Origin of the sequence: Streptomyces sp. VRA16 Mangrove soil (genome assembly GCF_017377775.1) — a bacterium.
Lineage (GTDB): Bacteria > Actinomycetota > Actinomycetes > Streptomycetales > Streptomycetaceae > Streptomyces.
The window spans coordinates 631,751-688,405 of sequence record NZ_JAFVLN010000002.1 but is presented as its reverse complement, the minus strand read 5'-3'; the positions used below and the strand labels follow the sequence as shown (position 1 = coordinate 688,405).

49 protein-coding genes and 4 pseudogenes (2 of these 53 only partly in view) are annotated in these 56,655 nt (G+C 69.9%); 21 read left to right on the top strand and 32 right to left on the bottom strand.

Translation table 11 applies throughout. From position 1 onward, the window contains the following. Window positions 1-119 carry the start of a LysR family transcriptional regulator gene (locus tag J3486_RS08820; RefSeq protein WP_207819588.1) on the bottom strand. The gene continues 856 nt to the left of window position 1, outside the view, so only the first 119 of its 975 coding nucleotides appear in the window; the start codon lies at window positions 117-119; its stop codon lies beyond the left edge, outside the window. A 111-nt stretch (window positions 120-230) separates the two neighbouring features. Here J3486_RS08820 and J3486_RS08815 point away from each other — a divergent pair, with 111 nt between their 5' ends. Beyond that, a complete protein-coding gene (locus tag J3486_RS08815) occupies window positions 231-854 on the top strand; it encodes a LysE family translocator (RefSeq protein ID WP_207819587.1) in 624 nt (207 codons plus the stop codon). A 663-nt stretch (window positions 855-1,517) separates the two neighbouring features. Here the strand turns inward: J3486_RS08815 and J3486_RS44900 are convergent. The 10 genes and pseudogenes from J3486_RS44900 to J3486_RS08760 all read right to left on the bottom strand — a co-directional run bounded on the left by J3486_RS44900 (window position 1,518) and on the right by J3486_RS08760 (window position 9,401). Continuing rightward, window positions 1,518-1,964: a peptidoglycan-binding domain-containing protein gene (locus J3486_RS44900; protein WP_307804737.1), complete on the bottom strand. Its 447-nt coding sequence runs from the start codon at window positions 1,962-1,964 to the stop codon at window positions 1,518-1,520. 782 nt (window positions 1,965-2,746) lie between these two features. Beyond that, window positions 2,747-3,253: an RICIN domain-containing protein gene (locus J3486_RS08805; RefSeq protein WP_207819586.1), complete on the bottom strand. Its 507-nt coding sequence runs from the start codon at window positions 3,251-3,253 to the stop codon at window positions 2,747-2,749. Between the two features lie 419 nt (window positions 3,254-3,672). Further along, window positions 3,673-4,137 carry an RICIN domain-containing protein gene (locus J3486_RS08800; protein WP_207819585.1) on the bottom strand — a complete coding sequence of 155 codons (465 nt, stop codon included), beginning with the start codon at window positions 4,135-4,137 and terminating at the stop codon, window positions 3,673-3,675. 242 nt (window positions 4,138-4,379) lie between these two features. Continuing rightward, window positions 4,380-4,892: pseudogene (locus J3486_RS43965) on the bottom strand (IS110 family transposase). 298 nt (window positions 4,893-5,190) lie between these two features. Continuing rightward, window positions 5,191-5,787: an HAD family phosphatase gene (locus J3486_RS08785; RefSeq protein ID WP_207819582.1), complete on the bottom strand. Its 597-nt coding sequence runs from the start codon at window positions 5,785-5,787 to the stop codon at window positions 5,191-5,193. 131 nt (window positions 5,788-5,918) lie between these two features. Further along, entirely contained in the window at window positions 5,919-6,230 is a 312-nt protein-coding gene (locus J3486_RS08780) for a putative quinol monooxygenase (RefSeq protein WP_207819727.1), read from the bottom strand. 18 nt (window positions 6,231-6,248) lie between these two features. Then, window positions 6,249-7,109, bottom strand: a pseudogene (locus J3486_RS08775) (alpha/beta fold hydrolase); the annotation flags it as partial. 74 nt (window positions 7,110-7,183) lie between these two features. Then, the gene (locus tag J3486_RS08770; RefSeq protein ID WP_207819581.1) at window positions 7,184-8,362 is read right to left on the bottom strand and encodes an MFS transporter; all 1,179 of its coding nucleotides are present in this window, start codon (window positions 8,360-8,362) and stop codon (window positions 7,184-7,186) included. Next, window positions 8,362-8,748: a DUF1348 family protein gene (locus J3486_RS08765; RefSeq protein ID WP_207819580.1), complete on the bottom strand. Its 387-nt coding sequence runs from the start codon at window positions 8,746-8,748 to the stop codon at window positions 8,362-8,364. Before J3486_RS08765 ends, J3486_RS08770 begins: the two co-directional genes overlap by 1 nt. 137 nt (window positions 8,749-8,885) lie before the next feature. Next, entirely contained in the window at window positions 8,886-9,401 is a 516-nt protein-coding gene (locus J3486_RS08760) for a carboxymuconolactone decarboxylase family protein (protein ID WP_207819579.1), read from the bottom strand. Between the two features lie 626 nt (window positions 9,402-10,027). Between J3486_RS08760 and J3486_RS08755 the strand changes: the two genes are divergently transcribed. Next, window positions 10,028-11,131 (top strand): AraC family transcriptional regulator, encoded by a 1,104-nt coding sequence (locus J3486_RS08755; RefSeq protein ID WP_207819578.1) that lies wholly within the window; start codon window positions 10,028-10,030, stop codon window positions 11,129-11,131. A 72-nt stretch (window positions 11,132-11,203) separates the two neighbouring features. Here the strand turns inward: J3486_RS08755 and J3486_RS08750 are convergent. The 3 genes and pseudogenes from J3486_RS08750 to J3486_RS08740 form a co-directional block, all read right to left on the bottom strand. Further along, window positions 11,204-11,427: pseudogene (locus J3486_RS08750) on the bottom strand (transposase); the annotation flags it as partial. Window positions 11,428-11,671: 244 nt separating this feature from the next. Beyond that, window positions 11,672-11,974: an antibiotic biosynthesis monooxygenase gene (locus J3486_RS08745; protein WP_207819576.1), complete on the bottom strand. Its 303-nt coding sequence runs from the start codon at window positions 11,972-11,974 to the stop codon at window positions 11,672-11,674. Between the two features lie 712 nt (window positions 11,975-12,686). Beyond that, the gene (locus J3486_RS08740) at window positions 12,687-13,655 is read right to left on the bottom strand and encodes a GlxA family transcriptional regulator (RefSeq protein WP_207819575.1); all 969 of its coding nucleotides are present in this window, start codon (window positions 13,653-13,655) and stop codon (window positions 12,687-12,689) included. 98 nt (window positions 13,656-13,753) lie between these two features. Between J3486_RS08740 and J3486_RS08735 the strand changes: the two genes are divergently transcribed. Further along, window positions 13,754-14,443, top strand: coding sequence for a DJ-1/PfpI family protein (locus tag J3486_RS08735; RefSeq protein ID WP_207819574.1), 690 nt, complete (start codon window positions 13,754-13,756; stop codon window positions 14,441-14,443). Window positions 14,444-14,963: 520 nt separating this feature from the next. Here the strand turns inward: J3486_RS08735 and J3486_RS08730 are convergent. From J3486_RS08730 to J3486_RS08715, 4 genes and pseudogenes are all read right to left on the bottom strand, one after another. Further along, window positions 14,964-15,326 (bottom strand): peptidoglycan-binding protein, encoded by a 363-nt coding sequence (locus J3486_RS08730; protein ID WP_207819573.1) that lies wholly within the window; start codon window positions 15,324-15,326, stop codon window positions 14,964-14,966. Window positions 15,327-15,996: 670 nt separating this feature from the next. Further along, a pseudogene (locus J3486_RS08725) lies at window positions 15,997-16,188 on the bottom strand (CorA family divalent cation transporter); the annotation flags it as partial. 411 nt (window positions 16,189-16,599) lie between these two features. Then, on the bottom strand, window positions 16,600-17,481 hold the full coding sequence (locus J3486_RS08720) for a carbon-nitrogen hydrolase family protein (protein ID WP_207819572.1): 882 nt from the start codon (window positions 17,479-17,481) through the stop codon (window positions 16,600-16,602). Window positions 17,482-17,488: 7 nt separating this feature from the next. Further along, on the bottom strand, window positions 17,489-18,988 hold the full coding sequence (locus J3486_RS08715; protein ID WP_207819571.1) for an APC family permease: 1,500 nt from the start codon (window positions 18,986-18,988) through the stop codon (window positions 17,489-17,491). Between the two features lie 123 nt (window positions 18,989-19,111). On the opposite strand from J3486_RS08715, the gene J3486_RS08710 reads away from it, so the two are divergent. Then, on the top strand, window positions 19,112-19,720 hold the full coding sequence (locus J3486_RS08710) for a TetR/AcrR family transcriptional regulator (protein ID WP_207819570.1): 609 nt from the start codon (window positions 19,112-19,114) through the stop codon (window positions 19,718-19,720). A 63-nt stretch (window positions 19,721-19,783) separates the two neighbouring features. Here J3486_RS08710 and J3486_RS08705 read toward each other — a convergent pair whose 3' ends face one another. Then, on the bottom strand, window positions 19,784-20,416 hold the full coding sequence (locus J3486_RS08705; protein ID WP_207819569.1) for a TetR/AcrR family transcriptional regulator: 633 nt from the start codon (window positions 20,414-20,416) through the stop codon (window positions 19,784-19,786). A 227-nt stretch (window positions 20,417-20,643) separates the two neighbouring features. Between J3486_RS08705 and J3486_RS44655 the strand changes: the two genes are divergently transcribed. After that, a complete protein-coding gene (locus J3486_RS44655) occupies window positions 20,644-22,956 on the top strand; it encodes a glycoside hydrolase family 3 C-terminal domain-containing protein (protein WP_207819726.1) in 2,313 nt (770 codons plus the stop codon). Window positions 22,957-22,977: 21 nt separating this feature from the next. On the opposite strand, the gene J3486_RS08695 is transcribed toward J3486_RS44655, so the two are convergent. Next, complete coding sequence (locus J3486_RS08695; RefSeq protein WP_207819568.1) at window positions 22,978-23,904, bottom strand: formylglycine-generating enzyme family protein; 927 nt, start codon at window positions 23,902-23,904, stop codon at window positions 22,978-22,980. A gap of 87 nt (window positions 23,905-23,991) precedes the next feature. Between J3486_RS08695 and J3486_RS08690 the strand changes: the two genes are divergently transcribed. The 3 genes from J3486_RS08690 to J3486_RS08680 all read left to right on the top strand — a co-directional run bounded on the left by J3486_RS08690 (window position 23,992) and on the right by J3486_RS08680 (window position 27,780). Further along, complete coding sequence (locus tag J3486_RS08690) at window positions 23,992-24,561, top strand: PadR family transcriptional regulator (RefSeq protein ID WP_207819567.1); 570 nt, start codon at window positions 23,992-23,994, stop codon at window positions 24,559-24,561. Continuing rightward, the gene (locus J3486_RS08685) at window positions 24,558-26,321 is read left to right on the top strand and encodes a sulfatase (protein ID WP_207819566.1); all 1,764 of its coding nucleotides are present in this window, start codon (window positions 24,558-24,560) and stop codon (window positions 26,319-26,321) included. Before J3486_RS08690 ends, J3486_RS08685 begins: the two co-directional genes overlap by 4 nt. Window positions 26,322-26,436: 115 nt before the next feature. Beyond that, entirely contained in the window at window positions 26,437-27,780 is a 1,344-nt protein-coding gene (locus tag J3486_RS08680) for an MFS transporter (protein WP_207819565.1), read from the top strand. 329 nt (window positions 27,781-28,109) lie between these two features. On the opposite strand, the gene J3486_RS08675 is transcribed toward J3486_RS08680, so the two are convergent. Continuing rightward, window positions 28,110-29,249, bottom strand: a complete 1,140-nt coding sequence (locus J3486_RS08675) for a magnesium and cobalt transport protein CorA (RefSeq protein WP_207819564.1) — start codon at window positions 29,247-29,249, stop codon at window positions 28,110-28,112. Between the two features lie 136 nt (window positions 29,250-29,385). On the opposite strand from J3486_RS08675, the gene J3486_RS08670 reads away from it, so the two are divergent. Then, window positions 29,386-30,513, top strand: a complete 1,128-nt coding sequence (locus tag J3486_RS08670; RefSeq protein WP_207819563.1) for a winged helix DNA-binding domain-containing protein — start codon at window positions 29,386-29,388, stop codon at window positions 30,511-30,513. Window positions 30,514-30,532: 19 nt separating this feature from the next. On the opposite strand, the gene J3486_RS08665 is transcribed toward J3486_RS08670, so the two are convergent. Both J3486_RS08665 and J3486_RS08660 read right to left on the bottom strand, forming a co-directional pair. Further along, a complete protein-coding gene (locus J3486_RS08665; RefSeq protein WP_207819562.1) occupies window positions 30,533-31,177 on the bottom strand; it encodes a LysE family translocator in 645 nt (214 codons plus the stop codon). Window positions 31,178-31,293: 116 nt separating this feature from the next. Next, window positions 31,294-32,127, bottom strand: a complete 834-nt coding sequence (locus J3486_RS08660) for a LuxR C-terminal-related transcriptional regulator (protein ID WP_307804734.1) — start codon at window positions 32,125-32,127, stop codon at window positions 31,294-31,296. Window positions 32,128-32,264: 137 nt separating this feature from the next. On the opposite strand from J3486_RS08660, the gene J3486_RS08655 reads away from it, so the two are divergent. Beyond that, complete coding sequence (locus J3486_RS08655) at window positions 32,265-33,806, top strand: AMP-binding protein (protein ID WP_207819561.1); 1,542 nt, start codon at window positions 32,265-32,267, stop codon at window positions 33,804-33,806. 31 nt (window positions 33,807-33,837) lie between these two features. On the opposite strand, the gene J3486_RS08650 is transcribed toward J3486_RS08655, so the two are convergent. Beyond that, a complete protein-coding gene (locus tag J3486_RS08650) occupies window positions 33,838-35,541 on the bottom strand; it encodes an ABC-F family ATP-binding cassette domain-containing protein (RefSeq protein ID WP_207819560.1) in 1,704 nt (567 codons plus the stop codon). 78 nt (window positions 35,542-35,619) lie between these two features. After that, the gene (gene abc-f / locus J3486_RS08645; RefSeq protein WP_207819559.1) at window positions 35,620-37,254 is read right to left on the bottom strand and encodes a ribosomal protection-like ABC-F family protein; all 1,635 of its coding nucleotides are present in this window, start codon (window positions 37,252-37,254) and stop codon (window positions 35,620-35,622) included. Between the two features lie 396 nt (window positions 37,255-37,650). Here abc-f and J3486_RS08640 point away from each other — a divergent pair, with 396 nt between their 5' ends. Continuing rightward, window positions 37,651-39,285, top strand: a complete 1,635-nt coding sequence (locus J3486_RS08640; RefSeq protein WP_207819558.1) for an AMP-binding protein — start codon at window positions 37,651-37,653, stop codon at window positions 39,283-39,285. Window positions 39,286-39,294: 9 nt separating this feature from the next. On the opposite strand, the gene J3486_RS08635 is transcribed toward J3486_RS08640, so the two are convergent. Next, the gene (locus J3486_RS08635) at window positions 39,295-39,804 is read right to left on the bottom strand and encodes a GNAT family N-acetyltransferase (protein ID WP_207819557.1); all 510 of its coding nucleotides are present in this window, start codon (window positions 39,802-39,804) and stop codon (window positions 39,295-39,297) included. A 34-nt stretch (window positions 39,805-39,838) separates the two neighbouring features. Beyond that, entirely contained in the window at window positions 39,839-40,534 is a 696-nt protein-coding gene (locus tag J3486_RS08630) for a hypothetical protein (protein WP_207819556.1), read from the bottom strand. 235 nt (window positions 40,535-40,769) lie between these two features. Between J3486_RS08630 and gcl the strand changes: the two genes are divergently transcribed. Further along, window positions 40,770-42,557 carry a glyoxylate carboligase gene (gene gcl, locus J3486_RS08625; RefSeq protein WP_207819555.1) on the top strand — a complete coding sequence of 596 codons (1,788 nt, stop codon included), beginning with the start codon at window positions 40,770-40,772 and terminating at the stop codon, window positions 42,555-42,557. 110 nt (window positions 42,558-42,667) lie between these two features. Further along, window positions 42,668-43,111, top strand: a complete 444-nt coding sequence (locus J3486_RS08620) for a hypothetical protein (protein WP_207819554.1) — start codon at window positions 42,668-42,670, stop codon at window positions 43,109-43,111. 448 nt (window positions 43,112-43,559) lie between these two features. Here J3486_RS08620 and J3486_RS08615 read toward each other — a convergent pair whose 3' ends face one another. The 3 genes from J3486_RS08615 to J3486_RS08605 all read right to left on the bottom strand — a co-directional run bounded on the left by J3486_RS08615 (window position 43,560) and on the right by J3486_RS08605 (window position 47,073). Beyond that, window positions 43,560-45,026 carry a catalase gene (locus J3486_RS08615; protein WP_207819553.1) on the bottom strand — a complete coding sequence of 489 codons (1,467 nt, stop codon included), beginning with the start codon at window positions 45,024-45,026 and terminating at the stop codon, window positions 43,560-43,562. A 233-nt stretch (window positions 45,027-45,259) separates the two neighbouring features. Next, the gene (locus tag J3486_RS08610) at window positions 45,260-46,180 is read right to left on the bottom strand and encodes a 2-hydroxy-3-oxopropionate reductase (RefSeq protein ID WP_207819552.1); all 921 of its coding nucleotides are present in this window, start codon (window positions 46,178-46,180) and stop codon (window positions 45,260-45,262) included. Window positions 46,181-46,236: 56 nt separating this feature from the next. Next, the gene (locus tag J3486_RS08605) at window positions 46,237-47,073 is read right to left on the bottom strand and encodes a TIM barrel protein (RefSeq protein ID WP_207819551.1); all 837 of its coding nucleotides are present in this window, start codon (window positions 47,071-47,073) and stop codon (window positions 46,237-46,239) included. A gap of 135 nt (window positions 47,074-47,208) precedes the next feature. Between J3486_RS08605 and J3486_RS08600 the strand changes: the two genes are divergently transcribed. From J3486_RS08600 to J3486_RS08565, 8 genes are all read left to right on the top strand, one after another. Further along, complete coding sequence (locus tag J3486_RS08600; protein WP_207819550.1) at window positions 47,209-47,490, top strand: hypothetical protein; 282 nt, start codon at window positions 47,209-47,211, stop codon at window positions 47,488-47,490. Window positions 47,491-47,567: 77 nt separating this feature from the next. Continuing rightward, window positions 47,568-47,879: a helix-turn-helix domain-containing protein gene (locus J3486_RS08595; RefSeq protein ID WP_207819724.1), complete on the top strand. Its 312-nt coding sequence runs from the start codon at window positions 47,568-47,570 to the stop codon at window positions 47,877-47,879. A 151-nt stretch (window positions 47,880-48,030) separates the two neighbouring features. Continuing rightward, window positions 48,031-48,543: a 2-oxo-4-hydroxy-4-carboxy-5-ureidoimidazoline decarboxylase gene (gene uraD / locus J3486_RS08590; RefSeq protein WP_207819549.1), complete on the top strand. Its 513-nt coding sequence runs from the start codon at window positions 48,031-48,033 to the stop codon at window positions 48,541-48,543. Beyond that, a complete protein-coding gene (gene uraH / locus J3486_RS08585) occupies window positions 48,543-48,953 on the top strand; it encodes a hydroxyisourate hydrolase (protein WP_207819548.1) in 411 nt (136 codons plus the stop codon). Before uraD ends, uraH begins: the two co-directional genes overlap by 1 nt. Window positions 48,954-48,958: 5 nt before the next feature. After that, on the top strand, window positions 48,959-49,894 hold the full coding sequence (gene pucL / locus J3486_RS08580) for a factor-independent urate hydroxylase (protein WP_207819547.1): 936 nt from the start codon (window positions 48,959-48,961) through the stop codon (window positions 49,892-49,894). Window positions 49,895-49,979: 85 nt separating this feature from the next. Next, entirely contained in the window at window positions 49,980-51,395 is a 1,416-nt protein-coding gene (locus J3486_RS08575; protein ID WP_207819546.1) for a nucleobase:cation symporter-2 family protein, read from the top strand. 45 nt (window positions 51,396-51,440) lie between these two features. Further along, the gene (locus J3486_RS08570) at window positions 51,441-52,850 is read left to right on the top strand and encodes an 8-oxoguanine deaminase (protein ID WP_207819545.1); all 1,410 of its coding nucleotides are present in this window, start codon (window positions 51,441-51,443) and stop codon (window positions 52,848-52,850) included. 336 nt (window positions 52,851-53,186) lie between these two features. After that, window positions 53,187-54,536 carry a nucleobase:cation symporter-2 family protein gene (locus J3486_RS08565; RefSeq protein WP_207819723.1) on the top strand — a complete coding sequence of 450 codons (1,350 nt, stop codon included), beginning with the start codon at window positions 53,187-53,189 and terminating at the stop codon, window positions 54,534-54,536. Between the two features lie 61 nt (window positions 54,537-54,597). On the opposite strand, the gene J3486_RS08560 is transcribed toward J3486_RS08565, so the two are convergent. Both J3486_RS08560 and J3486_RS08555 read right to left on the bottom strand, forming a co-directional pair. Continuing rightward, on the bottom strand, window positions 54,598-55,437 hold the full coding sequence (locus tag J3486_RS08560) for a chitosanase (RefSeq protein WP_207819544.1): 840 nt from the start codon (window positions 55,435-55,437) through the stop codon (window positions 54,598-54,600). Window positions 55,438-55,566: 129 nt separating this feature from the next. Beyond that, a protein-coding gene (locus tag J3486_RS08555) for an alpha-N-acetylglucosaminidase (RefSeq protein ID WP_207819543.1) crosses the window boundary here: on the bottom strand, window positions 55,567-56,655 show its 3' end. Its footprint extends 1,113 nt past the window's final position; only the last 1,089 of its 2,202 coding nucleotides appear in the window; its start codon lies beyond the right edge, outside the window — the gene reads right to left on this strand; the stop codon is at window positions 55,567-55,569.

Here is a 56,655-nt window from a genome sequence, read left to right as displayed (position 1 = left end):
TTGACCACCTGCTGGGTGACGGCCGCGGGCGTGAGCTGGAGGGCGCGAGCCGCCGCAGTCAAGGAGCCGTGCCGCTCGATCAACGCGAGAAGCCGGAGCTGTCCCGGGTCCACCACCATTCGCTAATCCTAACGCTGCACCCTTCTCTTTTAACTTCTCTTATAAGTGCGGGAGAGGAAGCCTGGTGGTGCACCCCCCGAGACCGCGATACCTGGAAGGGTTCTTTCCCCATGCCCACGCATGTGCCCGTTTTCATCGCCACCACATTGCTGCTGGCCATGCTGCCAGGCGCGAGTCAAGCCATGATGATCCGTCAGGTTCTGGAGGGTGGACAACGCACAGTCCGAGGCACGCTCGCGGGCAACGCCACCGGCTTCCTGCTGTGGTCCACGGCCGCCGCGGCCGGGCTGTCCGCTGCCCTGCTGGCCAGCCCGCACGCGTACGCGATCCTCCACATCGCAGGTGGCATCGTGCTGATGGTCCTCGGGGTGAACACGCTGCGGACCGCGTTCACCACCGCCTCCACCGGTCTGCCCCGCGAGAGCGGGCGCCGCACCGGCTTCGCGGGCGGATACCTCACCGGCTTGAGCACCAACCTCGGCAACCCGAAGGCAGGCGTGTTCGCCGTCTCGGTGCTGCCCCAATTCGTGACGGCGAAGGGCCCGGTGTTCCTGTCGACCGTCGCCCTGGGTGCTCTGTGGGCGCTCGTCAGTGCCTCTTGGTACCTGTTGCTCACCTGGGCCGTCGGCCGAGGGCGCGCCTTGGTGTCGCGGCCGGCGGTCCTGCGGGGGCTCAGTGTGACGACCGGCGTCGTCCTGGTCGGGCTGGGCGCCGCGGTGGCAGCGGGTATCTGAGGGCCCGGTCGGTACTTCTTCCAGCAATCCGACCCCGCGGGCCATCTGTCACCCTTGTGTACCGGCAGCCATGAGGTTGCCCTGCACGACCGGTGGCGACGAGGCATGACGGTCGCCCTGCACGCGATGACACCGGGCGGAGCCCGCATCGCCGACCAACTCCGGGGCCAGGGAACCCCGCTGGTCCTGCTGACGGGCCAGGCCAACCACCGCCACTGCTAGGACGCGCCGACTTCCATCCCGCACGCGGCCCCCTCACGCTCGACTATCGCGGCACCGGCACCGGCACCGGCACCGGCACCGGCACCGACACCGGCGACAGCGACAAGCCCGCCCCCCCCCACAGGGCGGGGCGCCCTGGTTCCCTGCTCGCACCACGCCCTCGGCGACCCGGTATGCCTGCCCACGCCCCGAACGAGGCGGCAGACGCTCTCGTGAGAGGTCTGGGCGAAAGGGACCCGCGCCGCCCAACGGGCAGCGGTACGGTGGCAGGCCGTTCCGCGTTCGACCACCAGGGCCGATGCCCACCGCATCTGGTGGGCACCGGCCCGGCCCGGCAACGGCGAGGCCGACGTCATTGCCTGAGTCCTACTGGAGTACGAGGACACGCAGGCGCACGAGGACCCGCACCGTTCGCGTGAGCTCTGCGCGGGGACTCCCGCCCTAGCGCAGCGGGCCCGGGGCCTGGGTCAGGCGCAGGCAGCGGTGCTCCCAGCCCTCGGAGCGGGTCCAGTTCCACTTCAGGGCGTCGCGGGTGTTGGGGCCGTAGACGCCATCCGCGGTCAGGCCCAGTGCTGCCTGCGCACGCTTGAGAGCGGTCGCGGTCGCAGGGCCGAACACACCGTCCGCCTCGATGCTCTGGCCGTAGCACTGGATCAGAGCCTCTTGCAACGACTCGACCTGGCGACCTGAAGCGCCCTGACCCATCACGCAGTAGTTGCTCCTGCTGCTGTCCGTCGGTAGGCGGACGCCGTAGTCGGCCGCGTCGAAGACGACGGCGTAGGTGCTGCAGCTCGGTGTCGCGGCGGCGGTGGTCGTGCCGACGGTGAGACCACCCAGGGCGATGGCGGAGACAACGCCCAGGGACGCGAGGGTGCGCTTCAGTTTCATGGTGGATTTCCCCCAGGGGATCGTGTGGCGGGACCCGGCTCCGTGCGAGTCCGGGCCCATTGACGCCGCCTTGGGACGGCGAGTCGGAAACTAGCAACACGAGGGCCGTTGAGCCCGGCTCGCCCGGACGGCCGTCCCATGGCCTCCCACTGCTTTCCACGGTCCGTCGTGCAGGCTGGAGGAAAGCCCTGGTGGCCCGGGAAAGTCCCTGCCCAGCAGTCGGGTTGGGCAGTCGGCGAGCGTCTCCGGCCCGGCGCGGTCACACCCGTGCGGGCACGGACGTCTCGCTTCGCGGAGGGGTGTCCCGCCGCCTTCTCAGGGTCGTCCCGATGCTGTCCGGCGATGTCCCGGGAGAGTCCCAGGCCGTTCCTGTCCGGTCGCGCCTTTGAGCGGTAGTGATCCGAACGAGCCGGACGGCGACGCGGCCGGGCCGCCGAGGCGCCGGGCCAGGACGAGAGCTCCGACGGCGCCGCCAGCGAATGGGAGCAGATACATAATTGCGGTCGGCACCCGTGTGGCCCCGGGGCAACTCCGCTCAAGTGACGCAGAGTTGCCCAGCCCGGTCCCGCTCACAGCGGTGTGCGCCTCTACCACTCAAGAGGGTGGACCGCCTGGCTCCCGCGCCCCGTTTCCGCCCTCGCCCCGTTCTCCGCTGCGTCCCACCGCGCCGATCTTCGCCGGGGCACAGCGTGCAGCGGGAGGTCCTGCGCCGTCGATCGGCCAGGACCCTGAAGACAGGTGGTCGAGGACGGTCGCCGTATTGATGGCTCATCCGGTAAAGGTCATCCTCCCCACACGCCGATGTCCTCGTTCGGCACGTCCATGCAGGTGTAGAGGCGCAGCTCGTTGCCCGACGCATCGCCGCCCCACCCGTTGACGCAGTTCTTCCAGGCACTCTTGGGCTGTAGCTGCGCTCCGTTGCCGGTGTAGACGAAGTTGAACACGCGGTCGGGGTTGGTCGAGCCGCAGGTGTACAGCTTGATGTGGTTGCCGGTCGTGTCCCCGCCCTCCCAGTTGTTCAGGCACAGATCGGGGTTCAGGTAGCTGCGGATCTCGTAGTGCGTGCTGTCCACCTGGCGCCAGGACCATTTCTGCGCGCCGGTGCCGTTGCAGGTCCACTGCTGGACCTGTGCGCCGGCGTAGGCGTTGGCGTTCGGCACGTCGAAGCACAGATAGTTGTGGAGCTGGATTTGCCGGTAGTTGGTATCCGCACCGGCCGGGACGGCGGCGAGGCCGGTGGCGATGAGGGCCGCGCCGGATACGACGGCGGCTGCTATGCGCTTGTGCACAGGTGTCTCCTTCGGGGAGTCGAGAGAGCGGGGGAGCGGTCTTTTGTGATCGCGGACTGAGCGCGTCGCCGAACGCCGATGGAGCCTGTGACCCTCACTCACGCTGCGATGGGTGTCCCGCTGCCCGCAGATTCCCTTTGTGGTCGAGCAACAGCTGGTGACCGTACTTGTCACGCGTGAGGTTGAGGGGACAGCCGGAACAGGCCTCTGGTATCGGAGCTGAGGAAGCTGCGGGTCCGCCTGGCTGCCGGAGACGTACAGGAGACCCGCGCCGCCTTCCCAACTGCTGACGGCGCTCCAGGCTCTTCAGCGCTGGAATGGATCCTGCTGCCGTCCTGGATTGTCCAGATCTCGTATCCCGGTTCGACCGTGGTCTCACCGTCCCGGGACGGCACGAAGGCCGGTACCGGCGTCCGGCGTCAGTGCCAGAGCTGGTAGCGGCCGCCGTTCTCGTCGTGCAGGTAGATGTCCTTCCCGTTGCTGTCGATGAACCGGCCGGTGGCCTTGTGCTTGAGCTTCCAGCCGTCGCTCGTGCGGACCTCGTACCAGCGCTGGTAGGCGTTGCCGGCGGTGCAGTCCTCCACGTAGACGTCGTTGTCCCAGTAGGCCGCGAGGCAGGTGCCCGTGTCCTCCTTGGGCTCTAGGAGGTATGTTCCGTCGCTGCCGTTGTAGACCTCGTACCACTGGGCTCCGTACGACGTGCAGTAGTCGTAGAGCCTCACGTCATTGGGTTGGAAGGGGATGGTCGAGTCGGCACCGAGGCACTTGCCGGAGACGTCGTGCTGCCAGGTGACCCAGCCGTCCGCGTGCGCTGAGGTGGAAAGGCCGGCGGCGAGGGCCGCGGCGACGCCGGTGGTGAAGAGAACTCTGGTGACGCGCTTCATGAGGTGACTGTGCGGGAGCCGGTCAACAGCACCTCAACAGCGGGCCAACGGAGTCCGGCCTCATGGCCCGCCGGCGTTGGCGACGCCTCGCCGGGAACAGGGACGGGACCTGCGCGGATGCGGGTCGCTGCTCTTGACGACTCCATCCGATGCGTATGGCGCCGGACCCGGCCCCCGGCTCACCAGCACCCCTCTACTGCGCAGTGAGCTGGGGGCCGAGCAGGATCCCCTCAGGCTGTTCCTCAACCTCCGTGGCGTTCGGTGGTAGTCGCGGGACGTTCGATGGTTTCCCGACGTGGCAGGGGATGGTGGGCTGGCGATTCCTGGAGCCGGATGCGGTCGTTGACGAGGTCGAGGCGGCGACCGGCGAGGATGCGCAGATCGACGGAGACTTCGTCGCCAGGCCGCAGCTGTCCCAGGTCCTGGCGCAAGCGAGCTTGATCAGCAAGGACGCGGGCGTCCTTGGCATCGGTCCTGCCCTGACCGCGGTGGTCGGCCGAGGACCGGTCAGGTAGGCCCCGCTGTCCGGCATCGAGCAGGAGCCCGATGAGCAGAGCGGCGCTGCCGCGGTTGGCGTCCACCGCTCACAGCACTTCATCCGGATCGGCGAGGGCGAGCACCTCCCGGATGAGTTCCAGCAGCTCGGGCTCGTCGTTGCCGACGCGGTGCGACAGCCACCGTTCCCCCCGGGCGTCGAGCACCACGCAGTGGTGATGCTCCTTGCCGATGTCGACCCCCGCCCAGATCGTGAACATGGCCGCTTCCGTCAGCTGTTCCTTCTGCGATCCCGCAGACGGCCCTGCCGACGTTGTCGTACACAGCGATCAAGTCGCTCATCCCCATGAGCGGTTGTGACCGTCAGGGCTCCGGGTGGCCACGTTCTTTCAGCCATTGGACAGCGACGAGCTGACTGCCATACCCGGGAGTCCTCGGGCTCACCGATCCTGCGAACAACCGGCCTGGCCCGCGCTGGAACGGTAGGACAAGCTGATGGGATCAGGGCGAGGGACAGCAGCCAGAACCGACTCGGAGCGGAGGGAGGCCACCGCTCGGTCAGCGGTAGGGACGGACGTCGATGACGCGCATGCCGGCAGCCTCAGCTGCGGCGATGCCCTCATCGCTGTCCTCGTACACCAGGCAGGCACGCGGCTGGACCCCGAGTCTCCGCGCCGCGGTGAGGAAGATGTCGGGTGCCGGCTTGCCCCGCTCCACGTCATCGCGGGTGACGATGAGGTCGAAGGTCTCACTGAACGGCTGGTGGCGAAGTGCCGCGTCGATCATCGCGCGGGTGCTGCCCGAGGCGACGGCCACGGGAATCCGGCCCGCGGCCTGTTCCACAACCGCTTGGACACGCGCGTGCGGGCGCACCGTGTGTGCAACGCTCAAGAAGAGTTCGTCGCGTTTGGCTACGAGCTCGGGAACGGTCCGGGTCAGCCGCAAGGAACGCTCTGCCGCAAGCGCCGTGATCATATCGGCCGAGGAAAGGCCCGTCCGGCTGTCGAACCAGTCCTGCTCCAGCTCGACACCTTCTACGGCAAGGGTCTGGGCCATGGCGCGATAGTTGGCCGCCTGGCTGTCCACGAGCGTGCCGTCCCAGTCGAACAGAAGACAGGCCGCACCGTCCGGGGACAGCTTGTCGCGTACCAACATCGGACCTCACTCCTCACCGTATTTTGTTCCAGAATGAAACATAGTACGTGAGCTGTCGCCACGCGACGCGGTCTGGCGTCAGGCACCTCCGAACGGCACCGCCACAGTCCACGGCTACATCCGCGAAACAGTCAGCCGCCAAGGGACGGGTGGGGGCTCGTCATGGTGTTGAAGTAGCCCTCGGGAGCTGCGACCAGGTAGTCGTCGAGGTGGTCGAGGAAGGCGCGGAGCGGCGGAAACTGGTTGTGCAGGTCGAGGTCTTCCTGTGAGCGCCAGACCTCGTAGAGGAAGAAGCGCCCGTCCTCGTGCTCGTGGACGTGGTAGTCGAGATTGCCCTCTTCCTGGCGGGTCGGTGCGACGAGAGAGGTGAGCAGGGCCCGGACGTCGTCGACGCGTTCCGGCTTCGGACGCAGAAATCCGTAGAGCGAGAGCGGCGGGTGCACGGGCGGCTTCGCCACGTTGCGTCGGAGGAAGTCGCGGATGAGTGCGGCGATTTCGGGGCCGTGGGTCTCCAGGGCGAAGTGTCCGGCGTCGAGGAGGTGGATCTCCGCGTCGGGCAGGTCGCGGGCGAACGCCTCGGCGCCGGCCGGGCCGAAGATCTCGTCGTTCTTGCCCCAGGCGATCAGGGCGGGCGGCTGGTGGGTGCGGAAGTACTCCTGGAAGGCGGGGTAGCCGTCGAGGTTGAACTGGTAGTCCCAGAACAGCTCGAGTTGGATCTCGTTGTTGCCGGGACGGTCCAGGTACGCCTGGTCCAGCATCCACGCGCCGGGGTCCAGCTGCGCCCGGAGCGTGTCCGGCACGCCGTGGGTGTGCTGCCACTCGGTGGCCGACGCGGTGAGGAGTTCGCGCACTGCGGACTCGTTCGCGACACGGTCCTTGGCGTGGGCGAACAGCAAGTCCCAGAACGGAGTGAAGCCTTCTTGGTAGGCGTTGCCGCTCTGGCTGATGAGCGCGGTCACGCGTTCGGGGTGGCGAGAAGCGATGCGAAGGCCGATGGGCGCCCCGTAGTCGTGGATGTAGAGGGCGAATCTGTCCAGGCCGAGGGCGTCCAGGAGGCCGAGCGTGATGGCGGCGAGGCTGTCGAAGCTGTAGTCGAACTCCTCGGTCGTCGGCATCGCGGACTGACCGAAGCCAATGTGGTCGGGCGCCACGAGGTGATACTCGTCGGCGAGGTCGGTGATCAGGTCGCGGAACATGGCTGAGCTGCTGGGAAATCCGTGCAGGAGCACGAGCGTCGGCCTGGCAGGGTCGCCGGCCTCTCGGTAGAAGACGTGCTGTCCCTGGACCTCGAGGGTGGCGTGGCGGACGGAGTGCTTGGGCATGTCGGTCGTCTCTCATTCCGGATTGCGTTGACGGGCGGTCGGTCGAAGGAGGGCGGCTGAGCGGTGCCGCGGGGTCAGGTCAGTGCTTCGGTCTGCCGACGCGATGCGCGCACGCGGCGTACGAGGGGGCTCACGAGGAGGGCTGCCGTGGCGGCCATGGCAACGCCGATCCCCCAGTTGCCGCGGTAGGAGCCGGTGATGCCGTGAATCACCACGGCCAGTCCGAGCCCTGCGGCGGCGGACAACTGGTGGACGACCCAGGCCGGCGCGAGGGTGCGGCCCATACGGGTCGGGTCGAGCCCTCGGGACAGGACGGCCATGGTCAGCGGGACCACCGGAAACGAGGAGATCCCGAAGAGCACTGCGACCGCGACCAGCCCCCACACGTCGGTCACGAGCACCGCGAGCAGGAGGGACAGCGCGCGCAGGGTGTGCAGGACGCGCAGCAGGCTCTCCGGCCGGTGCCTGCGCAGGAGGCGTACGACCACGGCGGATGTGGCGCCCGCCGCGGCCGCGCTGAGCACGACCAGTCGTCCGGCGTCGACCACGGAGAGCCCCAGGTCGACGGCGTGCTTGGGCAGCAGGAGGACGAGGCCGTACATGGTGGCGGCATGGAGGCCGAAAGAGGTCAGCATCCGGCCGCGGCCGGTGAGCCGTTCACGTCCGCGCTCATCCTGAGCCATACGGGGCTGCTGTTCGGCAGGGAGCAGGACGGCCAGGACGAGCGTCACCAGCAGGCCGGCCGCACCGAGTGCCGTGTACGCGGCCCGCACGCCGACGGGGTCGAACATGGCTGTCGCCGCCCACGGTGCGATGAGCTGCCCGAGGTTGATTCCCACCGCCGAACGCGCCAGCGCGGGCCCCGCTTTGTCACCGTGAATCCGGCCGAGCATGGTGCTGATGGTGAGGCTGGAGGCGGCGGCGAAGCCGAGCCCCCCGAACACGGTGAACGCGGCGATGAACTGCCAGGTCGACTGGACCACTGAGAGAGCCAGGTAGCCGAGCGACATCAGGGTCAGGCCGCCGAGCAGCACCCACCGGGCGCCGATCCGGTCGAGCAGGACGCCGACGGAGGGCTGGACGAGGCCGGTCAGCAAGGTGCCGAGGGCGGCCGCGGTGGCGAGCGCCGCCACGTTCATGCCGTACTCGTCGGCGGCGGGGGCGAAGAAGACGCCCGCGGAGAAGTTCAGTCCGAAGGAGACGGTCATGGCCGCAAGTGCGGCCCAGGCGACGTGCTCACGACCGAGGGACATCACCGGACCTCCGATCTGCGCGGACCGAGGATGACGCGCTCCGAGCCGCCGGTGGGCACATGGTTCGTGCTCGCCTCAAGGTGGCGCGTCAACCCGTCGGCGTCGAACTCCCACAGCTCGTTGCCGTAGTTGCTGTAGCGCCGGCCGGTCTTGTCGTGCCACTCGTACGGGAACCGCACGACGATGCGGTCGTCGCCGGACGCCCACGGCTGCTTGCGCAGCACGTAGCCGTTTTCCTGCGCCCCCTTACGGGTGAGGAAAGGCGCGATCTCCTCTCGGCCGGTGAGGAATTCGTCGCGGTTGCGCCGCACGGTGTCGGCGGCTTGCACCTTGACGGCGGCGGTCCCGGCGGTGGAGGGCGGCAACGGCGGGCTTATCTGGGGCATCTGTACTCCTCGGGAAGCGGCGGAGGCCTGGGAAAGGTGGGGTGGATCCGCCCCGGGCTGGTATCCGGCGCCCCGCACCAACAGGACTGCGGCGCCGGCCATGTGGTGGCTCAGTGCTGATCGGCGCGGACGGCGGGTCAGTCGGTGTCGATGTTGGTGTCGATCTCGGTGTCCGCGGCGCGGTCGAAATAGTTGGTGAAGACGTTGAGCGCGACGTGCCCGACGACCTCGGCTATGTCGCCATCGGTCAGGCCCGCCTCGCGGGCGGACTTCAGGTCGGCGTCGGCGATGTCGCCGCGCGCGGCCAGGACGGCGCTGGCCAGCGTGATCGCCGCGGCGGCCTTGGCGCTTGAGCCGTGGTCGGGCCGGGCGTCGTACGCTTCCTCGGCCGACACACCCGCCAGGTTCGTGGCGATGTAGGTGTGTATCGAGAGGCAGTAGTCGCAACCGTTGTATTGGGCGACCAGGAGCGCCAGCTGCTCGCGGACCGCGGTGGACAGCGATCCGCTGAATTCCAGTGCGAACCGACTGTTGGCCATCGTGCGGGGCATGTCCAGGGTGTGGGTGCCCCCGAAGGCCTTCTGGACCGCGGCCAGCAGCCCGGCGGCCGCGTGCTCCTGGGTGTCGGACGCGACCAGGGGAAGACGGGACATGGCTGTATCTCCTCGATCAGATCAGGGTGTTGTCAGGCCGGACGCCGCGACGCGGACCTTCACGGCGAGTGCGCCGAGCAGGTCGCGGACCAGGCAGGCGGATACCGGGGCGCTGAGGTGTCGGCCGCGTCGGCGCGGTCCCGGGCCCGAACGACGATGGTGAAACTCAGGGGTCGCGATCAGCACGCCGTCCGCCGGATGCGGCGGCGCGGATCGGCCTTCGCCGCCGGACGCCGCTCTGGAATGACTAGGTCTCAGTCGTACAGACCGATCTCGCGCGGGCCTTCATGGATCCCGATGTCGAGTGTGCAGGGCTGGAGTTGACGGGCGGCACGCGGCAGCGCCTCGTTGTACGAGGCCGCGCGAAGACTCTTGAAGATGGCGAGGACTTTGGAGGACGTTGGCGGGGCGCAACGAGGCATCTTGCACGGTAGGGATTCCTTGTCTGGTTCACCGCAGAGTGCGACGAGGTGCCGGGTGCGCCGGCGTTCCCGAGGGCCGGACGTGTTTCGAATCTAGGTCGTGGAGAGGGCCGCTGACCGGGGCCCGGTGCGCCACGGGGGGACCTATTGCGCCACTGGCGCGATCATGTACCGTCTCCGCCGTGCTATAGGGCACAGGGTTCGTTGCGGAAGAAAGCGGAACCAATGCGCGTAGTCATGGCGAAAGATGGTGTGGTCAAGCAGGAACGGGCATGGTGTTCGTCCTCGCCGGCTCTCAAGCAATCGGTAAATTCGGCCATGGGACGCTTCGCCGTGAACGCAGCGCGGGACGCGGGCATGACGCCGGCCCGCCTGGCCCGCATCCCCTGTCTCAATGACGAGGTCTTGGGCGATGTCTACGCCCGGGTCCCCACCGGTTCGGTGCTGCGGTCGTGGGAGCAGGTCACGCTGACCGACCGCGGATCCGGAGTCGGTGCGTTCGCCGCGGAACGCTCCCCGCTGGGGACGTTCGGTGTCTGGGACCAGCTGTTCGCCGCGAGTGCGAATCTGGTCGACGCGTTCCGTGTGGCCGCCGACTACACCGTGACCATCGGCGATGCTGCGGTGGACCGGTTCGACGTAGTCGAGAACGGTGCCCTGGTCACCGTGGGGTACCGCACCGGAACCGCCGAGCAGGACATCGTGAACGCGGTGGAGCAGTTCGGGATGGGCCTGTTCGTGACGCGGGCGCGGGCCGCTTCGGGGAAGGACGTGAAGCCGGTCAAGGTGACGTTCCGGCATCGCGCACCGGCCGTGTTCGAGCCGCTGGCCGAGGTCTTCGGCACCCGCAACATCGAGTTCGAGGCGGAACGGAACACGATCACGTTCTTCCGTGAGGACGCGACGGCTCCGTTGCCCGGATACCGCCCGGGGCTGATCGAGGTCCTGAGGGCACACGCGGACAGCACGCTGCTGCAGGCGCGCTCTGTAGTGTCCTGGCTGGACGCGTTCCGGGAGATGCTGGGCTCGTCGATCGGTACCCCGGACCTGTCGTTGGCGGTCATGGCCGACCGGATGGCGACCACACCGCGCACCCTGCAGCGCAGATTGGCGGAGAGCGGAACGACCTGGCGGGCCGAGGTCGGTCTGGCACGCGCCCGGCAGGCATCCGCATTGCTTCGGTCCAGCAGCCTGCCCGTCCACGCTGTAGCGTCCCGGACCGGCTACAGCGATCCTCGCGCGCTTCGACGCGCGGTCCAGCGCTGGCAAGGCGTCACCCCGGCGCAGCTCCGAGGAGAGTCCCGGTAAGGCACATCAGCAGAGCATCCCGGTGAGCTGATCGAGGACACCATTGGCCTGCCAGCGGGCGAAGTAGCCCTAGACGGTGTTCAGTTCGGTAAGTCGTGGGGCAGGTGGCGCCAGACGATGCCGGTGCGGTCCCCGTACAGGTTCGTGTTCATGATCTCGCGCAGGTCGTGGCGGGGCAGGCGGCCGAAGGCCGGGGCCCGGCCGCTGCGCTCGAAGCGCCCGGTGGCCGGCACCGGCCCGATCAACTCCCAGCGGGCATCGGACAGATCATTGGGATACGCACGACGGTCGACCAGGACGTCGGCGTACCGCCGGGTCGGGGCGTGCGCCCAGGCGTGCGGCCGGCGACGATCCGCGCCACCTCGGATGTGGGGCTTCCCTGCTCGAACAAGTCGACCGCGCGCACGCTCCGGGCCTCGACCAACTGCGGTCGCGTCAGCGGCGGCACGGAGAGGTCGGAATCTGCGGCCTACGACTCGCAAGACACGCCAACATGCTCACACCGCCGACGCCCCGGCACCTCCAGAACCAACGACTACCTCAGTGGTCACGGGGTTCCGCGAGGAGGTCGTCCACCACATCACATCGAATGGTGGGGAGGTACTCGGCGATCGCCTCACTCATCATGGCTTCCCCTTCGGGGTCCACGTCTGGGCACGCGTCGCGAGTGGCGGCATCCGGCCACCGTGCATACGCCACCCAGGTGCCGTCATCGACCTGATGCAGACGTGATCCGTAGCTGCCGCCGTGCTTGTGCATCGCGAGTGTCACGCGGCGCCAACCAGCTGTGAACTGCTGCTCCTTGCCTTCGTGCAAACGCCACCGGTAGATCACCGCAAACATGACACGCCCCCCAGCGTCAGTGTTATGAGCCTCGTAGGCATGTGAAAACCCTTCGTTGACATTGCGTGTGGTGTCGGACTCGGCATCGAGAAATCTAAACCGTTTGGTTCATTCTGTCAACCGTTCGGTTCAGTTCTTGGACCGTACCGTTTAGTTCTTGCCTGGATTCGGTTCTGGCTTGGGTCCGCCTGCTTCAGCGATCCGATATGTCGGGGATACGGGTACGTCAGCGAGCGCGGGCGCCGTGGCGACGCGGGGGGCCCAGGCGGGCGCCTGCTGGCGCGCCGGCGGGGTCTCGGTCTGGCGCAGCGGGTCGCCGCCCAGGCGTACCAGCAGTCGGCAGCAGCGGCACGTGCCCGCACTGGTCACGTCGACGACCAGCCGCACCGGCGGCAACGATGCCTGCCGGAACCGCTCACCGTGGGCGCCCCCTGCGCAAGTGCCGGCGCGCGGTGGTGCACTCCACGCACAGGCCGCTCAACTTCGCAACGCCCCAGGCACAGCACAGCTCACGGCTGCCCGCCGCGGGACCGTCGGGTCGTACCCACGGGGCAGTTCGCAGGCAGGCAACGCACGCCGACTTCGCTGGTCTGCTTGGGCACCAGGCGCTGCTGCCGCGCGGGGCTGCTTCCCACTGCCTGCGGCCTCTCGCCCAGTTCGTCGTCGGCTGCCAACGGCTCGGCCACCTTGCAATGCAGCGGCAGCGCTGCTGTCAGGTCACTGATGTGCTTTGGGTTGCTCGGTAGCGCGACGGCGATGTCCTGTAGCGACTGGCGAACGCCTGGCGGAGCGTTTCAGCGGTTCCGAAGCCGCATTGTGCGGCCACGCTCGCCACGGGGAGTGAGGTGGAGGTCAGGAGGTGAGCGGCGGCCTCGGTGCGTGCGTCGCGCACGAATCGGCCTGGTGCCTTTCCAAGGTGATCGATGAACAGGCGAGTCAGGTGGCGTTCGCTCACTCCCGCGTGTGCAGCCAGCACGGTTGCGGTCAGGTCCTCGGCCAAGTGGCTGGTGATGTGGTCGACGACTCGCTTGACCAGCCCGTTCGTCGGTGCCGGGGTGGCTGTGAACATGCTCATCTGTGCCTGGTTGCCGGGCCGTTGCAGATAGGTGACCAGGCCCCGGGCCACTGCGCGCGCCAGCTCCCCGCCGTGGTCCTCCTCGATGAAAGCAAGAGTGAGGTCCAGGGCGCTTGTGACGCCCGCCGCGGTGACCACGCTTCCGTCACGAATGTAGATCGGCGCCGGATCCACGGTGATCTCCGGGTAAGCGGCGGCCAATTGTTCGGCGTAGAGCCAGTGAGTCGTGGCGCGTCTCCCGTTGAGCAGGCCGGCTGAGGCCAGCACGGTCGCCCCTGTGCAGACCGAGGCCACTCTGCGGCTCTCTCTGGCCAAGCGGCGGACATGGCCGACGATCCGAGGGTTGTCGCCCGCGGCCTCGTGGCCGATCCCTCCCGAGATGATCAGTGTGTCCAGCGGCCCCCGCAGCCGTTCCAGGGACCGTTGCCCCTGCAGCGTCAGCCCCGAGTCGCAGGTGATCGCACGGCCTCCCGGGGTGGCCACGCTCACGGCATAGGCGGGACTCGCTCCGATCCGGTTGGCCGTGGTCAAGCCTGTCGTCACGCAGGCGATGTCCAGCAACTCGGCCTCGGCGTATCCCACAAGGACCACCACTCGTTCCTCCATGAGCGGACCCTATGTCGGAATGACGTGCATCCCAAGAATTCCGACCTCATCGCTGTCTGCCCTTGGCGCTCCCATGGCCCGGGGCCGAAGGTGACGGCATGACCAAGACACTTGCTTTCGTTCTCTATCCCGGCATCACCCCGCTCGACCTGGTGGGGCCGCTCCAGGTGCTGTCGGCACTCGCCCAGATGGATCCGTCGTTCGAGGTGGTCGTCGTCGGCAGGGATCTCTCCCCTCTGGGCACCGACACGCCGCTGAAGGTGACGCCGAGTCACACATTCGACCAGGTCGCCGACCCCTTCGCGCTGCTCGTGCCCGGCGGGACCGAGCCGACCCTGGCCGCCCTGGCCGACGAGTCTCTGCTGGACTGGATCCGCCAGGCCGCGCGGACGGCTGAGGTCGTCGGCTCGGTATGTACCGGCTCACTGCTCCTGGGGGCCGCCGGCCTGCTCGAAGGCCGGAAGGCCACCACTCACTGGGGCGTCCGTGACCTGCTGGCCAAGTTCGGCGCGACGCCCGTCGCCGAACGCTGGGTCCAGGACGGCCCCGTGCTCACCGCCGCCGGAGTCTCGGCTGGTATCGACATGGCTCTCCACCTGGTCGAACGCCTCGCGGGCGAGCAGACGGCCCGCATGGTCCAGCTCTTCATCGAGTACGACCCGCAGCCACCCCTGGGCGGCATCGACTGGCGGTCCGTCGACCTCGATTCCTTCAAGCCGCATGCACGGGCCATGGTGGAAGCGGCCCTGGCAGACCATCCCGCGCTCCTGGCCCGCCTGACAACCTGAGCACCGCCCCGGCGGCGAAGCGCCCGGCCCAGCTGCCGCAACGCGTCGAACCGAACGCACGACCACGGGACGCGAACGGTCGCGTGGTCAGCTGCCGGCGCGGGTCGGGCATGGCGTCACAGATGCGCTTCACGGCCCGTGCTGTCGGCCCGTCGGCCGACGTCGGCAGCATGAGCGGCCCAGTCGCCCGTCGATGCCTATGCCACCGGACGGCGACTGGGACGTGGACGCCGAGCATGCGGGGCAGGATCCCGGCGGGGACAACGAGTTCGCCCATGGACACGGCGTGCGCCATTGCCGCTACCGAGGACAGCCGAAAGTCTATCTGCAACACGTCCTCAGGGTCATCGCCGTGCGCATCGAACGCCTTGGCGGCCGGTCAGACATCGAGGACGTCTCCTCACCAAGACCGCCGACCGCCTTCCTGAGATTCCTGGACCAGCAAGGCATTCCCGGTCCAAGTCCTATCGAAATTGGGGTAGTTGCCCCGACCGGCTCAGTACCCCCGACAGGGTCCGGCTCAGCAGTCGGGGTAGTAGTACCGGGTGTCCCAGTAGTACAGCTCGCTCCAGGTCTGCGGGCCTACCACCCCGTCCACGGACAGGCCGATGCAGTTCTGGAAGGTGTACACCGCGTCGCGGGTGCGGGCCCCGAAGGAGCCATCCACCGCCAGCGGGGCGTATTTCTCCGGGAACAGGCTGCGGTTGAGCTGGCACTGGAGCTGCTTGACCGCGGTACCGCTGCTGCCCAGACGCAGGGTCGGCTCGGACGCGGTGTAGTTGCACGCGATGGTGGTCGCCGCGGCGGCAGGCGTGGCGGTGCCGGCCAGCGGCATCAGCAACAGCCCCGTGATGAGCGCGAAGCCCGTAAGACTGCGACGCATGAAAGAGTCCTCTCGATGAAGCCGCCGCATCGGCCTTGGGTGACACGGCGGACGGTGTACCGCCCGCCGCACGGGTGACGGTGTCCCCGGATGGCGAGCAGGCCCGGACGGACCGGGACGAGCGCCGTCGAATCTATGAGCCCCGCCCCCCGTCGGACGTGCCCGAGACGTCCCTGAGACGTCCTGTGACTGGGAGGATCCGGGAGCGGCGACCTGTCGTCCCCGCTCCTCGGTTCGCCGCCCGCTTCACGAGACGGCGTTCCCGTGAACGGCGCACCGCGCGACGGACGAGTCGGACGCGTCTTCACCCGGAACCCGCGCGTCGACACTGCGACCACGCAGAGGTGTCGAGGCAGCGCGCTGATGTCACTGTCGGCGAAGTTCGGTGTGGGTAGTCGCTCGGCCGAGCCTGGCGAACAGGGAGGCCGGGCGGGTTTGCTCCGCCGGTCGGACGACTTGGGGTGGCACTCGATTCTCCCCGGATTCTTCCCAGCGTCGAGAAGCACTCAAAAGGCCAGGTCAGAGGCTTAGTTCTGGCAGGGTGAGGAGAGATCAGCCGCATCACTTCTCCCCAGGGGCTCCCCAGGGGCTCCCCAGGGTCGATTCGGAGCCGATCTGTGACCGATGCGAGAGCACAGGCCAGAGAGGAGCTTGGCTCGGCAAGAGGTGCTCAGAGCCAGTCCCGCCGCTTGAAAATCACGTACAAACTGCCACAGACAACCCCCATCAGGCCGATCGCAAAGGGGTATCCGAAGCTCCACCCCAGCTCCGGCATGTTCTCAAAGTTCATGCCGTAGATGGTTCCCACGAGTGTGGGAGCGAAGAGGATCGCCGCCCAGCTCGAAATCTTCTTGAAGTTGTCTACCGCACCCCGTTGACCAGGGCATTTGCCATACGGGGGCGCCTTGACCTGGGGTGATGCCTCTTCCTGGGTCTTTCACGCTCGGTCAGCTCTATGCGGCCGGTTCTCCCCACGCGCTCCCCATGGGGGCTCGATGCTCCCCAGATTCTCCGCAGCGGGCTTGCCTGGTGGAGCATGCCGGATGGGCTCGAAGGCCCGTTGCCCGGTCACTCCACGCAACGACACCGCGTGACGCTCGAAAGGCTCGGGCCTGGGCTTATCCAAGGTCTGCGGAGCCGGTGGGCACGGATCCGTGCCCACCGTGGTGGAGGAGCGCAGCGCGCTCGACGCTCGATTGACGCTCAGTGTGATGGCGAGTCACGCCATCGCGGCCGTCTTCGCCGGCCTCGGCTTGGACCGGCGATGGAGTCGTCAGGGCGTCTCGTTCTCGAGCCAGTCCGGCGCGTGGAATCCACCGCCGCCGTACATCGGGAGCTTCACCGACCCGCCGTAGCGGGCGAGCTGGCTCCAGGGACGATTGATACCTGCGGCGCCGTAGGCGCGTACTCGGCTGACGGCGTCGAGGTCGAGTACGTCGATGAGGATTTCCTCGCCGGGGCCGGCCTGCTGGCGCACGATGCCCTCGGGGTCTACGACGGTGCTCTGGCCGACCCCGGCCGGGTCGGCGGCGTTGACGTTGACGACGTAGACCTGGTTGGTCCAGGCGTTGGCGCGGGCGCAGACGAGTTCCATCTCCCGGTCGCGGGTGGGGGTGAGGGTGGGCTGGATGACGACTTCGGCGCCCAGCCAGGCGAGCTGACGGACCGTTTCGGGGAAGGAACCGTCGTAGCAGATGGCCAGACCCACGCGGCCCGCGCCGGGTATGTCGAAGACGGTGAACTCGCTTCCGGGGGTGGTCTTCTCGTACGGCTGCCAGGGGAAGACCTTGCGGTAGTTAGCGGCGATCTCGCCTTCCGGTGAGATCGCCAGGGCCGTGTTGTAGATGTGCCCGTCCTCCGCGCGCTCGTACACGCTTCCCGGGATGAGCCACAGGCCGGTCTCCACGGCCAGGGCGCAGATCCGGTCGGTGAGCGGGCCTGGTATCGCGACCGCGGCCCGTTCCATCCAGTCCTCCGCGGCCGACTGGAGCAGGGCGCCTTCGGCGGCCAGCAACAGCTCGGGTACGACGACGAGTTGTACGTGGGGGAACAGGTCGCGCGTGCTGCGGACCTGGTCGGTGAAGCGCTGCCAGGTCGCTTCGAGGTCGTGGGGCACGGGGGTGGTCTGGATCGCGGCGATGGTGAGTGTGCGCATGGGTGTGTCAGTCCTCGGTGACGGTGAGTTCGGTGACCGTGGTGCGGCCTTCGCGGAAGAAGCGGTGATAGCGGGTGCGGGCGGCGGCCAGGGCCAGGGTTCCGGCGGCGAGGGAGCCGGAGCCGAGGAGGAAGACTCCGCCGATGCCGTGGAAGGAGGTGCTGCCGTAGGCCGGGTCGTACATGTCGTGGGCGCTGCGGGCGAACGCGGCCAGCATCATCAGTCCGCCGAGCAGGGGCAGGATGCCGCGCAGCAGCAGGTCGCGGAGCGAGTTCCGCAGTCTGTCCCGGAAGTACCAGACGCAGGCCAGTGCGGTGGTGCCGTAGTAGCAGGCGATCAGCAGGCCGATGCACAGGATGGCGTCGCCGAGGAAGTCGGTGGAGACGAGCGTGAGCAGGACCAGGAGGCCGGCGGCCGTCGCGCCGATGAACAGGGTGCCGAAGCCGGGGGTGCGGTGCCGGGGATGGACGCGGGCGAAGGCTGCGGGCAGGGCGCCGTGGGCGGCCATGGACAGGGTGCCGCGGGAGGAGCCGACGAGGCTGGTGAGCAGGGCGGAGACCGCCGAGACGCAGACGGCCAGCTGCATCACCTTGGCCAGGGCCGGGCCGAGGACCGGTGGGGCGAGGGTGGACAGGATGTCGGCGGCGTTGTCGGGGTTGCCGAGGCCGGTGCCGCCGGTGCCGGTTCCGGCGAAGCTGATCGCGGCGAAGGCGGTGAACAGGTAGGTCCCGAGCAGGGCGAGGGTGGAGATGACGGCGGCCTGGCCGGCGACGCGTTCCCCGTCGCGGGTCTCCTCGTTCGCGGTGATCAGCGCGTCCCAGCCCCAGTAGATGAACAGGCAGAGCATGACCGCCTCGGCGAAGGGGCCGAAGCCGTCGAAGGCGAAGGGATCGAGCCAGGCCAGGGACGGCGTCACGGCGCCGTGGCGGGCGAAGGCGGCGGCTCCGAAGCCGAGCAGGGCGGCCAGTTGCAGACCCAGCAGCACGTACTGGACGGACGCCGCCAGGTGCAGACCCCGGTAGGCGATCGACGTGACCGCCGCGAGCAGAGCCACCGCGGTGATCGTCACGGCGATGCCGCTGTCCGCGAGGGAGTGCAGGCCGAGCAGCTGGAGCAGGTAGGTGGCGCCGACCTGGGAGAGGGCCGTCATCGCGATGAACGTGGCGACCTGCACCACCCAGCCGCCGGTGAGCCAGCCGGTCAGCGGCCCGAACGCGCGCGTGGTCCACACGAAGGTGGTGCCGCAGTCCGGCATCTCGCGGTTCAGCTCACGGAAGGCGAACGCGGTGAGCAGGATCGGCACGAAGCCCAGCAACAGGGCGGCCGGCGCGAGATTCCCGACGGTCAGGGTCACGAAGCCGAGCGTGACGGCGATGCTGTAGGCCGGGGCGACGCAGGACAGACCGAGCGTGACGGAGGCGAGCAGGCCCACCGAGCCCCCGCGCAGTCCCTTGTCCGGGGCGGGCGCCGGCCCCGTTCTGGTCTCGGCGTCGATCGGGTCGGGCATGGTGCCTCCGTAGGCCGCGGATCAGATTTGTTAAACGCAGATTTAAGACCTGGCTTGCTGGATGGTCAATAGCTGACGGGCTACTGTTAAATCTGGCGATAGCAAGAGGGTGAAGGGGGCGGCGTGGCCGCTAAGAAGGGCAGCAGCAAGGAGACCCGCCGGGCCGAGCTGGGCAGGGCGGTGGAGCGCGCGCTGGTGGCGCGCGGCCTTGAGGGGCTGCGGCTGCGCGATGTCGCGGAGGAGGCCGGGGTCACGCCTGCCGCGGTGCTCTACTACGGCGACCTGGACGCGCTGGTCCACGCGGCCTATCAGCAGGCCATCGAGCGCTACAGCCAGGAACGCGAACGCGCCGCGAGTCGCTTCGACGACGCCCGGGACCAGCTGGAGGCCTGCATCGAGGGTGGGGTCGCGAGCGGGCCCGACGACACGCTGACCCGGCTGCTCTTCGAGTACTGGCCGCGCTGCCTGCGCGACGCCAAGGCCGCCGCCCTCGACAGTGCGCTGACGGAGCGCCAGATCGCCGTGTACTCGGGAGTCCTGGTCCTGGGGCAGGCCCAGGGGCACTTCGCGTTGCAGGATCCGCCGCGTCTGCTCGCCGCCAGCTTCGTCGCGATGGAGGACGGCTATCAGATGGAGATCCTCGCGGGCCGCCGCTCCCGCACCGAAGTGATCGCCGCGCTGCGCGCCTACGCCCGCGCGGTCACGGGGTACGACGCGGCCGGCCGTGCCTGACGCGGTCCGCAGGAGCGCCTGGTCCGACCGGCTGCGCGGGCCGCTCCCGCAGTGGATTCCCGGTTACGCGGGTGGACGCGCCGCGATCGGGGGAGTGGGCGCCGCCAGGAGCGTCCGCCAGACGCGCCGAACGTGGTCCGCCATGTCGATGCCGGGGTCGCTCAGCCATTGGAGCTGGATCCCGTCGGATGCCGCGACGAGGGCCGAGGCGATGAAGTGCGGGTCGAGCCCGGAGCTCACCCGCCCGGCCCGCTGCTCGGCCGTGAGGTGCTCGGTGATCGTGGCGCGCAGCAGGGCGAAGCGGTCCCGGAAGTACGTGTGCGCCGGGTGTGCGGGGTCGGTCGAGGCCGCGGCGAGAGTGACGTAGAGGCGGACCCGGGCGGAGTGGGCGGCGTTCACCGTCAGGGCGCGCGCCAGGAACTCGCCCGGATCGCGTACGGCCTCCCGTTCGCGTACGGCCTCCGGATCGTGGAAGCGCGCCTCGGCCGCTCGGTCGCTGGCGCGCAGGACCTCGGTCAGCAGATGGTCCTTGGACTCGAAGTAGTGCATCAGCCCGGTCAGGCTGATCCGGCTCTCCTTAGCGACGGTGCGCAGCGTGGTGTTCCGCTCGCCCTCGCGGCCGAAGACCTCAAGGGTGACCCGGAGGATCTCCTCCCGCTTCGCGACCCCCTTGGGGTAGGAGCTTCTGGCTGTCACGCGGCCACCCTACTTCCGTCCGCGCGGACCCTTGCCCGTAAAAACAGTACGCCGTACTGTTTCTCGCCGGTCGCGGATGAGGCCGCGGGAGACGCCGGCCTTCCGGGCCGGGCGCCTTCCGGCAAGCAGCTCCCCTCGCCCCGGCACCCGGCCACCCCCCTCCGCACGCACCCCCTGGAGAGCCCGTGAACAGCCCGCTCGAACCGGCACCGACGTCCGACGACACCATGGCGCGCCTGAGCACCGCCGAGAAGGCAGCCCTGACGACCGGCGCGGACTGGTGGCGCACCACCGCGCTCGCGGAGGCCGGGATCCCGGCCGTCCGGCTCGCCGACGGACCGCATGGACTGCGGCTGCAGAACGACGCGCCCAACGACGCGCACCACGACGCGCCCAACGACGCGCCCAACGACGCGCACCACGACCACCTGGGCATCGGCGGCAGCGCTCCCGCCACCTGCTTCCCGCCCGCCGTCACCCTCGCGTGCACGTGGGACAGTGAACTGGCGGAGCGGGTCGGTGGCGCGCTGGCCCGCGAGTGCCTCGCGCACGGGGTACAGGTGCTGCTCGGTCCCGGCGTGAACATCAAGCGCAGCCCGCTGTGCGGCCGCAACTTCGAGTACTTCTCCGAGGACCCGCTGCTCAGCGGCGCCCTGGGGGCGGCCTGGGTCAACGGTCTCCAGGCACAGGGGGTCGGCGCCTCGGTCAAGCACTTCGCCGCGAACAACCAGGAGACCGGCCGCATGTCGGTCAGTGCCGACATCGACGTACGCACCCTGCGCGAGATCTACCTGCCGGCCTTCCGTCGCGTCGTGACCGAGGCGCGGCCCTGGACGGTCATGTGCGCCTATAACCGTGTCAACGGGATCCACGCCTCGCAGCACCCCTGGCTCCTGACCGATGTGCTGCGCGGCGAGTGGGGCTACGACGGTGTGGTCGTCTCCGACTGGGGCGCCGTCGTGGACCGGGTGCGGGCGCTGGCCGCCGGGCTCGACCTGGAGATGCCGTCCTCCTCCGGTGCCGGACCCGCCCGGGTCGTCGCAGCCGTCGAGTCCGGAGAGCTCGACGAGGAGACGCTGGACCGCAGCGCCGCACGCGTGGCCGCACTCGCCCGCAAGGCCGCCGCGTGCACCCGGCTCGACGCCGCCTTCGACCCCGCCGCCCACCACGACCTGGCCCGCGAGGTCGCCGCGCGCGGCGCCGTCCTGCTCAAGAACGACCGCGGGGTCCTTCCCCTTGACCCCTCGGCGCCTCAACGCATCGCGGTCATCGGCGAGTTCGCGCGTACGCCCCGCTATCAGGGCGAGGGCAGTTCCCGTGTCACCCCGACCCGGCTCGACGACGCGCTGACCGCGATCACCGATGCCGCGCCCGCGTCACAGGTCACCTTCGCGCCCGGTTTCCCGGTCGACGCCCCGGAGACCGACGCGAGCCCGCTGCGGGAGGAGGCCGTCCGCGCGGCGCGGACGGCGCACGTGGCCGTACTCTTCCTCGGTCTCCCGCCGAGCCACGAGGCCGAGGGATACGACCGTGACCACCTCGAACTCCCGCCCGAGCAGACCCAGTTGCTCGACGCCGTCGTCGCGGCCAACCCGAACACCGTCGTGGTCCTCGCCGGTGGCGGGGTCGTCCGCCTGGCCGGATGGATCGACGACGTACCGGCCGTCCTGGCGTGCTGGCTGTCCGGCCAGGCGGGCGGCTCGGCCACCGCCGACCTCCTGTTCGGCCGGGCCAACCCGTCGGGCCGCCTCGCGGAGACCGTCCCGCTGCGTCTGGCCGACACCCCCGCCTACCTGGCCTGGCCGGGCGAGAACGGCCATGTCGCCTACGGCGAGGGCCTGTTCGTCGGCTACCGCCACTACGACGCCCGCGACCTGGACGTCTCCTTTCCCTTCGGGCACGGCCTGTCCTACACCACCTTCGACTACGCCGACCTGCGAACAGCCCACGACAGTGAGGGTTTCGACGTCACGGTGGCGGTCACCAACACCGGCGAACGGGCCGGTCACGAGGTCGTCCAGGTGTACGTCGCCGCCCCGGGTTCCCGCGTCAGGCGCCCGGTACGGGAACTGAAGGGCTTCGCCACCGTGCGGCTCGCGCCCGGTCAGACCCGGGATGTCACGGTGCGGATCACCCGCGCCGACCTCGCGTACTTCGACACCGCGGCCGACGCCTGGCTCGTGGAGGGCCTCGATCACCGTATCGACGTCGGCGCCTCCAGCCGGGACATCCGGCTGACCACGACCGTCGCCGTCGAGGGCGATGACCGTACCGCCCTGCCGGATGCGGAGTCGACGCTCGCGGAGTGGCTCGCCCACCCGGTGGGCGGCCCGGCCGTCGAGGTGCTGCTGAGCCGGGTCCGGGCCGCCATGGGGGAGGCGTACCCGGAGGAAGGAAGTTCCCGGCACCGCATGGTGGCCGGTCTGCGCCTCAGCCAGCTCGCCCAGCTTCCGGTGGTCCCCCTCGGCCACGACGACGTACGGGAGCTCGTCGAGGCCGTGCGGTCGGCCGCCGGCGCAGGCGGGCGCGGGACCTGCTGATGCCGGGGCGGCGCCCCCCGGTCATGCGCTGACCGTACGGAATCCGCAGTTGCCGCTGCTGGAGGCGGGTGTGTTGGCCGACCGGGCGGCGACCCGGTAGCGGTCGCAGTAGGAGGCGTGGCACAGGTACGAGCCGCCGCGCATGACGCGGCGCTCCCCGTCACGGGGGCCCTGCGGATCGACGGTGGGGGAGTGCGCGTAGAAGTCCGGAGCGAACCAGTCCGCGCACCACTCCCACACGTTCCCGGCGACCTCGTACAGGCCGAAGCCATTGGGTGGATACGTGCGGACGGGAGCGGTCGCCAGCCAGCCGTCCTCGCCGGTCTTGGCGTAGGGGAACCGGCCCTGCCAGATGTTGCACAACCACCGCCCTCCGGGGGTGAGTTCATCGCCCCAGGCGTAGCGGCGACCGTCCAGACCGCCGCGGGCCGCGTACTCCCATTCGGCTTCCGTGGGCAGGCGGCGGCCCGCCCAGCCGCAGTAGGCCATGGCGTCTTCCCAGGCCACGTGCACCACGGGGTGGTCCGGCTCCGCCGCGGACAGCGGACCGTGGGGGTGGCGCCAGTCGGCTCCGCGGACGTCGAGCCACCACGGGACGGCCGGATCGGCTCCGACGATGTCCGCCCTCTCGGCGGCGACCGCCAGGTGGAACACCGCCGAGCTGCGCTCCCGCTCGGCGACGGTCACATACGCGGTGTCCTCGACGAAGGACGCGAACATCGCGACGGTCACCGCGGTCACGTCGATGGCGAAGGGCGTGACACGCACCGCGTGCACAGGGCTCTCGCCGTCCGCCGCGAACCCCTCGTCGAAGGCGTCGCCCATCAGGAACTCGCCGCCGGAAAGCAGGACTTGATCGTGTTCGGGCGGGACGGCGGCCCGCCCGGGGCGCATGCCACCCGAGCAGGTCCGGGTGACCGGCGTGCAACAACCCATTGACGTCTCCATGACGCGAGTATATGAATTCGCACATAGGTGAAGTTGCGCATAGAAGAAGTTGTACACAACAGCGCTCGTCCCGAGGAGCCCGCGCCCGTGAAGTTCGAGTACGTCCTGCTGGGTCTCCTGACCCGTCGCCCCTACAGCGGCTACGACCTGCGCAAGTGGCTGGAGACCGAAGGGCAGTTCCTGTGGGCGCGAGCCCACCACAGCCAGATCTATCGCAAGCTCGCCCAGATGGAGGCCGACGGCTGGGTCCGCCACGAGGTCGACGCGCGCGAGGGCCGCCCCGACGCCAAGGTGTACCGGCTCACGGAGCGCGGCCACGAGGTCCTCCTGGAGTGGGTGCGTTCGCCCTACGAACCGCCGAGCCGCTTCCAGGAGATCGACTTCATCGCCCGCTTCAGCGTCACGGGGCCGCTCGACAAGGCGGCGGCGATCCGGCTCGTCGAGACCGAACTCGCCCACCGCCGCAAGCAGATCGCCGAGAACCGGAACCGGGACCGCACCTTGCACTACGAGGACCCGGCACCCGGACTCGACCAGGACCTCGACCTGCAGATCCACAACGCGCTGCACCGCCTCGGGGCGGCGGCCATGGACCGCTGGGTCGCCTGGCTGGAAGAGACCCGGGAGAGCCTGACCGAAGGGAAGCCCGTCCGATGAAGGCCATCATGGTCATGTTCGACAGCCTCAACCGGCACATGCTGCCGCCCTACGGGGCCGACTGGACCCACGCGCCGAACTTCGCCCGGCTCGCCGAGCGGGCCGTCACCTTCGACAACGCGTACGCGGGGTCCATGCCCTGCATGCCGGCCCGCCGCGAGATCCACACCGGGCGGCACAACTTCCTGCACCGCAGCTGGGGGCCGTTGGAGCCGTTCGACGACTCCATGCCGGAACTGCTCAAGCAGAACGGCGTCTACACCCACCTCGTCAGCGACCACCCGCACTACTGGGAGGACGGCGGCGCCACCTACCACGGCCGCTACAACACCTGGGAGTTCTTCCGCGGCCAGGAGGGCGACCCGTGGAAGGGGCAGGTCACCGACCCCGTCATACCGGAGGACCTGAAGAAGGTCCGCTTCGGCGCCTACCGCCAGGACTGGGTGAACCGCCCCCACATGGCGACCGAGGACCGGCATCCGCAGACCCTCACCTTCGACGCCGGACTCGACTTCATCCGCACCAACCGGGAAGCCGACCGGTGGTTCGTGCAGATCGAGACCTTCGACCCGCACGAGCCGTTCTTCAGCCACCAGCCGTACAAGGACCTCTACCCGCACGACTACGAGGGCCCGCACTTCGACTGGCCCGACTACAAGCGGGTCGTGGAGAGCGACGACCAGGTCGCGCACGGCCGGTTCGAGTACGCGGCCCTCCTGTCGATGTGCGACCACTCCCTGGGCCGCGTCCTGGACACCATGGACGAGCTGGAGCTGTGGGACGACACGCTGCTGATCGTCTGCACCGACCACGGCCTGCTGCTCGGCGAGAAGGGCTGGTGGGGCAAGAGCGTCCAGCCGTGGTTCAACGAACTCGTCCATCTGCCGCTCTTCGCCTGGGACCCACGCGCCGCCACCGCCGGAGCGCGGCGCGAGGCACTCGTGCAGACCATCGACCTGGCCCCGACGTTCCTGGAGTTCTTCGGCATCGACCGCCCGCGCGACATGCGGGGCGAGCCGCTGCCGATCGCCGAGGACACCCCCGTACGGGAGGCCGGCCTGTTCGGCATCCACGGCGGGCACGTCAACGTCACCGACGGCCGGTACGTCTACATGCGGGCACCCGCCTCACCCGACAACGCGCCCCTGTTCGAGCACACCTTGATGCCGACCCACATGCGGGGCCGCTTCTCACCCGCCGAACTCTCGGACATCGAACTGGCCGAGCCGTTCACCTTCACCAAGAACGTCCGCACCGTGCGTGTGCCGGGCCGCACCCTGGTCAACCCCTACCACCACGGCACGCTCCTCTTCGACCTGGAGACCGACCCCGAACAGAACTCGCCCCTGGTCGACGACGCCGTCGAACTGCGCATGGCCGCCTTGATGGTGGAGCTGATGCGGGCCGAGGACGCGCCGCCCAGCCAGTACGAACGCCTCGGACTGCCCGCCGAAGGCTCGGTGACCGAGAAGCACCTGCTGGTCCGCTCCCAGCGGGAACAGGCGGAGCGGGCCGGCCTGCCACTGCCCCGCGCCGAGGACTACCCCGAGGGACGCCTCTCCCTGCGTACGCCGCTCAAGGCGCTGCTCTCCGACCCGGTGGCCGTCGAAGTGCTGCGCAGGCACCTGCCCGGCGTCGTCGACTCCGAGCTGCTGCAGATGCTGGGCCCCACACCGCTCATCGACGTCGCCGCGATGGCAGGAGCGATGTTCCCCGTGCCGGGTCTGCGCCACGTCGCCGAAGAACTCGCCCAACTCTGATTCCTTCACGGCCTGTTGAGCCGGTGACGGGGTTGCCGCCCCGTCACCGGCAGTCGGCCTTCCCCTTCCCCGCAGATCTCCCGCCAAGAAAATCGCAGAGAAATGAGAGGGCACGATGACCGAGCTTAGCCAGAGCACCGTCATGCCCACGACCGAGGTCCAGGTCAAAGGACGCTGGCGACAGCTGTCCCTGCTCGGCGGCACCATGCTGGTCGACAGCACCGAGGCGAGCCTCGTCAGCAGCCTGTTCCCGCTGATCCGGCAGTCCCTCGGGGTCTCGCTCGGCGCGCTGGGCGTCCTCACCGCCTCCGGCAAGATCGTGGGTGCGTTCACCGGGCCCTTCTGGGTGTGGGCCGCGCAGCGCTGGTCGCGCAAGAGCGTCCTGGTCGTGGCCACCGGGCTGTGGGGAGTCTGGGGCGTGGCCGCGGGCTTCTCGCAGAACTTCGCCCAACTCCTCGTCCTCTACACCGTCCTGGCGGCCGGCTACGCCGCCGCGCACCCCATCATCACCGAGCTGATCGGCGACCTCTTCGGCGGATCGACCCGGGGCCGCGCGGTCGGTGTGGTCTACGGCGCGGTCTCGCTGGTCAGCGCCGTCATCGGCCCGCTCAAGGGGCAACTGGCCGGCGTCGACGAGGGCTGGCGCTGGGGCCTGTGGGGCATCGGCGCCTTCAACATCGTGCTCGGCATCGCCCTGTGGATCTGGTTCCGCGACCCGGGCCGGGGAGCGGCCGAGCGGCAGCTGGCCGACCTCGACCGCGCCACACGCGACGCCCACTCGAAGCTCACCTGGCACAAGGCGCTCTCCCTGCTCAAGATCCGCAGCCTGGTCCTCCTCCTCGTCTCCCGGCTCCTCTCGGGCCACCTCCTGGTGGGCACCTTCGGCGTGGTCTTCCTGGTGGACGTGTACGGCTTCAGCACGCAGAAGGCGGCGATCGTGCTGCTGCCCTTCGGCATCGGCTACTTCCTCGGCACGCTCCTCGGCGGCGTCCTGGCCGACTGGGCCACCCGGCGCAGCCCGCGCCACGGACTCGTCGCGGTCCTCCAAGCGGCCCAGATCGTCTTCGCGCTCGTCGCCTTCTTCGGCACCCAGTTCGACTACGGCAGCATCGGCCTGTTCGGCCTCTTCTTCGCTCTCATGGGCGCCACGCAGGGGGTCAACCCCAGCGTCAACCGCCCCATGGTCATGGCCATCACCCCACCCGAGCTGCGAGGCGCCGCCTTCGCGCTGTACGTCTCCATCTTCGAGGCGATCGCCTGGGCGGCGTTCAGTCTCGGTGCCGGCTTCCTCGGCGACGCCCTCGGCCTGCGCACGGTCTTCCTGTGGGCCCTCGTGATCCTCATGCTGATCAACGGCGCGTTCCTGACGCTCCTCTACCTCCCGTACGCCGACGACGTGGCCCGCGTCCAGAGGGAGCTGCAGGCCCGACGTGATCAGGCGCTTGGGCGCAGCACTTGATCTGGCAGTTCGAGATGCGCGACACCGAAGCCCACGTCGTACGTCGCGAGGTATCGGGGTCTGACGCGGGCTCGGGTGACCCTGGCGAACAGGGAGGCCATGCGGGTTTGCTCCGCCGGTCGGACGGCTTGGAGTGGCATTCGATTCTCCCCGGATTCTCCCCAGCACCGAGAAGCAGCTAAAAGGCCAGGTCAGAGGCTTAGTTCCGGCAGGGCGAGGAGATCACCCGCATCACTTCTCCCCAGGGGCTCCCCGGGGCAGATTCGGAGCCGGTCTGTGACCGATGCGAGAGCAAATGCCAGAGAGGAGCTTGGCTCGGCAAGGGGTGCTCAGAGCCAGTCCCGCCGCTTGAAAATCACGTACAAACTGACACAGACAACCCCCATCAGGCCGATCGCAAAGGGGTATCCGAAGCTCCAGCCCAGCTCCGGCATGTTCTCGAAGTTCATGCCGTAGATAGTTCCCACGAGTGTGGGAGCAAAGAGAATCGCCGCCCAGCTCGAAATCTTCTTGATCTCCTCGTTCTGCTCGAACCCCGCCTCCGCGAGCGCCCGCATCTCCGCGTTCTGCTGCTGGGTCACCAGCGTCGCGTTCACCGTGAGGATGTCGGTCAAGGCCTGGCGGAAACCGTCCACGCGTTCGCTGGTGTGGGTGACGTGGTCGGCGACGTCGCGGAGATAGCGCTGGAGTTCCTCGTCCGTGCCGTACTTCGCGAAGCCCGCCATCAGACCGTGCAGCATGCCGACCAGGGGGCGGGTGGCGCGCTGGAACTCGACCATCTCGCGGGAGAGTTCATAGATGCGGCGGGAGACCTCGGGGGCGCCGGAGAAGACCTCCGTCTCGATCTCGTCGATGTCGTTCTGGACGCCGTCGACGACCGGCGCGTACCCGTCCACGACCGCGTCCAGGATCGCGTACAGCACCGCCTCCGGGCCCAGCTTGAGCAGGTCGGGGGTCGCCTCCATACGGCGGCGCACCGCCGACAGGTCGGGGGCCGCGCCGTGCCGGACCGTGATCACGAAATCCGCGCCGACGAACACGTGCAGCTCGCCGAAGTCGACCTCCTCGGGCCCGTCCAGATAACGGGCCGCACGCAGCACGACGAAGAGGGTCTCGCCGTACCGCTCCAGCTTCGGGCGCTGATGCGCCTCCATCGCGTCCTCGACCGCGAGCTCGTGCAGATCGAACTCGGCCGCCAGCGACTTGAGTTCGGCCTCCGTGGGACGGGCCAGACCGATCCACGCCATCGTGCGCGGCCGCTCGCGCAACTGGCGGTACGTGTCCGTCAGGGTGGGCGGGCTCGCCACCCGCACTCCGTCCCGGTACAGCGCCGCGTGCACCACGCTGTCCGGCGCCGGGTCCTGCGCGGTGGTCGGCTCGGTGGCGGACGGGGCGGGTGTCGCGGCCGACGAGCGAGGGTCCGCGCCCCGGCGCCAGGTGTAGCGGCGTCCATTCTGCCGTCGCGGCATCGCCGCCTCCTTCTGGTCCGGCCCGTCGCGGGATCCCGGGTGCATGTTCGAGAGGCAGCGTAGCCAGCGGAACCCGTCCTCCCGCGCACCGGCATCGCGGACAGTGGCTGACCGCATCCCCGGATACCGTCCCCCTATGACGACGCAGCCGATGACCGTACGCGCACTGGGCCGGGCCACCCTCGCGCGGCAACTCCTGCTCCGCCGCAGCCCGATGAAGACCGAGGAGGCTCTCACCCACCTGCTCGGGCTGCAGGCCCAGGAGGTCCGCCCGCCCTACCTCGCGCTCGCCGCCCGGCTCGACGGCTTCACCCCCGCCGACCTCTCCGACGCCCTGGAGTCGCGGCGCGCTGCCCGCCTGGTCACGATGCGCTCCACGATCCATCTGCACACGGCGCAGGACTGCATGACGCTGCGTCCGCTGGTGCAGCCCGCCCGGGAACGGGAACTGCGCATGTTCCGCAAGGGGCTCCTCGGCGTCGACCTCGACCGGCTGAAAGCCCTCACCCGTACGTACGTGGAGGAGGAGCCGCGCACCCCGAAGCAGATCCGTGAACTGCTCCTCGCCGAGTGGCCCGACGCCGACCCGCAGTCCCTCTCGATCGCCGCCCGCTGCGCACTGCCGCTCGTCCAGGCCACCCCGCGCGGACTGTGGCGGCGCAGCGGCGGCGTCCGGCTGACCACCGCCGAGCACTGGCTGGACCGGCCGGTCGCCGAGGACGCCACGGATGCCGGCGAGGCGTCCGCGCCCGCACCCGACGCGACCGTCCTGCGCTATCTCGGCGCGTTCGGCCCCGCCTCTGTGAAGGACTTCCAGCAGTGGTCCGGGCTCACCCGTACCAAGGCCGCCTTCGACCGGCTGCGCCCGCAGCTCGTGACCTTCCGCGACGAGCACGGCGTGGAACTGTTCGACCTGCCCGACGCCCCGCGCCCAGACGAGGACACTCCGGCCCCGCCGCGCCTCCTCGCCGAGTTCGACAACCTCCTCCTCTCGCACGCCGACCGCACCCGGGTCGTCCACGCGGCGGACCGGGGCCGCAACTGGCAGGTGAACACCGCCTACTTGACGTTCCTCGTCGACGGGATGCTCGCCGGACTGTGGACGCTCAAGGAATCGGACGCGGGGAGCGTCCTCACCCTCGAACCCTTCGGCCGGCTCGGCCGCGCCCAGCGCGAGGAACTCGTCGCCGAAGCGGAGCACACCGCCGCCGTCCTGGAGGCCCCGGGCCCGGTCCGCGTCGACTTCGGCACCGTCCGCACCTAGGACGGGCCCGCCGTCGGGCTCAGTCCGCCCGGCCCGTCACCGCCACCGTCACCCCGAGACCGATCAGCGCGAAGCCGCCCGTCCCGCCGATCATCGAAAGTCGCCGGTCCGAACGCGCGAACCAGTTCCGCGCCGCCGACGCCGTCAGCCCCCACAGCGTGTCCGTGACCAGGCCGATGGAGATCGGTATCAGCCCCAACAGCAGCATCTGGAGCGGCACATGACCCGCGTCATGGTTCACGAACTGCGGAAGCACGGCCGCGAAGAAGACGATGCCTTTGGGATTGGTGGCGCCCACGAGGATCCCGTCGAGCACCGTGCGTCCTGTGCTCCGCGCAGGTCGCGCCGGGCCCTGTATGTCCGACACCTTCATGTCGCGCCGGTGCCGGAACGCCTGGATGCCGAGACAGACGAGGTACGCCGCGCCCGCCAGCTTCACCGCGACGAACAGCTCCGCCGAGCGCGCCACCAGCGCCCCGACCCCGAGGGCCACCGCGAGCACCAGCAGATACGAGCCGACGACATTGCCCAGCGCCGTCGCCACCGCCGTGCGTCTGCCGTGCGCGAGCGCCCGCCCGATCACGAACAGCACGCTCGGCCCCGGAATCACGATCACCAGCAGCGACATCGCCGCGAACGCCAGACACCGCTCCGTCGACACCATGGACCCACCCCCACTGCACCCGCACGTCTCGGGATGCCATCCCACCATCCCCTCGTACGCCATTGAAGACCACGGCACTGACAACCAGGCGGGGAGCCGGACCTCGTGGACAGGATCTAGGGCAACAGCCCCGAACGCCGCGCCACCACCACGGCCTCGCCCCGGGTGCGCGCCCCCAGTTTCCGCATCGCCGAGCGCAGATACCCCTTGACCGTCTCCGGGCGAAGACCGAGCCGCTGCGCCGCCACCGCGTTCGTCGCCCCCGTCGCCACCCACGTCAGCACGTCGGTCTCGCGGGGCGTCAGCGTCACGTCCGACTCCCGCCCGGCCGGCGCGGTCGCCGACGCCAACCGGCCGCACACCGCCATCAGTTCGGCACGCAGCGCCGGGTCGACGATCCTCGGGGCGAGCGCCCGCAGCGCCCCGTGCGCCTCCCGGACCTCCTCCCAGGCGCCGGACCCCTCGGCCGCGGGCGCCGTCGCCGCGGGCAGCAGGGCCTGCGCCTCGTCCCGCGCGAGGAGCGCCTGTTCCACGTCGCGGGCCGCCGCCATGGCCGCGTTCAGCACCCGGTCGCCCAGCGGCTGCGCGGTGCGCAGGGCCCCGTACAGCACACCGCGCACCCGGCGGCGTACGACGACGGGCACGGCGAGCACCGAGCGCAGGCCCTCGGCGGCGACCGCGGAGTCGTACTCGTGGCTGATGTGCCGGGAGCCGTGGTAGTCGCTGACGGCACAGGCGCGGGCCAGCGAGAGCGTCTTGCCGCCGAGCCCGTTGCCCGCGGCCACCGCGAGGCCGCGCAGCGCGTGGGTCGCCGCGCCACTGAGCTCGCCGATGCGCAGCTGTCCGGAACCCGCGGCGAGCCCGCCGAACGCGACGGGCAGACCGGTGCCCCGACGCAGCCGGACCAGCGCCGCACGCATCTCCACCGCATCGGAGGTCTTCGCGCTCACCCTCGATCCCCTCGCTGTGCCCTGTTCACCCCCGTTCGGGGGTGGTGAGATCCGCGTCACGGACTACACGATGTCAGACACGGTCCGCAAGGATCGCGCGCGTTGCGCCGCGGTCACCCAGGGAGCAGGAGAGAACGATGCGTGTTCCGATGACGATCAGCGACTTCTTGGACCGGGCCGAACTGGGGTTCGCCCGGAGCCCCGGCGTGATCGACGAACCGGCCCAGCCCGCGGCGCCGGTGCCCACCTCCACGTACGGGCGGCTCGGCGAACGCGTGCGCGCGTGGCAGGCGGGTCTGGACGCGCTCGGCGTGGGGGAGGGCGAGCGGGTCGCGGTGCTCAGCCACAACTCGGCCCGGATGCTGGAGCTGCTGTTCGCGATCCCGATGAGCGGGCGGATCTGCGTGCCGATCAACTTCCGGCTGAAGGCGGAGGAGATCGAGTACGTGGTGCGCCAGAGCGGCGCGTCGGTGCTCCTGGTCGACCCGGAGGTCCAGGAGATCAGCGCGAACGCCAAGACGGACCACCGGTTCGTGCTCGGCGAGCAGACCGAGAACGAGCTGATGCGGTTCGGTGTGGAGCCGCGCCCGTGGTCGGCGCCGGACGAGGACGCCACCGCCACCATCAACTACACGTCCGGAACGACCGCGCGCCCCAAGGGCGTTCAGCTCACCCACCGCAACATCTGGGTGAACGGGCTGACCTTCGGGCTGCACACGCGCGCGTGGGAGCGCGATGTCTACATGCACACGCTGCCGATGTTCCACTGCAACGGCTGGGGCATGCCGTTCGTCGCGGCCGGGCTCGGCATGAAGCAGGTCGTGCTGCGCAAGGTCGACGGGGCGGAGATCCTGCGCCGCGTGGACGAGCACGGCGTGACGCTGATGTGCGGCGCGCCCGCCGTATGGAACGCCGTCCTGGACGCGGCGGCCACCTGGGACGGTGCGGTCCCCGGCCGTGACCGGGTACGCCTGGTGTGCGCGGGCGCCCCGCCGCCGAGCCGCATGATCCAGCGCGTGGAGGAGGAACTGGGCTGGGAGTTCACGCAGATCTACGGCCTGACGGAGACCTCCCCGGTGCTGACGTTCAACCGCGCCCGCCCGGAGGACGCCCAGCTGCCCGCCGAGGAGCGGGCCCGCAAGCTGTCCCGCGCCGGTCTGCCCGCGCTCGGCGTGAAGCTGAGGATCGCCGACTCGGGTGAGGTGCTGGCCCGCTCCAACGTCGTCCTCGACGGCTACTGGGAGAAGCCGGAGGAGACCGAGGCCGCCCTGGAGGGCGACTGGTTCCACACCGGCGACGGCGGCTCGCTCGACCCGGCCGACGGGCACCTCGTGATCTCCGACCGCAAGAAGGACGTCATCATCACCGGCGGCGAGAACGTCTCGTCGATCGAGGTCGAGGACACCATCTTCAGCCACCCCGCGGTCGCCGAGGTCGCGGTGATCGGGGTCCCGGACACCAAGTGGGGCGAGACGATCAAGGCCCTGGTGGTGCTCACGGAGGGCGCCTCCGTGACGGAGGCCGAGATCATCGCGTACTGCAAGGAGCGCGTGGCGGGCTACAAGGCGCCCACGAGCGTCGAGTTCCGGGACGTCATCCCGCGCACCGCGACCGGAAAGATCCAGAAGTTCAAGCTGCGGGAGCCGTACTGGGAGGGCCGGGACCGGGGCGTCAACTGACCCGTTCCGCTCCCCTCCGGCCACGGGGGTGTCACCGGTCGTACCGGTGGCACCCAGGCCGTGGCCGGACGCCCTGCCGGGCCACCGGACGCGGCCGGGCCGCTGCCGCGTCGCCGGCCGCCGCCAGCCGGATCTCGCGCCCCTGCCAGCGCCGCCGCAGCCACCGGTCGTGACTGGCCACGACGATCGCGCCGGGACCGGTCCCGAGCGCCTCCTCCAGCTCGTCGCACAGCCGCGGCGAGAGATGGTTCGTGGGCTCGTCGAGCAGCAGCAACTGGGGCGGACGCGCCACCAGCAGCGCCAGGGCGAGCCGTCGGCGCTGCCCGACCGAGAGCAGGCCCACCGGCTTGCCCAGGTCCGCCTCGTGCATCAGGCCCAGCGAGCGCAGCGGCACCCGCTCGGCCCGCGCCGCCCCCACCGCCTGCTCGTACGTCGCGCGGACCGTGCGCTCCGCCCGCTCGAACACGGTGTCCTGGGTCAGCAGCCCCACCGTGAGACGGCGCCGCGCGTGTCGCTCGCCCTCGGCGGCGAGCCGCCCCGCGAGCACGGACAGCAGCGTCGACTTGCCCGCGCCGTTGCCCCCCGTCACCAGCAGCCGGTCGGCCGCGGCCACCTCCAGGTCGACCGGTGCGAGACGGCCGGGCACGCGCGCGTGCGTGAGCGTCACCAGCGGCCGGTCGCTCTCCTCCGCGTGCGCGGCAAGGTCCACGGCCGCGAACCGCAGGGGCCGCGGCGGCTCGGCGACCCGGGTGCGGTCCAGCTCCTCCAGGCGGCGCGTGGCGTTGCGGACCCGGCGCGAGACCTGGCTCTGCACCCGCCCCGCCCGGTGCCCGTAGCCCATCTTCTCATTGTCGCGCGGGCCCCGGTCCGGCGCGACCCGGTGCGCCGTCACCCCCGCCGTGTACCGCAGCTGCGCCAGCTCCTCCTGCTCCTCGGCGTACCGCCGCTCCCACCGCTCCCGCTCGGCGTGCTTCTCGCTCAAGTAGGCGCTGTAGTTCCCGCCGTAGCGCACCGGCCCGTTCACCGCCGGGTCGAGGTCGACGACATCGGTGCACACGGCGTCCAGGAACGCCCGGTCGTGGCTGGCCACGACCACGGCCGCGGGCAGCGCCCTGATCTGCTCCTCCAGGAACGCGGCGGCCTCGTCGTCGAGATGGTTCGTCGGCTCGTCGAGCAGCAGCGCCGAGGGGCGCCGCACCAGCAGCGCGGCCAGGGCGAGCCGGCCGCGCTGCCCGCCGGACAGCGCTCCCAGCCGGTGCCCGTGGTCGAGCGAGCCGAGGCCGAGCCCGTCGAGGACCAGGGCCGCACGCCGGTCGGCGTCCCAGGCCTCCCGGTCCTGGGCCTGTTCGAGGCGCCGGCCGTACGCGTCGAGGAGGTCGGCGTGGCCGGGGGAGTCCTCGCGGACGTCGGCCAGCTCGGCGCCGAGCCGGTCCAGCTCCGCGAGGTCCTCGCGGGCCTCGCGCAGCGCGTCGTCGAGCACCTCCGCGATCGTCGTATCGGCGTAGAACGGCATCTCCTGGTGCAGAAACCCCAGGTCGTCGGGGCGCTCGACGCTCCCCGCATCGGGCATGTCGACACCGGCGAGCAGCCGCAGCAGGGTCGACTTGCCGACACCGTTCTCCCCGATGAGGCCGATACGGCGGCCGGGGGAGGCGGTCAGGGAGACACCGTCGAGGATCCGCCGGTCCCCGAGGACACGGACGAGGTCATGGGCGAGCAGAGCGGTCTTGGGCACGGGAAACCTTCCGATGTGATCGTGGGGCGGCCCGCCGGGCGCAAGCCTCGGACGCGGGCCGTCGAGCACACCGGCCGGTCACACCTCGGGGCCGCCGCTCTCCCGCAGCGTCCCGTCGGCCAGGCGCAGCCAGCGGTTCACCCCGATCTCGGCGAGGAACTTCTCGTCGTGGCTGACCACCAGGAACGCGCCCTGGTACGAGTTGAGCGCGCCTTCCAGCTGGCTCGCGCTGACCAGGTCCAGGTTGTTCGTCGGCTCGTCGAGCAGCAGCAGGTGCGGGGCGGGCTCGGCGCACAGCACGCACGCCAGAGTGGCCCGCAGCCGCTCGCCGCCGGACAGCACCTTCACCGGAAGATGCGCACGCGCGCCCCGGAAGAGGAACCGGGCGAGGAGGTTCATCCGCTCCGCCTCGGGCCGCTCGGGGGCGAACGCCGCGAAGTTCTGCGCCACCGTCAGTTCCGGGTCGAGCAGGTCGAGGCGCTGCGAGAGGTACGCGATCCGGCCGTCGCCGCGCCTGACCTCGCCGTCGTCCGGGGCGAGATCACCCGTGATGAGCCGCAGCAGGGTGGTCTTGCCCGCGCCGTTGGGCCCGGTCAGCGCGATCCGCTCGGGGCCGCGGACGGTCAGGTCGACGCCGCCCTCGGCGAAGACCGGACGGCCGGCGTGGCGGGCCTGCATCCCCTCACCGATGAAGACGTTCCGCCCGGCGGGCACCTGGGTGTCGGGCAGCTCCAGGGTCAGGCGCTGCTCGTCGCGCACCGCCCGCCCGGCCTCGTCGAGCCGCGCCTTCGCCTCGCTGACCCGGGACGCGTGCACCTGCCCCGAACGGCCCGCCGACTCCTGCGCGCCGCGCTTCATGTTGCCCGCGAAGATCTTGGGCAGCCCGGCGTTCTTCAGGTTCTTGGCGGCGTTGCTCTGCCGCCGCTCGGCGCGCTCGCGGGCCTGCTGCATCTCGCGCTTCTCGCGCTTCAGCTCGGCCGCGGCGTTGCGGACGTTCTTCTCCGCGACCTCCTGCTCGGCGCGCACGGCCTCCTCGTACTCCGTGAAGTTGCCGCCGTAGAAGCGCACTTCACCGTTGTCGAGCTCGGCGACCCGTTCCATCCGGTCGAGCAGCGCGCGGTCGTGGCTGACCAGCAGCAGACAGCCGGAGAAGTCGGAGAGGACGTCGTAGAGCTTGTGCCGGGCGGCCAGGTCCAGGTTGTTGGTCGGCTCGTCGAGCAGCAGCACGTCGGGCCGCTTGAGCAGCTGGGCGGCCAGTCCCAGGGAGACCACCTGGCCGCCGCTGAGGGTGCCCAGGCTGCGGTCCAGGGTCAGGTCGGCCAGACCGAGGCGGTCGAGCTGGGCGCGGGTGCGCTCCTCGATGTCCCAGTCGTCGCCGATGGTCGTGAAGTGCTCCTCGCTGACGTCGCCGGACTCGACGGCGTCGATGGCGCGGATGACCGGAGCGACCCCGAGCACCTCGGAGACCGTGAGATCGCCGGTCAGCGGGAGGCTCTGCGGGAGATAGCCGAGCGTGCCGTCGACCGCGACCGATCCGGTGCGGGGCTTCAGCTCACCGGCGATCAGCTTGAGCAGCGTGCTCTTGCCGGACCCGTTCGGGGCGACCAGACCGGTGCGGCCCGCGGGGACGGTGAAGGAGAGGTCCTGGAAGACGGGGGTGTCGTCGGGCCAGGCGAAGGAGAGGTTCGAGCAGATGATGGCGGCGTCGGACATGGCGGCGACCTCGAAGAATGTGCGGGCAGATAGAGCTCTGCCCTGGGCAGCGTGGGAAAAAGGGGTACGACGAACGGGCCACCCCGGCAGCGCTCTCAACAGCGCACTCCGGTGGCCTGTCAGGACCGGGTCTCACCCGGAGATGTCGTCGTCACCCGCCACGTCTGCCACTCCTCGATTGCACGAATCGGATCACTTGAAGCGTAGCAAACGTCCTTTCGTACGGCGGCTGGTTTCCCCGTCACGGAGTGTGCGTCACCATTTTAACAGGTGACGAATGTGGGCGTGCCGCGGCGCCGGCGCACGGGGATACGCATCGGGGCCGGGCGCCGCTAAGTTGCTCTTCGGGCGCGCCCGCCGAGGGCCCGTCCGCCGCGCAGCCAAGGAGGACCATCGGTGACCGACCCCTCGACCGCCCCTTCGACCGCACTCTCGTACGCGCACGGCACCAGCACGACACCGCTGCTCGGCGACACCATCGGCGCCAACCTCCAGCGGACCGTCGACGCCTTCCCCGACCGGGAGGCGCTCGTCGACGTACCCGGTGGGCGCCGCTGGACGTACGCACAATTCGGCGCCGACGTCGAGGAGTTGGCGCGCGCACTGATGGCGCGCGGGGTCGCCAAGGGGGACCGGGTCGGGATCTGGGCGGTGAACTGCCCCGAGTGGGTGCTCGTCCAGTACGCGACCGCGCGCATCGGCGCGATCATGGTGAACATCAACCCTGCCTACCGGGCCCATGAACTGGCGTACGTGCTGCGGCAGTCCGGGGTGACCGTGCTTGTCTCGTCGGTCGGCCACAAGGGCACCGACTACCGCGAGCTCGTCCGGCAAGTGGCGCCCGAATGCCCGCAGTTGCGGGAGCGGGTCTTCATCGGCGAGGGCAGCTGGGACGCGCTCGTCGCGGCCGCGACAGCGGTGACGTCCGACGAACTGGCCTCCCGTGAGGCCGAGTTGTCGTGCGACGACCCGGTGAACATCCAGTACACCTCAGGCACGACCGGCTTCCCGAAGGGGGCCACGCTCTCCCACCACAACATCCTCAACAACGGCTACTGGGTGGGCGAGACCGTCGGCTACAGCGACCAGGACCGGGTCTGTCTGCCCGTTCCCTTCTATCACTGCTTCGGCATGGTGATGGGAAACCTGGGCGCCACCTCGCACGGCGCGTGCATCGTCATCCCCGCCCCGTCCTTCGAACCGGCGGCCACGCTGCGGGCCGTGCAGCAGGAGCGGTGCACGTCGCTGTACGGCGTACCGACCATGTTCATCGCCGAGTTGAACCTGCCGGACTTCGCCGCGTACGACCTCTCCAGTCTGCGCACCGGCATCATGGCGGGCTCCCCGTGCCCCGTCGAGGTGATGAAGCGGGTCGTCGCCGAGATGCACATGGCGGAGGTCTCCATCTGCTACGGCATGACCGAGACCTCCCCGGTCTCCCTGCAGACCCGCCGCGACGACGACCTGGAGCGCCGCACCGGCACCGTCGGCCGCGTGCTGCCGCACATCGAGGTCAAGGTCGTCGACCCGGTCACCGGCGTCACGCTGCCGCGCGGCGAGGCCGGCGAGCTGTGCACCCGCGGCTACAGCGTGATGCTCGGCTACTGGGACGAGCCGGAGAAGACCGCGGAGGCCGTCGACGCCGGACGCTGGATGCACACCGGCGATCTCGCGGTGCTGCGCGAGGACGGGTACGCGCAGATCGTCGGCCGGATCAAGGACATGATCATCCGGGGCGGCGAGAACATCTATCCGCGCGAGATCGAGGAGTTCCTGTACGGGCACCCGAAGATCGCCGACGTCCAGGTGGTCGGGGTACCGCACGAGAAGTACGGCGAAGAGGTCCTCGCCTGCGTGATCCCGCGGGATCCGGCCGACCCGCCCACCCTCGACGAACTGCGCGCCTACTGCCGCGACCGGCTGGCCCACTACAAGGTGCCGAGCCGGCTGCGGATCCTCGACGCGTTCCCGATGACGGTCAGCGGGAAGGTGCGCAAGGTCGAACTGCGGGAGGGCTACGGCGCGTTGTAGCCGGGCGCCTCACAGTTCCCGGCGCATGCAGACGCGCGGCCAGCGGTCCAGGCCCAGCCCGGCCTCCGTCGCGCGGATCGCCCGCAGGCCGGGCGTGAGGTCGTCCTGCGCGAGGCGCCGGAAGCCCAGACGCTCGTAGTACGGGGCGTTCCACGGCACTTCGGTGAAGGTCGTCAGGGTCAGTGCCGTCAGGCCCCGGTCGCGGGCGCGGTCGGCGGCGTACGCGATCAGGGCGCGGCCCACTGTGCGCCGGGCCGCGTCCGGGTGCACGGTGACCTGCTCGATGTGGAACGCGCCGTCCACCGGCTCGCCGACCAGGTACGCCAGGACCGTGCCCGTCTCCTCGTCGGCCGCGACCCAGGCGTGCCCCGCCGCCCGGTAGCGTTCGAGCTCGGCCGTCGTGGGCGGCTCGTCGTCGGCGATCGCGGCCATGCCGAGGGGGCGGAAAAGCTCCCCGGCGGCCGTCTCGACGGCCTGGAGGCGGGGCAGTTCGGCTGCGACGGCGCTGCGGATGATCACCGGGCCAGTATGCGCGAGCGGGGCCGCGTCCCCGTCAGGTACCGCCCGCGATCAGCTCGTCCGCCGGGCTGTTCACCGGCTGCGGCACCCCGGACAGATCGAGCACGAACAGCGGCACTCCCAGCTCGTCCGCGCGGACGCTCGCCTCCTCCGCGTAGCCCGCGAGTGAGAAGTAGACGCAGGCCGCCGACTCCGTCATCGACTGCAGCCACAGGCACTCGACGTCGCGCACCGTCGCGGGCCGTACCGAAGGCTCCAGCTGGGCCACCAGGCCGCGCGCCGCGAGTCCGATGCCGGACGGCGGGCGCTGGTCGGCGCGGCGCACGTCCCGGTAGCCCAGCCAGCGCAGATACAGCGCGACGGCGGTCACCGCGTCGCGCGCGCTGCGGATGGCGACGGGCTGGAACGCGGGCCGCGGCGGCGCCGCCGTCCGGGGCAGCGGTATGTGCTGGGGCGTCGGCGGCACCTCGTCGTCCTGGACCGGGATGCGCAGCACCGTGCCGCAGTCGCAGCCGACCTCGGGCCGGGGCCAGCGGTCCCGGCGGCCGCAGACGGGGCAACGCAGAGTGACCCAGTCGTCGTCCCAGGTGCGCTCGTCCACCGTCTCCACGGGCACGCCGCGCAGCAGCGGGGGAGCCACAGGCGCCCCGCAGGCGCAGGGCAGCGCCGGAGGGACGTACGCCTGCTCGCGCAGACAGGCCGGGCAGCGCACGTGCACGGGCTCGGCCATGGCACCTCCTCGGGGACCGCGGATGTGGATCGTCGGACTTCTCATCATCCACCTTGACGGCGTTCAAATCCCCCCTCTACATTGCTTCCATATAGCAGAACCTAGTTTCCACATTACGGAAATTGGAACGGACTTCAGGGCTCGCCGCGGGGCGCGACGGGAGCGCGAATCCGACATCCGAAAACGCAGCAGTCAAGACAGTGACCGTCAGTCACAGCAGGAGTCGGGAGCACTCATGGCTCGAATGACCGCAGTCCGAGCGGCAGTTGAGATCCTCAAGCGCGAGGGCGTCACCCACGCGTTCGGCGTGCCCGGTGCCGCCATCAACCCCTTCTACAAGGCGCTTCAGGAGGGTGGCGGCATCGACCACACCCTCGCCCGCCACGTCGAGGGCGCCTCGCACATGGCCGAGGGCTACACCCGGGCGAACCCGGGCAACATCGGTGTGTGCATCGGCACCTCGGGCCCGGCCGGCACCGACATGATCACCGGCCTCTACTCGGCGATCGGCGACTCGATCCCGATCCTGTGCATCACGGGCCAGGCGCCGACGCACCTGCTCCACAAGGAGGACTTCCAGGCCGTCGACATCGCGACGATCGCCAAGCCGGTCACCAAGATGGCCGTCACGGTCCTGGAGGCCGCGCAGGTCCCGGGCGTCTTCCAGCAGGCCTTTCACCTGATGCGCTCCGGCCGTCCGGGCCCGGTCCTGATCGACCTGCCCATCGACGTCCAGCAGACCGAGATCGAGTTCGACCCGGAGACGTACGAGCCGCTGCCGGTCTACAGGCCGACCGCGACCCGTGCCCAGATCGAGAAGGCGATCGGCTACCTGCTCGAGTCCGAGCGGCCGCTGATCATCGCGGGCGGCGGCATCATCAACGCCGACGCGAGCGACCTGCTCGTCGAGTTCGCCGAGCTCACCAACACCCCGGTCGTTCCCACGCTGATGGGCTGGGGCACCATCCCGGACGACCACGACCTGAACGCGGGCATGGTCGGCCAGCAGACCGGCCACCGCTACGGCAACGCCACGTTCCTGGAGTCGGACTTCGTCCTCGGCATCGGCAACCGCTGGGCCAACCGCCACACCGGCTACAAGCTCGATGTCTACCGCGGCGAGCGGAAGTTCGTGCACGTCGACATCGAGCCGACCCAGATCGGCAAGATCTTCGCGCCCGACTACGGCATCGCCTCGGACGCCAAGGCCGCCCTGGAGCTGTTCGTCGAGGTCGCGCGCGAGCTGAAGGCGGCCGGCCGGCTGCCCGACCGCAGCGCGTGGGTCGCCTCGCACCTGGAGCGCAAGGAGACCCTCCTGCGCCGTACGCACTTCGACGACATCCCCATGAAGCCGCAGCGCGTCTACGAGGAGATGAACAAGGCGTTCGGCAAGGACACCCGGTACGTGACGACCATCGGTCTGTCGCAGATCGCCGGCGCCCAGATGCTGCACGTCTACAAGCCGCGCCACTGGATCAACTGCGGCCAGGCGGGCCCGCTCGGCTGGACGATCCCGGCCGCGCTCGGTGTCTCCAAGGCGGACCCGGACACGCAGGTCGTGGCGCTCTCGGGCGACTACGACTTCCAGTTCATGATCGAGGAGCTGGCCGTCGGTGCCCAGCACAGGATCCCGTACGTCCATGTCCTGGTGAACAACGCCTACCTGGGCCTGATCCGCCAGGCCCAGATCGGTCTCGACATCAACTTCCAGGTCAACCTGGAGTTCGAGAACATCAACACCCCGGAGATCGGCGTCTACGGCGTCGACCACGTCAAGGTCGCCGAGGGCCTCGGCTGCAAGGCGATCCGCGTGACCGACCCGAACGAGCTGGCGGCCGCCTTCGAGCAGGCCAAGAAGCTCGCCCAGGAGTTCCAGGTCCCGGTCGTCGTCGAGGCCATCCTGGAGCGCGTCACGAACATCGCGATGAGCCCGACCGCCGACATCAGCGCGGTGAAGGAGTTCGAGGAGATCGCGACGGAGCCGGGCCACGCGCCCACGGCGATCCGTCCCCTGAAGGTCTGACGACGTCCTGACGTCCTGACGACCTGAGGCAAAGAGGACCCAGGCGGGCCACCGGTGCACCGGTGGCCCGCCTGTCCGCGTTGTCGGTGGTGTGCCTTACGGTTCTCGGCATGGGCGCATGGATGGACTACTTCAGTGCCGCTGACGACGCGGTGGCGGCCGGGCAGTTGGACGTCGGCGAGGTGCCCGGGGCGGTCTGCGGGAACGGGATCGACCCGGCCGTGATGATGGGTACGTTGGAGGCGCTGCTCACCGGCCGCACCTACGACGACGTGCGGGCCGATCCCCGGCAGTGTGCGCTGGTCGCCCAGGAGGAGGACTGCGCGGTCGTCGTGACGACGCTGACGGACGGGGTGCGGGACGCTCTCGCGGGGGCGTCCTTGTCGGATCTGCGGGTGGCCGCGGCGGCCTGGGGACGCACGGAGGAGTTCAACGGGGAGTTCGACGGGGACGAGGACGCCGGTGAGCTGGCGGAACTCGTCGAGGCGTTCGCCGACCTCTCCCGCGAGGCCCGCTCGGCCGGCCACCACTTGTACTGCCGCATCAGCATGTGACAGCCCACCTCGGCTGCCGGCCGCCCCCGCCTCGGGCGACCGGCGTGGGGGTGAGCGCTTCCGGCCGGCCTCCAGCGCGGTCCCGGTCGCACCCGCCCAGGCACGCCGAAGAGCCCCCGGGGACGGACCGTCGTACCCGGGGGCTCTGGATCGGGAGGTGGGTGCCGTCCGACGGCGCGCGACTGGCGAGACATGCATGCGCGCCACCGGACGGAGTCCGTGAGTGGCTGGGACCGCGGCGGCTGCACGACGGTTCCGCCGGCCCGCCTGCCTCATGTCGACAGGGGCCGGGGGAACCTTCACCACCGCACTGGCTCGCACGAGCCGCCGCGGTCCTCGTCCTCCCGTCACCACGCGCGCGACCACCCCTCATCCGGGTCGCACGCGTGGCGCGGGCTCGTGTGTACGGAGCTGACCTCCCGTCAATCTCCGTACACGGTCTGGGGGTTCAGTCCTCGCGGAGGGCGCGGACCGCCTCCTCCACGCGCTTGCCGTAGTCCGGGTCGGCGGCGTGGAAGTGGGCGAGGTTCTTCTCCACGATGTCGTCGCGGGAGACCTGCGAGAGGCCACCGGCGATGTTGGCGACGAGACGCTGCTTCTCGTCCTCCGACATCAGGCGGTACAGCTCGCCCGCCTGGAAGAAGTCGTCGTCCTTGGTGTGGGCCGGGGCCTCGTGCGTGCCGGTCCAGCCGGAGACCGCGAGCGGCGCGGCCAGCGGGCGGCCGGTCTCGACGGGACCGTCGAAGGAGTTCGGCTCGTAGTTCTTGCGGGCGCGGCCGTAGGCGTTGGTGGCCATCAGGCCGTCGCGGCCGTAGTTGTCCGCGGCTGTCGCCTTGGGCGAGTTGACCGGCAGCTGGGTGTGGTTGACGCCCAGGCGGTAGCGGTGCGCGTCCGCGTAGGCGAACAGCCGGCCCTGGAGCATCTTGTCCGGCGAGGGACCGATGCCCGGCACGAAGTTGTTCGGGGAGAACGCGGCCTGCTCGACCTCCGCGAACACGTTGTCCGGGTTGCGGTCGAGGACCAGGCGGCCCACGCGCTGCAGCGGGTAGTCCTTGTGCGGCCACACCTTGGTGAGGTCGAACGGGTTGAAGCGGTAGTCGGCCGCCTCGGCCGCCGGCATGATCTGGACGTAGAGCGTCCAGGACGGGTGCACACCGCGCTCGATGGCCTGGAGCAGGTCCGTCTGGTGCGAGTTGGCGTCCTTGCCGACGATCTCCTGGGCCTGCTCGGTGGAGAGCGAGCGGATGCCCTGGTTCGTCTTGAAGTGGTACTTCACGAAGAAGGCTTCGCCCTGCTCGTTCGTCCACTGGTAGGTGTGCGAGCCGTACCCGTTCATGTGGCGGTACGAGGCCGGGATGCCGCGGTCACCCATCAGCCAGGTCACCTGGTGCGTGGCCTCGGGGGCGTGCGCCCAGAAGTCCCAGACGTTCTCCGGCTCCTGCTTGCCCGTGAAGGGGTCACGCTTCTGGGAGTGGATGAAGTCGGGGAACTTGATCGGGTCCTTGATGAAGAACACCGGGGTGTTGTTGCCGACGAGGTCGTAGTTGCCCTCTTCGGTGTAGAACTTCAGGGCGAAGCCGCGCGGGTCACGGACGGCGTCCGCGCCCCCGAGGTTGTCGGCGACGGTCGAGAAGCGCAGGAAGACCTCGGTGCGCTTGCCGACCGTGTTGAGGAAGTCGGCGTGCGTGAAGGCGGTGACGTCGTCGGTCACCTCGAAGTGGCCGTAGGCGCCGGAGCCGCGGGCGTGCACCACGCGCTCCGGGATGCGCTCCCGGTTGAAGCGGGCGAGCTTCTCCAGGAGGTGCTGGTCCTGAAGGAGGATCGGGCCGCCCACGCCTGCGGTGGCGGAGTTCTGGTTGTCGGCGACAGGGGCGCCGGACTCGGTCGTGAGCACGCGATTCGGCGTTTTCGGCATGGGTTCGAGGCGACCTTCCGTGCAGTGGCTGCTGACGATGGAGCTGTCGATGTGGGGCAGCGTAAGGACCCCTGAACAGCTGAGTCAACAGTTTGTTGAAGTTCCGGGTGGGGCTTGTTCAACATTCTGTTGAACCAATGGGCATGCGTGGTTCCGGGCCGCGGCGACGCCTGGGCGCGACAGGACAGGTGTCAGCGCCGCCGCGGCCCGGAAGTCTGTGTCTCCCCGGAGGGTTACGCGACCTGGTTGCCCGAGAGGCGCTCGACGGCGCGCAGCAGGGCGGAGTGGTCCAGGCCGCCGTCGCCCTGGGCGCGCAGCGAGGCGACCAGCTGGGCGACCACGGCACCGACGGGCAGGGCCGCGCCGACGTTGCGGGCGGCGTCGGTGACGATGCCCATGTCCTTGTGGTGCAGGTCGATGCGGAAGCCCGGCTTGAAGTCCCGGTTGAGGAAGTTGTCCTTCTTGCGGGTCAGCACGGTGGAGCCGGCGAGCCCGCCGTTGAGGACGTCCAGGGCCGCCTTCAGGTCGACACCCGACTTCTCCAGGAAGACCACGGCCTCGGCGCACGCCTGGATGTTCACGGCGACGATCAGCTGGTTGGCGGCCTTCACGGTCTGGCCCGAGCCGTGCGGACCGCACAGCACGATGGTCTTGCCGAGCGCTTCCAGGAGCGGCTTGGCCTCGTCGAAGTCGGCCTGCTCGCCACCGACCATGATCGACAGGACGGCCTCGATGGCGCCGGCCTCGCCGCCGGAGACGGGGGCGTCGATGACGCGGATCCCCTTTTCCGCGGCGTTCTTCGCCAGGTCGACCGAGGTCTGCGGGGTGATCGACGACATGTCGACGATCAGCGCGCCCGACCTCGCGTTCTCCAGGATGCCGTCGGGGCCGTAGGCGATCGCCTCGACCTGCGGGGAGGCGGGCACCATCGTGACGATGACGTCGGCGTCCTTGACGGCCTCGGCGATCGACTTCACGGCCGTGCCGCCGGCCGCCGACAGACGGTCCAGCTTGTCCTGCTCCAGCGTGAAGCCCGTGACGTCGTAACCGGCCTTGATCAGGTTCTCCGACATGGGCGAGCCCATGATGCCGAGACCGATCCACGCGACCGCCGGGCGGGTGGGCTGGGAACCGGGGGCGAGGTTGTTGCTCATGAGGGTCACTCCAAAAGCGTTGGTACGTAGATGAGTCGGCGCGTGCCGCGGGCGGCTCAGGCGGCGCGGTGCTCGCGCGGCAGCCAGTCGAAGGACGCGGCGCTCGGGCGGTCGCCCGGCTTGTACTCCAGGCCGACATAGCCCTCGTACCCGGCCTTCTTGAGCTGGTCGAGCAACTCCTCCAGGGGCAGCGAACCGGTGCCCGGCGCGCCGCGGCCCGGGTTGTCGGCGATCTGCACGTGCGCGGTCCTGTCGGCGTAGGCGGTGATGACCGCCTGGAGGTCCTCGCCGTTCATGGACAGGTGGTACAGGTCCATCAGGAACTTGGCGTTGCCGAGGCCGGTGGCCGCGTTCACCTTGTCCACGATCTCGATCGCCTTGGGGGCGCTCACGATCGGGCACTTGGGCGACTCCGGCGCGTTCAGCGCCTCGATGAGCAGGACGGCGCCGATGCGGTCGGCCGCGCGGGCCGCCAGCACCAGGTTCTCCAGGGCGAGCGCGTCCTGGACCGCCTCGTCCACCCCGTCCACGCGGTTGCCGTAGAGGGCGTTCAGCGCCGTGCAGCCGAGGGACTGCGCGAAGTCCGCGGCGATGTCGATGTTCGCGCGGAACTTGTCGCTCTCCTCGCCCGGGATCGACAGGGCGCCCCGGTCCGGCCCGGGCAGCTGGCCCGCGTAGAAGTTCAGGCCCGTGAGCTGAACGCCGGCGTCCTTGATCGCGGCGCGCAGCGCGTCGAGCTCGGACTGCTCGGGGGTGGGGGCGTCGACCCAGGGCCACCACAGCTCGACCGCGGTGAAGCCCGCTGCGGCGGCGGCCGCGGGACGCTCCAGGAGCGGGAGTTCCGTGAAGAGGATCGACAGGTTGACGTTGAAGCGCTGGTCTGCGAATCCCATGGGGTCGGCGCTCCCTTCCGTGTTATGTTCCGTATTGCGGAAGTTCGTTTCTGCGTGATGGAAGATTGCCTCCGGTCGGCGGCGCCTGTCAAGAGGGGCTGCCGGAAAAACCGGGAACCGGGCTAGGTTGAGCCCGTGCGATTGAGAGTGGAGTTCACGACCGAGCCCTTCGACCTCGACGAGGCGCCGCCGCATGCGGTGGTCGCCCGCGACGTCATCCAGGGGGCCGACCTCGACGCGGTCGACGTCGGCCCGTTCGGCAACACGGCGGAGGGGGAGGCCGGCCGTGTGCTCACCGCGGTCGACGCCCTGCTGCGCCGGGCGCTCGAGGCGGGGGCCACCCGGGTCTCGCTGCAGGTCAATGTGCTCGCGGAAAAGACCGAAGGTTCCAGTGAGTCCGGGGAGGGCGATAAGTGACCGGTCTCATCGACAACGCGAACGCGTCCGATGCCTCCGACCCCTTCGTCAGGGCGGTCAAGCCGCTCGTCGACGCCATGGGGGGCGAGATGATGCCGCCGGACGAGGCGGGCAAGGACGACGTCGTGCTCAGCTGGGAGGGCGCGGACGTCGTCGCGGTCCGACTGCCCCAGCTGGCCGATTCCCTGGATCACATCCTGGCGGCCATGGAGCGGACCCAGGGCCGGCCGCTGGCCGAGCTCGACCGCAAGGAGAAGCAGGAGGTCGTGCGGGTCCTGGAGGCGCGCGGCGCGTTCTCCGTGCGGCATGGCGTCGAGACCGTCGCCGGGGCGCTCGGTGTCTCCCGCTTCACCGTCTACAACTACCTCAACCGGGAGAAGGCCCCCTGACCTGGGACATCTCTCCGTCCCGCGCACCGCCGTCCGGATTCCGGGCGGCGGTTTTTGTAACTCCAAGTTTTCAACAAAGTGTTGACGCGGTGTTTCCGAGGGCGTTAGCTATCCGCAGCCCGTCCAGCACAAGGCCACGGAAGGCTTAGCCGTGACTTCAGGTACGACGCCGGGGCTGACCCGGTTCAACACCTCGGACGAGAGCACGGCGCAGTCCGAGCTCCACGAGGTGTGTGCTTCATCGGCGTGGGGGAGCAAGCTGCTCGCCCAGCGCCCCTTCGCCACCGCGGACTCCCTCTTCGAGGCCAGTGACGCCGCCATGGCCGAACTGACCGCAGAGGATCTCGCCGAGGCGATGGCGGGGCACCCGCCGATCGGCCGCCCGAAGCCCGGCGACCCGACCTCGTCGCGCGAGCAGCGCGGCATGGCGGGGGCCTCCGAGGAACTCAAGGCGGAGATGCTCGAACTCAATCTGGCCTACCAGGAGCGGTTCGGACACGTCTTCCTCATCTGCGCCACCGGAGCCACCGCGGAGCACATGCTCGCGGCGCTCAAGCAGCGGATCGACCACTCGGCCGAGCAGGAGCGGGAGATCGTCCGCACCGAGCTGGGCAAGATCAACCGCATCCGTCTGACCCGCCTGATCGACGAGGAAGCAGTCTGATGAGTACGGAAACCACCGCCTCGGTGTCCACGCATATCCTGGACACCAGCATCGGACGCCCCGCCGAAGGCGTCGCCATCTCCCTTGCGGCCCGCGCCGGTTCGGGCGCCGCGTGGGTGGCACTCGGCGGCTCGGCCACCGACGCGGACGGGCGCTGCAAGGACCTGCCGGCCCTGCCGGAGGGCACCACCCACGTACGTCTCGACTTCGAGACCGAGGCGTACTTCGCCAAGAAGAACCCCAGCACGCACAACCAGCAAGCCGATGCGCAGCAGGACGCCCCCGCGAATCGGGACAGCGGCGCGTTCTTCCCCGAGGTCGCCATCACCTTCGCGGTGAACCCGGGCGAGCACTACCACGTACCGCTGCTGCTCAACCCGTTCGGCTACTCCGTTTACCGAGGGAGCTAGCAGACATGCCCACGATCCTGGGACAGAACCAGTACGGCAAGGCAGAGAACCGAGTCGTAAAGATCACGCGGGACGGCGACACCCACCACATCAAGGACCTCAACGTCTCGGTCGCCCTCAGCGGCGACCTCGACGACGTCCACCTCACCGGGTCGAACGCCCACTGCCTGCCGACCGACACCACCAAGAACACCTGCTTCGCCTTCGCGAAGGAGTACGGCATCGAGTCGGCCGAGCAGTACGGCATCGAGCTCGCCCGGCACTTCGTCGACAGCCAGCCGTCCATCCACCGCTCGCGCATCCGCATCGAGGAGTACTCCTGGGAGCGGATAGCCGGCTCGGACGCGGGCTCCAACTTCATCGGCGCCGACGAGGTCAAGCACTCCTTCGTCCGCAAGGGCCAGGAAGTGCGGCTCACCCAGATCACGTACGACGGCGAGAAGTTCGAAGTCCTCAGCGGGCTCAAGGACCTGACCGTGATGAACACCACGAACTCCGAGTTCTGGGGCTTCATCAAGGACAAGTACACGACGCTCAACGAGGACTACGACCGCATCCTCGCGACGTCGCTGTCCACCTGGTGGCGGCACAACTGGACGGGTGCAGAGGACGACCGCACCCCCAACTGGAACAAGTCGTACGAGCAGGCCAAGAAGCACATCCTCCAGGCCTTCGTCGAGACGTACTCGCTGTCGCTGCAGCAGACCCTCTTCCAGATGGGTTCGCGCGTCATCAACAACCGCAGCGAGATCGACGAGATCCGCTTCTCCGCGCCGAACAAGCACCACTTCCGCCAGGACCTGTCCGCCTTCGGCCTGGAGAACGAGGCGAAGGACGGTGCCGTGTACTGGGCCGCCGACCGCCCCTACGGCCTGATCGAGGCCACCATCCTGCGGGACGGCGCGGACCAGCGCATCCCGACCGACATGACCAACCTCTGACGGTCTTCGCGTCCTTTTCGCGTTCTTGAGGCAGTGCCCCCGTCCACCCGCAGTCGGCGGGGGCACCCCTCCCGGAGGGAACAACATGGCAACGCCCGCAAAGGGGCCGGCTGAAGGCCCGTGTTCCACCCCCCTGCCGGACCGCACCCTTCCTGTCACCACGGTGCACCCGGTGGACGAAAAGCTCCATGTCTCGCGGCTCGTCCCCGCCGCGCTCCAGCACATCGCCGCCATGTACGCCGGCGTCGTCACCCCTCCGCTCATCATCGGCCAGGCCGTCCGCCTGGACACCGCGGGCCAGACCCGGCTGATCGCCGCGTCCCTGCTCATCGCCGGTGTGGCCACCCTGCTCCAGACGCTCGGCGTCAAGGGCTTCGTCGGCAACCGGCTCCCGTTCGTCAACGCCGCCTCGTCCGCGGGCATCGCGCCCATGCTGGCCATCGCCGAGACGAACGCCCAGGGCGACCAACTCCCCGCCATCTACGGGGCGGTCATGGTCGCGGGCGTCTTCTGCCTCGCCATCGGCCCCTTCTTCGGGCGGCTGCTGCGCTTCTTCCCTCCGCTGGTCACCGGCGTCGTCATCACCCTCATCGGCGTGACCCTGATGCCCGTACCCGTCGGCTGGGCCCAAGGCGGCGACAAGACCGCCGCCGACTACGGCGACATGCGCTATCTCGCGCTCGCCGGCTTCACCCTCGTCGTGATCCTGCTGATCCAGCGCTTCGGCCGCGGCTTCGTCAAGCAAGTCGCCCTGCTCTTCGGCCTGTTGATCGGCACGCTCGCCGCGATCCCGTTCGGCATGGCGGACTTCGGCGCCATCAGGTCGGCGCCCGTCGCGGCCCTCCCGACACCGTTCGCCTTCGGCACCCCCGAGTTCCAGCCCGCCGCCATCGTCTCCCTCTGCCTGGTGATGCTCGTCCTGATGACGGAGTCGTCGGCCGGCATGCTCGCCATCGGCGAGATCTGCGAGCGCGACTGCGACGGGCGGACCATCACCCGCGGCCTGCGCACCGACGGCATCGCCACCTTCCTCGGCCCGATCTTCGGCGGCTTCCCGACCTCCGCGTTCGCGCAGAACGTCGGCGTCGTCTCGCTCACCAAGGTGCGCAGCCGGTACGTCGTCGCGGTCGCCGGCGGGGCCCTGCTGATCCTCGGCGCCTTCCCGGTGCTCGGCGCGGTGGTCTCGATGGTCCCGATGCCGGTGCTGGGCGGCGCGGGCATCGTCCTGTTCGGCTCCATCGCCGTCAGCGGCATCCGTACGCTCTCCGAGGCCGGCCTCGACGACAGCTCCAACATCATCCTGGTGGCCGTCTCGCTCGGCGCGGGCATCATCCCGCTCGCCGCGCCCACCTTCTACGCCGATTTCCCGGCCTGGGCGCAGACCGTGCTCGGTTCCGGCATCAGCGCCGGCGCGCTCGTCGCCGTCTCGCTGAACCTCTTCTTCCACCATCTCGGCACCCGCAGCAGCGCCGGCGCGGCTGCGGCACTCAAATCCTCCTAGGGTCCTGCCGTGCCCAATCGCCACTCACGAAATGAAGGAAGCACCATGGCACCTACCACGGCTTCTTCTTCGGCAGGCTCGCAGGTCGAGCGGATCGTCATCGAGAACGTCGCCATCGCGACGGTCGACGCCCAGGACACCGAGTACGCCTCGGGACACATCGTCGTCGCGGGCAACAGGATCGAGTCCATCGGGGCGGGCAGCGCCCCGGCGGGCCTGGACAACGTGGTCCGCCGCATCGACGGCACCGGCCACCTCGCCACGCCCGGCCTGGTCAACACGCACCACCACTTCTACCAGTGGATCACCCGTGGTCTGGCGACGGACCACAACCTGTTCAACTGGCTGGTGGCGCTGTACCCGACCTGGGCGCGCATCGACGAGCAGATGACGTACGCGGCGGCGCAGGGCTCCCTCGCGATGATGGCCCGCGGCGGTGTCACCACCGCCATGGACCACCACTACGTGTTCCCCCAGGGCTCGGGTGACATCTCCGGGTCGATCATCCGTGCCGCCTCCGAGATGGGCGTGCGTTTCACCCTGGCCCGCGGCTCCATGGACCGCAGCGAGAAGGACGGCGGCCTGCCGCCGGACTTCGCCGTCGAGACCCTCGAAGGCGCGCTCGCCGCGACCGAGGAGACCGTCAAGAAGCACCACGACGCCTCCTTCGACGCGATGACGCAGGTGGCCGTGGCCCCCTGTTCGCCGTTCTCGGTCTCCACCGAACTCCTCAAGCAGGGCGCGGAGTTGGCGCGCCGCCTCGGGGTGCGGCTGCACACGCACGGCAGCGAGACGGTCGAGGAGGAGAAGTTCTGCCACGAGCTGTTCGGCATGGGCCCCACCGACTACTTCGAGAGCACGGGCTGGCTCGGCGAGGACGTGTGGATGGCGCACAGCGTCCACATGAACGACTCCGACATCGCCGCGTTCGCCCGCACGAGGACGGGCGTCGCGCACTGCCCGTCCTCGAACGCCCGGCTGGCGGCGGGCATCGCCCGCGTCCCCGACATGCTCGCCGCCGGTGTCCCGGTCGGCCTGGGCGTCGACGGCACCGCCTCCAACGAGTCCGGCGAGCTCCACACCGAGCTGCGCAACGCCCTCCTGATCAACCGCCTGGGCGCCCACCGCGAGGCCGCCCTGAACGCCCGTCAGGCGCTGCGCCTCGGCACGTTCGGTGGCGCCCAAGTCCTGGGCCGCGCACGGGAGATCGGCTCCCTGGAGGCCGGCAAGCTGGCCGACCTGGTGCTGTGGAAGATGGACACGCTCGCGCACGCCTCGATCTCCGACCCGGTCATCGCGCTCGTCTTCGGCGCGGCCGCCCCGGTCACTCTCTCGCTCGTGGGCGGCAGGCCGGTCGTGGAGAACTCCCGGCTGCTGCACGTCGACGAGGACGCCATCGCCCGCTCCACGCGGGACGAGGCGCAGCGCCTGGCGCGGATCGCCGCGCAGGCCTGAACCCACCCTTGATCTCCGGCCGGGGAGGACGGTCCCCGGCCGGACCCGAGCTGCCGAGCGGGCAGCTCGGGTGCCGCCCCGGAACGTGGCCCGAACTTCACGTTCCCGGGGCGGTCAGCAGTACCTGGGCGCACAACAACCGAATACCGAGCACCTTGCACCACCTCCCAGAAGCGAAAAGCGCCGGCGGCCTGCCGGGGCCGGAAAACAACCGGAGGAGCCGCAGTGGCGACGACGCCCAGGTTCACCAAGCAAGGCACCACCCCCGCCGAGGCCGCAGACGGCACGACGGGACATACCAAACACCCGGTAGACGAGACGCTGCCCCCGCTGAAGATGGCGACCACGGGCCTGCAGCACGTCGCCGCGATGTACGCCGGCGTGGTCGCGCCCCCGCTGATCGTCGGCGCGTACATAGGACTGTCCCCCAAGGACCTCACGTTCCTGACGGGCGCCTGCCTGTTCACGGCCGGTCTCGCGACCTTCCTCCAGACGCTCGGCATCTGGAGGATCGGCGCGCGGCTGCCGTTCGTCAACGGCGTGACGTTCGCGGGCGTCGCCCCGATGCTCGCCGTCGTCGACTCGACGAAGGACAAGAGCGACGCCCTGCCGGTCATCTTCGGCGCGGTGATCGTCGCCGGCGTCCTCGGCTTCATCGCCGCCCCCTTCTTCTCGAAGGCGATCCGGTTCTTCCCGCCGGTCGTCACGGGTACGGTCATCACGCTCATCGGCATCTCGCTGATGCCGGTCGCCTTCGGCTGGGCGCAAGGACCGAACCCCAAGGCGACCGACTACGGCTCGATGAAGAACCTGGCCCTCGCCGGGATCACCCTGGTCATCGTTCTGCTGCTGCGCCGCTTCACCACCGGCTTCGTCAAGCAGATCGCCGTGCTCCTCGGCCTGGTCGTCGGCACGGTCATCGCGATCCCGTTCGGTGTCACGGACTTCTCGCCGGTCGGCGACGCGGACATCGTCGGCTTCCCGACCCCGTTCCACTTCGGCGCACCGCAGTTCGCGGGCGCGGCCATCGTCTCGCTGTGCGTCGTGATGGTGGTCTCCATGACGGAGTCCACGGCGGACATGCTCGCCCTCGGTAAGATCGTCGACCGCCCGGCCGACGAGAAGACCATCGCGGCCGGACTGCGCGCCGACACCCTCGGCACGGCGATCAGCCCGCTGTTCAACGGCTTCATGTGCAGCGCCTTCGCGCAGAACATCGGTCTCGTCGCGATGACGAAGATCCGCAGCCGGTACGTGGTCGCGACCGGCGGCGCCTTCCTGGTCCTGATGGGCCTGTGCCCGATGGCCGCCTCGCTGATCGCGGTCGTGCCCCGTCCGGTCCTCGGCGGCGCCGGCGTCGTCCTGTTCGGCTCGGTCGCGGCCAGCGGCATCCAGACGCTGGTCAAGGCGGGCCTCGACAAGGACAACAACGTCCTCATCGTCGCCGTCTCGCTCGCCGTGGGCCTGATCCCGATCGCGGCGCCGGAGTTCTACCACGCGTTCCCGGAGCGCGCGAAGATCATCCTGGACTCGGGCATCTCGACGGGCTGTGTCGCCGCCGTGCTCCTGAACCTGGTCTTCAACCACATCGGCAAGGGCCGCGAGGCGGACGACGTCACGGCGCCGATGGAGTCGGGCGGAGCGATCGCGGAACAGCGCACGGGGTCCACCGCGGGCGCCCACTGATCAGCCCTCCGCGGGTGATGCCGCGCCCCGGACCACGGCGCGGCATCACCCATGAGCGCCGTCAGCCGATGTGGAAGCTCTGTCCGTACACCTTCCAGTGCAGCGGCGGGTCCAGGTTCAGGTTCCCCTGTTCCAGGAAGACGCGCTGGGCGGTGTCGACGCGGCTGGTGTCACTGTGCGCCTCCTCCTGCTTCATCGCCCAGACCCGTGCGTCGAGGAACGCGTTCAGCCAGGTGACCTCGTCACCGCCCTGCGCGGGCGGGCGCGCCACGCCGAGCGCGCGCTCGCGGATCGCGGGGAAGCCGGTCCGGTCCGAGCCGTTGCCGTGCATGACGAGGGCGTCGTAGTACGCGAACTGCCCCAGCGTGCCGACCCGGTCGGCCTTGCCCCGGGCCACCCCGGGATCGAAGTAGACCCGGTCCCGCTCGTCGTTCTGCGCCTGCTGGAACGCCGGGTCGGCCGCCGCCCGCGCCCACGCGTCGGGGAAGTCCGGGTCGAGCCCGTCGTGCGAGTCGCTGCCGTTCACCTCGCGCAGCGCCGGCAGATACGGGGCGAGGACGTTGCCGGGGGCGCGGGCGGTGTACAGCTCGACGAGGTCGAGCATGTCCCCGGTGCCGGAGCAGAAACCGATGATCCCGGCGGTGTAGCCGCGCCCGTCGCCGATGTCCTCGATGTACTTGTACTGCGCCTTCCAGTCGAGCGAGGAGTTCTCCGCGCTCGACACCAGCTGCATGGCGATCTCCTTCTTCGCCGGGTCGTCGAGTCCGCCCGCGTCGGAGGTCACCGGGGCGGCTCCGGCGAGCTGGGTGGTCAGGAACGGAGCCGCGACGACGGTGGCGCCGAGCACGGCGAGAAGCGCGCGACGGGAGGGGCTGGACGTGCGTATGTGGGGGGTGGACACGTTTCCTCCTGAGGGGAGTTCGTGGTTCCGTCGACTGTTAGGAAGGTTTCCTACCAGAGATTGCGCGTGACGTATACCCGTCAAGAGGTGTCGGGGGGTGACGAGTTGAGTGGGCGGGCGGCCGGAGGATCAGCCCGTACGCAGGCGATCACGCACCTGAGCTGCCACGTCGTACGTGGATCCGGTCGGCCGGGTCGCCGGCGGTGTCCCCGGATCGCGGATCCAGGCGTCCTCCAGGGCGAACCAGTCCACCGGCCGCGGCTCGCCGCCCTGGTCGATCGCGGCCCGCAGCGCGTCGAAGTACGTCGCCCAGCGCTTGCGGTAGAGACCGCCCACGAGCCCCGCCCACTCCCGGTTCGCGTAGTCGTGCAGCCCGGCGTCGGCGCCCGCGCGCGTCCCCCACACCGTCACCAGCGACAGCTGATCGCGCGCGAGCCGGTCCCGCTCCTCCTCGTCGCCGCCCCAGGAGCGGGCCTGCGCCACCCAACTTCCCAGCAGATGACGGGAGTCGGTGGCAAGGAGCCGGTCGAGCAGGTCCATGAGGGAGAGCCAGTCCCCGGTGAGGCGGTCGAAGGCGGCGCGGTCCCGGGCCTCGTACGCCTGCCTGATGCGGGGGAGGAGGGCGCGGCTGCGGTGGGAGAGCGACTGGCGGGCCACGTCCAGGAGGTCTCTGCGGTACGCCGACGAGGACCGCAGCCCGGCGCGCACCGCCAGCAGATGGCCGAGCGCCTTGTCGAACTCGTCCGGGTCGTACCGGAGTCGCTTCGGCGACCAGCTCGCGGCCGAGCGGGCCGTGAGCGAGGGACGCGCGCCGAACAGGCCGTCGGCGCCCTCGGCCCAGCCGTCCGCGCGGGTCGTGCCGTAGACGGTGCGGCGCAGCACGTCCCAGGCCGCGGCGGCGTGCGGGTCCCGCGCCCCGTACCGGCGCACCGACCACTCCTCGAACCACCGACGCAGGTCCAAGTCGGCCGTCCGCCAGGCGAGTTCGGCGAACAGCTCGAACGCCGCCGGGTTGTTGTCCGCCGCCTCCGGCAGCAGGGCCGTGCCGCGCAGGGTGCTCCCGGGCCTGGTGCGCCACCGGGGGTAGAGGTCGACCCAGTCGCGCGTGTTGGCGCCGAGCACCGTGTGTCCGCCGAAGTTCCAGATGGAACCGAACGCGTAAGGTGTGCCGTTCCAGTCCGCCTCGCGGTCCGTCACGGTGGGGAACCGGTCGGAGAT

Coding starts and splice junctions, on each gene's coding strand:
- J3486_RS08655 (WP_207819561.1), top strand. CDS start 32,265: ATGCGTGTTCCGATGACGATCAGCGACTTCTTGGACCGGGCCGAACTG.
- J3486_RS08595 (WP_207819724.1), top strand. CDS start 47,568: ATGGGGGGCGAGATGATGCCGCCGGACGAGGCGGGCAAGGACGACGTC.
- abc-f (WP_207819559.1), bottom strand. CDS start 37,254: ATGTCCGACGCCGCCATCATCTGCTCGAACCTCTCCTTCGCCTGGCCC.
- J3486_RS08740 (WP_207819575.1), bottom strand. CDS start 13,655: ATGGAGGAACGAGTGGTGGTCCTTGTGGGATACGCCGAGGCCGAGTTG.
- J3486_RS08670 (WP_207819563.1), top strand. CDS start 29,386: ATGACGACGCAGCCGATGACCGTACGCGCACTGGGCCGGGCCACCCTC.
- J3486_RS08735 (WP_207819574.1), top strand. CDS start 13,754: ATGACCAAGACACTTGCTTTCGTTCTCTATCCCGGCATCACCCCGCTC.
- uraH (WP_207819548.1), top strand. CDS start 48,543: ATGAGTACGGAAACCACCGCCTCGGTGTCCACGCATATCCTGGACACC.
- J3486_RS08800 (WP_207819585.1), bottom strand. CDS start 4,137: ATGAAGCGCGTCACCAGAGTTCTCTTCACCACCGGCGTCGCCGCGGCC.
- gcl (WP_207819555.1), top strand. CDS start 40,770: ATGGCTCGAATGACCGCAGTCCGAGCGGCAGTTGAGATCCTCAAGCGC.
- J3486_RS44655 (WP_207819726.1), top strand. CDS start 20,644: ATGGCGCGCCTGAGCACCGCCGAGAAGGCAGCCCTGACGACCGGCGCG.
- pucL (WP_207819547.1), top strand. CDS start 48,959: ATGCCCACGATCCTGGGACAGAACCAGTACGGCAAGGCAGAGAACCGA.
- J3486_RS08665 (WP_207819562.1), bottom strand. CDS start 31,177: ATGGTGTCGACGGAGCGGTGTCTGGCGTTCGCGGCGATGTCGCTGCTG.
- J3486_RS08685 (WP_207819566.1), top strand. CDS start 24,558: ATGAAGGCCATCATGGTCATGTTCGACAGCCTCAACCGGCACATGCTG.
- J3486_RS08610 (WP_207819552.1), bottom strand. CDS start 46,180: ATGAGCAACAACCTCGCCCCCGGTTCCCAGCCCACCCGCCCGGCGGTC.
- J3486_RS08695 (WP_207819568.1), bottom strand. CDS start 23,904: ATGGAGACGTCAATGGGTTGTTGCACGCCGGTCACCCGGACCTGCTCG.
- J3486_RS08815 (WP_207819587.1), top strand. CDS start 231: ATGCCCACGCATGTGCCCGTTTTCATCGCCACCACATTGCTGCTGGCC.
- J3486_RS44900 (WP_307804737.1), bottom strand. CDS start 1,964: ATGAAACTGAAGCGCACCCTCGCGTCCCTGGGCGTTGTCTCCGCCATC.
- J3486_RS08620 (WP_207819554.1), top strand. CDS start 42,668: ATGGGCGCATGGATGGACTACTTCAGTGCCGCTGACGACGCGGTGGCG.
- J3486_RS08745 (WP_207819576.1), bottom strand. CDS start 11,974: ATGTTTGCGGTGATCTACCGGTGGCGTTTGCACGAAGGCAAGGAGCAG.
- J3486_RS08720 (WP_207819572.1), bottom strand. CDS start 17,481: ATGCGCACACTCACCATCGCCGCGATCCAGACCACCCCCGTGCCCCAC.
- J3486_RS08630 (WP_207819556.1), bottom strand. CDS start 40,534: ATGGCCGAGCCCGTGCACGTGCGCTGCCCGGCCTGTCTGCGCGAGCAG.
- J3486_RS08675 (WP_207819564.1), bottom strand. CDS start 29,249: ATGCCGCGACGGCAGAATGGACGCCGCTACACCTGGCGCCGGGGCGCG.
- J3486_RS08765 (WP_207819580.1), bottom strand. CDS start 8,748: ATGCCCCAGATAAGCCCGCCGTTGCCGCCCTCCACCGCCGGGACCGCC.
- J3486_RS08785 (WP_207819582.1), bottom strand. CDS start 5,787: ATGTTGGTACGCGACAAGCTGTCCCCGGACGGTGCGGCCTGTCTTCTG.
- J3486_RS08575 (WP_207819546.1), top strand. CDS start 49,980: ATGGCAACGCCCGCAAAGGGGCCGGCTGAAGGCCCGTGTTCCACCCCC.
- J3486_RS08680 (WP_207819565.1), top strand. CDS start 26,437: ATGACCGAGCTTAGCCAGAGCACCGTCATGCCCACGACCGAGGTCCAG.
- J3486_RS08570 (WP_207819545.1), top strand. CDS start 51,441: ATGGCACCTACCACGGCTTCTTCTTCGGCAGGCTCGCAGGTCGAGCGG.
- J3486_RS08715 (WP_207819571.1), bottom strand. CDS start 18,988: ATGCCCGACCCGATCGACGCCGAGACCAGAACGGGGCCGGCGCCCGCC.
- J3486_RS08770 (WP_207819581.1), bottom strand. CDS start 8,362: ATGTCCCTCGGTCGTGAGCACGTCGCCTGGGCCGCACTTGCGGCCATG.
- J3486_RS08615 (WP_207819553.1), bottom strand. CDS start 45,026: ATGCCGAAAACGCCGAATCGCGTGCTCACGACCGAGTCCGGCGCCCCT.
- J3486_RS08565 (WP_207819723.1), top strand. CDS start 53,187: ATGGCGACCACGGGCCTGCAGCACGTCGCCGCGATGTACGCCGGCGTG.
- J3486_RS08730 (WP_207819573.1), bottom strand. CDS start 15,326: ATGCGTCGCAGTCTTACGGGCTTCGCGCTCATCACGGGGCTGTTGCTG.
- J3486_RS08760 (WP_207819579.1), bottom strand. CDS start 9,401: ATGTCCCGTCTTCCCCTGGTCGCGTCCGACACCCAGGAGCACGCGGCC.
- J3486_RS08605 (WP_207819551.1), bottom strand. CDS start 47,073: ATGGGATTCGCAGACCAGCGCTTCAACGTCAACCTGTCGATCCTCTTC.